Origin of the sequence: Gulosibacter sediminis, from assembly GCF_030011715.1 — a bacterium.
Lineage (GTDB): Bacteria > Actinomycetota > Actinomycetes > Actinomycetales > Microbacteriaceae > Gulosibacter > Gulosibacter sediminis.
On the sequence record NZ_JASCYH010000011.1, the window covers coordinates 1 to 54034 of the forward strand.

At 66.0% G+C, this 54034-nt stretch carries 58 protein-coding genes and 1 pseudogene (1 of these 59 cut by a window edge); 23 read left to right on the forward strand and 36 right to left on the reverse strand.

Translation table 11 applies throughout. The features are described from left to right. Positions 1 to 36: 36 nt before the first annotated feature. The 4 genes from QM019_RS05330 to QM019_RS05345 form a co-directional block, all read right to left on the reverse strand. A complete protein-coding gene (locus QM019_RS05330) occupies positions 37 to 348 on the reverse strand; it encodes a hypothetical protein (protein ID WP_282852168.1) in 312 nt (103 codons plus the stop codon). Further along, positions 327 to 755, reverse strand: a complete 429-nt coding sequence (locus QM019_RS05335) for a permease prefix domain 1-containing protein (protein ID WP_282852169.1) — start codon at positions 753 to 755, stop codon at positions 327 to 329. The genes QM019_RS05330 and QM019_RS05335 overlap by 22 nt, the downstream gene beginning before the upstream one ends. Before the next feature lie 2 nt (positions 756 to 757). Then, positions 758 to 1120, reverse strand: coding sequence for a PadR family transcriptional regulator (locus tag QM019_RS05340; RefSeq protein WP_282852170.1), 363 nt, complete (start codon positions 1118 to 1120; stop codon positions 758 to 760). Between the two features lie 130 nt (positions 1121 to 1250). After that, entirely contained in the window at positions 1251 to 1994 is a 744-nt protein-coding gene (locus QM019_RS05345; RefSeq protein ID WP_282828084.1) for a YflT domain-containing protein, read from the reverse strand. A gap of 58 nt (positions 1995 to 2052) precedes the next feature. On the opposite strand from QM019_RS05345, the gene QM019_RS05350 reads away from it, so the two are divergent. The 3 genes from QM019_RS05350 to QM019_RS05360 are packed head-to-tail and all read left to right on the forward strand — an operon-like array spanning position 2053 to position 5108. Further along, positions 2053 to 3432 carry a magnesium transporter MgtE N-terminal domain-containing protein gene (locus QM019_RS05350; RefSeq protein WP_282852171.1) on the forward strand — a complete coding sequence of 460 codons (1380 nt, stop codon included), beginning with the start codon at positions 2053 to 2055 and terminating at the stop codon, positions 3430 to 3432. Beyond that, the gene (locus QM019_RS05355) at positions 3425 to 4003 is read left to right on the forward strand and encodes a DUF1003 domain-containing protein (protein WP_282828088.1); all 579 of its coding nucleotides are present in this window, start codon (positions 3425 to 3427) and stop codon (positions 4001 to 4003) included. Before QM019_RS05350 ends, QM019_RS05355 begins: the two co-directional genes overlap by 8 nt. Next, positions 3996 to 5108 carry a P-loop NTPase gene (locus QM019_RS05360; protein ID WP_282852172.1) on the forward strand — a complete coding sequence of 371 codons (1113 nt, stop codon included), beginning with the start codon at positions 3996 to 3998 and terminating at the stop codon, positions 5106 to 5108. Before QM019_RS05355 ends, QM019_RS05360 begins: the two co-directional genes overlap by 8 nt. Before the next feature lie 7 nt (positions 5109 to 5115). Here the strand turns inward: QM019_RS05360 and QM019_RS05365 are convergent, their stop codons facing one another. Then, positions 5116 to 5550, reverse strand: a complete 435-nt coding sequence (locus QM019_RS05365) for a twin-arginine translocase TatA/TatE family subunit (protein ID WP_282852173.1) — start codon at positions 5548 to 5550, stop codon at positions 5116 to 5118. A gap of 23 nt (positions 5551 to 5573) precedes the next feature. Between QM019_RS05365 and QM019_RS05370 the strand changes: the two genes are divergently transcribed. After that, a complete protein-coding gene (locus QM019_RS05370) occupies positions 5574 to 6209 on the forward strand; it encodes an O-methyltransferase (RefSeq protein WP_282828094.1) in 636 nt (211 codons plus the stop codon). A gap of 62 nt (positions 6210 to 6271) precedes the next feature. Here the strand turns inward: QM019_RS05370 and QM019_RS05375 are convergent, their stop codons facing one another. Then, entirely contained in the window at positions 6272 to 6442 is a 171-nt protein-coding gene (locus tag QM019_RS05375) for a DUF3117 domain-containing protein (RefSeq protein WP_125106174.1), read from the reverse strand. A gap of 236 nt (positions 6443 to 6678) precedes the next feature. Between QM019_RS05375 and QM019_RS05380 the strand changes: the two genes are divergently transcribed. Next, complete coding sequence (locus tag QM019_RS05380) at positions 6679 to 7272, forward strand: superoxide dismutase (RefSeq protein WP_125106175.1); 594 nt, start codon at positions 6679 to 6681, stop codon at positions 7270 to 7272. A 61-nt stretch (positions 7273 to 7333) separates the two neighbouring features. Here QM019_RS05380 and QM019_RS05385 read toward each other — a convergent pair whose 3' ends face one another. From QM019_RS05385 to dapE, 3 genes are read right to left on the reverse strand one after another with little or no spacing between them, the layout of a single operon-like run. Further along, positions 7334 to 9121: an AMP-binding protein gene (locus QM019_RS05385; protein WP_282828097.1), complete on the reverse strand. Its 1788-nt coding sequence runs from the start codon at positions 9119 to 9121 to the stop codon at positions 7334 to 7336. Positions 9122 to 9130: 9 nt separating this feature from the next. Further along, positions 9131 to 10417, reverse strand: a complete 1287-nt coding sequence (locus tag QM019_RS05390; RefSeq protein WP_282852174.1) for a hypothetical protein — start codon at positions 10415 to 10417, stop codon at positions 9131 to 9133. Further along, positions 10414 to 11562 (reverse strand): succinyl-diaminopimelate desuccinylase, encoded by a 1149-nt coding sequence (dapE, locus tag QM019_RS05395; RefSeq protein WP_125106178.1) that lies wholly within the window; start codon positions 11560 to 11562, stop codon positions 10414 to 10416. The genes QM019_RS05390 and dapE overlap by 4 nt, the downstream gene beginning before the upstream one ends. 51 nt (positions 11563 to 11613) lie before the next feature. On the opposite strand from dapE, the gene dapD reads away from it, so the two are divergent. Beyond that, complete coding sequence (gene dapD, locus QM019_RS05400; RefSeq protein ID WP_282852175.1) at positions 11614 to 12558, forward strand: 2,3,4,5-tetrahydropyridine-2,6-dicarboxylate N-succinyltransferase; 945 nt, start codon at positions 11614 to 11616, stop codon at positions 12556 to 12558. Positions 12559 to 12630: 72 nt separating this feature from the next. On the opposite strand, the gene QM019_RS05405 is transcribed toward dapD, so the two are convergent. The 6 genes from QM019_RS05405 to QM019_RS05430 form a co-directional block, all read right to left on the reverse strand. After that, entirely contained in the window at positions 12631 to 13956 is a 1326-nt protein-coding gene (locus tag QM019_RS05405; RefSeq protein ID WP_282852176.1) for a citrate synthase, read from the reverse strand. 129 nt (positions 13957 to 14085) lie between these two features. Further along, the gene (gene dapC / locus QM019_RS05410; RefSeq protein ID WP_282852177.1) at positions 14086 to 15207 is read right to left on the reverse strand and encodes a succinyldiaminopimelate transaminase; all 1122 of its coding nucleotides are present in this window, start codon (positions 15205 to 15207) and stop codon (positions 14086 to 14088) included. A gap of 2 nt (positions 15208 to 15209) precedes the next feature. Then, a complete protein-coding gene (gene fdxA / locus QM019_RS05415) occupies positions 15210 to 15533 on the reverse strand; it encodes a ferredoxin (protein ID WP_125106182.1) in 324 nt (107 codons plus the stop codon). A 44-nt stretch (positions 15534 to 15577) separates the two neighbouring features. Further along, on the reverse strand, positions 15578 to 15991 hold the full coding sequence (locus QM019_RS05420) for a hypothetical protein (protein ID WP_282852178.1): 414 nt from the start codon (positions 15989 to 15991) through the stop codon (positions 15578 to 15580). Positions 15992 to 15995: 4 nt separating this feature from the next. Further along, on the reverse strand, positions 15996 to 17912 hold the full coding sequence (gene typA / locus QM019_RS05425) for a translational GTPase TypA (RefSeq protein WP_282828112.1): 1917 nt from the start codon (positions 17910 to 17912) through the stop codon (positions 15996 to 15998). Positions 17913 to 17986: 74 nt separating this feature from the next. Next, on the reverse strand, positions 17987 to 18778 hold the full coding sequence (locus QM019_RS05430) for a CPBP family intramembrane glutamic endopeptidase (RefSeq protein WP_282852179.1): 792 nt from the start codon (positions 18776 to 18778) through the stop codon (positions 17987 to 17989). A gap of 162 nt (positions 18779 to 18940) precedes the next feature. On the opposite strand from QM019_RS05430, the gene QM019_RS05435 reads away from it, so the two are divergent. Further along, the gene (locus QM019_RS05435) at positions 18941 to 19867 is read left to right on the forward strand and encodes a hypothetical protein (protein ID WP_282852180.1); all 927 of its coding nucleotides are present in this window, start codon (positions 18941 to 18943) and stop codon (positions 19865 to 19867) included. Positions 19868 to 19976: 109 nt separating this feature from the next. Here the strand turns inward: QM019_RS05435 and QM019_RS05440 are convergent, their stop codons facing one another. The 7 genes from QM019_RS05440 to QM019_RS05470 form a co-directional block, all read right to left on the reverse strand. Beyond that, entirely contained in the window at positions 19977 to 21701 is a 1725-nt protein-coding gene (locus tag QM019_RS05440) for an ABC transporter family substrate-binding protein (protein WP_282852181.1), read from the reverse strand. Between the two features lie 9 nt (positions 21702 to 21710). Then, the gene (locus QM019_RS05445; protein ID WP_282852182.1) at positions 21711 to 23807 is read right to left on the reverse strand and encodes an ABC transporter ATP-binding protein; all 2097 of its coding nucleotides are present in this window, start codon (positions 23805 to 23807) and stop codon (positions 21711 to 21713) included. Positions 23808 to 23809: 2 nt separating this feature from the next. Beyond that, positions 23810 to 24805, reverse strand: a complete 996-nt coding sequence (locus QM019_RS05450) for an ABC transporter permease (protein ID WP_282852183.1) — start codon at positions 24803 to 24805, stop codon at positions 23810 to 23812. A 5-nt stretch (positions 24806 to 24810) separates the two neighbouring features. Beyond that, positions 24811 to 25779, reverse strand: a complete 969-nt coding sequence (locus QM019_RS05455; protein ID WP_282852184.1) for an ABC transporter permease — start codon at positions 25777 to 25779, stop codon at positions 24811 to 24813. A 181-nt stretch (positions 25780 to 25960) separates the two neighbouring features. Beyond that, the gene (gene malQ, locus QM019_RS05460; RefSeq protein ID WP_282852185.1) at positions 25961 to 28153 is read right to left on the reverse strand and encodes a 4-alpha-glucanotransferase; all 2193 of its coding nucleotides are present in this window, start codon (positions 28151 to 28153) and stop codon (positions 25961 to 25963) included. Positions 28154 to 28187: 34 nt separating this feature from the next. After that, positions 28188 to 28616 (reverse strand): QcrA and Rieske domain-containing protein, encoded by a 429-nt coding sequence (locus QM019_RS05465; RefSeq protein ID WP_282852186.1) that lies wholly within the window; start codon positions 28614 to 28616, stop codon positions 28188 to 28190. A 13-nt stretch (positions 28617 to 28629) separates the two neighbouring features. Next, positions 28630 to 30018, reverse strand: coding sequence for an MFS transporter (locus tag QM019_RS05470; protein WP_282852187.1), 1389 nt, complete (start codon positions 30016 to 30018; stop codon positions 28630 to 28632). Positions 30019 to 30162: 144 nt separating this feature from the next. Between QM019_RS05470 and QM019_RS05475 the strand changes: the two genes are divergently transcribed. Then, positions 30163 to 31653 (forward strand): MFS transporter, encoded by a 1491-nt coding sequence (locus QM019_RS05475; RefSeq protein ID WP_282852188.1) that lies wholly within the window; start codon positions 30163 to 30165, stop codon positions 31651 to 31653. A 13-nt stretch (positions 31654 to 31666) separates the two neighbouring features. Here QM019_RS05475 and QM019_RS05480 read toward each other — a convergent pair whose 3' ends face one another. Together QM019_RS05480 and QM019_RS05485 are read right to left on the reverse strand one after the other, a co-directional pair. Next, on the reverse strand, positions 31667 to 32167 hold the full coding sequence (locus QM019_RS05480) for a hypothetical protein (protein WP_282852189.1): 501 nt from the start codon (positions 32165 to 32167) through the stop codon (positions 31667 to 31669). Positions 32168 to 32246: 79 nt separating this feature from the next. After that, positions 32247 to 32756: a glutaminase gene (locus QM019_RS05485; RefSeq protein ID WP_125106195.1), complete on the reverse strand. Its 510-nt coding sequence runs from the start codon at positions 32754 to 32756 to the stop codon at positions 32247 to 32249. A gap of 43 nt (positions 32757 to 32799) precedes the next feature. Here QM019_RS05485 and QM019_RS05490 point away from each other — a divergent pair, with 43 nt between their 5' ends. After that, positions 32800 to 33708, forward strand: coding sequence for a patatin-like phospholipase family protein (locus QM019_RS05490; protein WP_125106196.1), 909 nt, complete (start codon positions 32800 to 32802; stop codon positions 33706 to 33708). A gap of 31 nt (positions 33709 to 33739) precedes the next feature. Here QM019_RS05490 and tpx read toward each other — a convergent pair whose 3' ends face one another. Next, positions 33740 to 34237 (reverse strand): thiol peroxidase, encoded by a 498-nt coding sequence (gene tpx, locus QM019_RS05495; RefSeq protein WP_125106197.1) that lies wholly within the window; start codon positions 34235 to 34237, stop codon positions 33740 to 33742. Positions 34238 to 34303: 66 nt separating this feature from the next. On the opposite strand from tpx, the gene QM019_RS05500 reads away from it, so the two are divergent. Further along, positions 34304 to 35467 (forward strand): pyridoxal phosphate-dependent aminotransferase, encoded by a 1164-nt coding sequence (locus QM019_RS05500; protein WP_282852190.1) that lies wholly within the window; start codon positions 34304 to 34306, stop codon positions 35465 to 35467. Between the two features lie 39 nt (positions 35468 to 35506). Then, complete coding sequence (locus QM019_RS05505; protein WP_282852191.1) at positions 35507 to 36457, forward strand: DUF808 family protein; 951 nt, start codon at positions 35507 to 35509, stop codon at positions 36455 to 36457. Here QM019_RS05505 and QM019_RS05510 read toward each other — a convergent pair. After that, the gene (locus QM019_RS05510) at positions 36454 to 37281 is read right to left on the reverse strand and encodes an alpha/beta fold hydrolase (RefSeq protein WP_282852192.1); all 828 of its coding nucleotides are present in this window, start codon (positions 37279 to 37281) and stop codon (positions 36454 to 36456) included. The two genes, QM019_RS05505 and QM019_RS05510, sit on opposite strands and share 4 nt — an antisense overlap. Positions 37282 to 37401: 120 nt before the next feature. Between QM019_RS05510 and QM019_RS05515 the strand changes: the two genes are divergently transcribed. Together QM019_RS05515 and QM019_RS05520 are read left to right on the forward strand one after the other, a co-directional pair. Beyond that, positions 37402 to 39270: a potassium transporter Kup gene (locus QM019_RS05515; protein ID WP_282852193.1), complete on the forward strand. Its 1869-nt coding sequence runs from the start codon at positions 37402 to 37404 to the stop codon at positions 39268 to 39270. 97 nt (positions 39271 to 39367) lie between these two features. Next, positions 39368 to 39853: a GyrI-like domain-containing protein gene (locus QM019_RS05520; protein WP_282852194.1), complete on the forward strand. Its 486-nt coding sequence runs from the start codon at positions 39368 to 39370 to the stop codon at positions 39851 to 39853. Here QM019_RS05520 and QM019_RS05525 read toward each other — a convergent pair. After that, positions 39850 to 40500 (reverse strand): TetR/AcrR family transcriptional regulator, encoded by a 651-nt coding sequence (locus QM019_RS05525; RefSeq protein ID WP_282852195.1) that lies wholly within the window; start codon positions 40498 to 40500, stop codon positions 39850 to 39852. The two genes, QM019_RS05520 and QM019_RS05525, sit on opposite strands and share 4 nt — an antisense overlap. Positions 40501 to 40963: 463 nt before the next feature. Here QM019_RS05525 and QM019_RS05530 point away from each other — a divergent pair, with 463 nt between their 5' ends. Beyond that, positions 40964 to 42508 carry an MFS transporter gene (locus tag QM019_RS05530; RefSeq protein WP_282852196.1) on the forward strand — a complete coding sequence of 515 codons (1545 nt, stop codon included), beginning with the start codon at positions 40964 to 40966 and terminating at the stop codon, positions 42506 to 42508. Positions 42509 to 42552: 44 nt separating this feature from the next. After that, on the forward strand, positions 42553 to 43062 hold the full coding sequence (locus QM019_RS05535) for a TetR/AcrR family transcriptional regulator (protein ID WP_268898533.1): 510 nt from the start codon (positions 42553 to 42555) through the stop codon (positions 43060 to 43062). A gap of 12 nt (positions 43063 to 43074) precedes the next feature. Here the strand turns inward: QM019_RS05535 and QM019_RS05540 are convergent. Then, positions 43075 to 43200, reverse strand: a pseudogene (locus tag QM019_RS05540) (VOC family protein); the annotation flags it as partial. Positions 43201 to 43248: 48 nt separating this feature from the next. Between QM019_RS05540 and QM019_RS05545 the strand changes: the two are divergent. Both QM019_RS05545 and QM019_RS05550 read left to right on the forward strand, forming a co-directional pair. Further along, positions 43249 to 44001 carry a helix-turn-helix transcriptional regulator gene (locus QM019_RS05545; RefSeq protein WP_282852198.1) on the forward strand — a complete coding sequence of 251 codons (753 nt, stop codon included), beginning with the start codon at positions 43249 to 43251 and terminating at the stop codon, positions 43999 to 44001. 113 nt (positions 44002 to 44114) lie between these two features. Next, positions 44115 to 44912: a VOC family protein gene (locus QM019_RS05550; protein ID WP_282852199.1), complete on the forward strand. Its 798-nt coding sequence runs from the start codon at positions 44115 to 44117 to the stop codon at positions 44910 to 44912. Between the two features lie 92 nt (positions 44913 to 45004). On the opposite strand, the gene QM019_RS05555 is transcribed toward QM019_RS05550, so the two are convergent. Then, positions 45005 to 45349 carry a YrdB family protein gene (locus QM019_RS05555; RefSeq protein WP_282852200.1) on the reverse strand — a complete coding sequence of 115 codons (345 nt, stop codon included), beginning with the start codon at positions 45347 to 45349 and terminating at the stop codon, positions 45005 to 45007. A gap of 72 nt (positions 45350 to 45421) precedes the next feature. Further along, entirely contained in the window at positions 45422 to 46723 is a 1302-nt protein-coding gene (locus QM019_RS05560) for a condensation domain-containing protein (protein WP_282827738.1), read from the reverse strand. Between the two features lie 45 nt (positions 46724 to 46768). On the opposite strand from QM019_RS05560, the gene QM019_RS05565 reads away from it, so the two are divergent. Continuing rightward, positions 46769 to 47578: an alpha/beta fold hydrolase gene (locus tag QM019_RS05565; protein ID WP_282852201.1), complete on the forward strand. Its 810-nt coding sequence runs from the start codon at positions 46769 to 46771 to the stop codon at positions 47576 to 47578. Between the two features lie 428 nt (positions 47579 to 48006). Then, complete coding sequence (locus QM019_RS05575; RefSeq protein ID WP_282852202.1) at positions 48007 to 48348, forward strand: YciI family protein; 342 nt, start codon at positions 48007 to 48009, stop codon at positions 48346 to 48348. 5 nt (positions 48349 to 48353) lie between these two features. Here QM019_RS05575 and QM019_RS05580 read toward each other — a convergent pair whose 3' ends face one another. Further along, positions 48354 to 48626 (reverse strand): hypothetical protein, encoded by a 273-nt coding sequence (locus QM019_RS05580; RefSeq protein WP_282852203.1) that lies wholly within the window; start codon positions 48624 to 48626, stop codon positions 48354 to 48356. 352 nt (positions 48627 to 48978) lie between these two features. Between QM019_RS05580 and QM019_RS05585 the strand changes: the two genes are divergently transcribed. Together QM019_RS05585 and QM019_RS05590 are read left to right on the forward strand one after the other, a co-directional pair. After that, entirely contained in the window at positions 48979 to 49971 is a 993-nt protein-coding gene (locus QM019_RS05585; protein WP_282852204.1) for a bile acid:sodium symporter, read from the forward strand. Positions 49972 to 50021: 50 nt separating this feature from the next. Beyond that, entirely contained in the window at positions 50022 to 50366 is a 345-nt protein-coding gene (locus QM019_RS05590; RefSeq protein ID WP_282852205.1) for a DMT family transporter, read from the forward strand. Between the two features lie 242 nt (positions 50367 to 50608). Here the strand turns inward: QM019_RS05590 and QM019_RS05595 are convergent, their stop codons facing one another. Beyond that, entirely contained in the window at positions 50609 to 50983 is a 375-nt protein-coding gene (locus tag QM019_RS05595) for a hypothetical protein (protein WP_282852206.1), read from the reverse strand. A gap of 62 nt (positions 50984 to 51045) precedes the next feature. On the opposite strand from QM019_RS05595, the gene QM019_RS05600 reads away from it, so the two are divergent. Both QM019_RS05600 and QM019_RS05605 read left to right on the forward strand, forming a co-directional pair. Further along, positions 51046 to 51513: an SRPBCC family protein gene (locus tag QM019_RS05600; RefSeq protein WP_282852207.1), complete on the forward strand. Its 468-nt coding sequence runs from the start codon at positions 51046 to 51048 to the stop codon at positions 51511 to 51513. A 250-nt stretch (positions 51514 to 51763) separates the two neighbouring features. Further along, positions 51764 to 52096, forward strand: coding sequence for a phage tail protein (locus tag QM019_RS05605; RefSeq protein ID WP_282852208.1), 333 nt, complete (start codon positions 51764 to 51766; stop codon positions 52094 to 52096). Between the two features lie 6 nt (positions 52097 to 52102). Here QM019_RS05605 and QM019_RS05610 read toward each other — a convergent pair whose 3' ends face one another. The 4 genes from QM019_RS05610 to QM019_RS05625 form a co-directional block, all read right to left on the reverse strand. Beyond that, positions 52103 to 52396, reverse strand: coding sequence for a DUF6176 family protein (locus QM019_RS05610; RefSeq protein ID WP_282852209.1), 294 nt, complete (start codon positions 52394 to 52396; stop codon positions 52103 to 52105). Between the two features lie 286 nt (positions 52397 to 52682). After that, positions 52683 to 52967 (reverse strand): PIN domain-containing protein, encoded by a 285-nt coding sequence (locus QM019_RS05615; RefSeq protein WP_282852210.1) that lies wholly within the window; start codon positions 52965 to 52967, stop codon positions 52683 to 52685. Further along, positions 52964 to 53833 (reverse strand): M23 family metallopeptidase, encoded by an 870-nt coding sequence (locus QM019_RS05620; protein WP_282852211.1) that lies wholly within the window; start codon positions 53831 to 53833, stop codon positions 52964 to 52966. The genes QM019_RS05615 and QM019_RS05620 overlap by 4 nt, the downstream gene beginning before the upstream one ends. After that, a protein-coding gene (locus tag QM019_RS05625; protein ID WP_282852212.1) for an ArsR/SmtB family transcription factor crosses the window boundary here: on the reverse strand, positions 53830 to 54034 show its end. Its footprint extends 335 nt past the window's final position; 205 of the gene's 540 nt are visible here — the last part of the coding sequence; its start codon lies beyond the right edge, outside the window; it ends in the stop codon at positions 53830 to 53832. The genes QM019_RS05620 and QM019_RS05625 overlap by 4 nt, the downstream gene beginning before the upstream one ends.

Here is a 54034-nt window from a genome sequence, read left to right on the forward strand (position 1 = left end):
AGTTCTGGCACCGCCAGAACTACAAAAACTGACCACTCAACTGCCCTCTTGGGCGGCTTGAGAGTCGCTGGTGTTGCGGATCGAGTGGATGAGGGTCGCGATGAACGCGAACAGGATGCCCGCCACCGGCCAGAGAATCCACGAGATGTGCCAGGCGTTCCAGCCGAAGCTCCAGATGAGGAAAGCCGCGACCATGAGCAGCCAGTAGGGCCCGGCGACGCGCGAGATCATCGAGTTCGACTTCTCCTGCTCCTCAGACACGAGCGAGAAGTCACCCTGCCCAAGCAGTCGGTCGAGCGCGCTTCGGCGCATCGACGCCTGCAGAATCAGGCCAACGCCGAGCGCCACGCCCACGAAAACCCAAACCGCGCGATCCCCGACTCGTTGACGCTCAGCAAGACGTTCACGCTGAGGCCGGCCATAATGACGGCGAGCCCGCCCGCGATGAACCACGCCATGCGGCCCCGGTTGCGGATCAGCGCCTCGCCCTCCTCGCGGCTGACGTAGACGACACTGTCGGCCTCTGCCGAGCCTTCGAGGTGGGCGCGAATGCCGAGGTCATCGGCGAGCTCATCGAGGTTGCCAAACTGCGTGATGACGCGGCCGACGGCCTCGTTCTCGCTGACCCCCTCGGCGAGGAGTTCTTGGTAGCGGTCGAGGCTCATCTGCTCGAGTTCGCCGCGCGCACGCAGCACATCCGGAGTCCGCGGCAGTCCGCGAAACATGTGCTCGAGGTAGGTGATGATGGCGTCCATGGCTATGCCCCCTGTTGCTGGCTGGATGCGGTTGATTCGGGAATGTCACGAATAAAGCGGCGGATGAGGTCGACGGTGCGGTACCACTCCTCGACCTTGTCGCGGTAGCTCGCGCGCCCCGCGTCGGTGAGTCGGTAGTAGGTGCGGGCGCGCCCGTGGGTTTCGGAACCTTTGAACGAGGCGATTGCCCCGGACTTTTCCAGGCGACGCAGCGCGGAGTAGAGCGTGGTTTCTTTGAGCTCGTACTCGCCCTGCGCCAGTTGCCCGATGCGCTTCGAGATTGCGTAGCCGTACGACGGCTCGTCGAGCAGCGACTCGAGCACAAGCACGTCGACGTAACCGCGAATGACTTCTGCGCTGATCATCTCTTGCTCCTATGTCTGACGTGGTAGTTACTTTGTCACGCGTACTACGTCACGTCAAGTACTTCCATGGCAAAAGAAAAACGCGGCACGGAGTCCGCTCCGTGCCGCGTCTCTCAGGGTCCCGGTCGCCCTACGCCTCGCCGCGCTCCTGCTTGCGCCGCAGCTCATCCTGCATCTCGCCGTACGTCTTCGGTGGCCCGGCGGGCGCCGCTGGCTTCGGCGCATCCTCACCGGCCGACTCGGGCTCACTCGCCTCCGGCGACGGGCCAGGCTGGCCCGGGTGACCGACTTGAGCGGATGCGCCGGGCCGCGTCGCCTGACCAGGCCACTGCTGCTGGGCGCCAGGCCACGCCTGCCCCTGGCCCTGCTGCGCCGCCACCCGTTGCCCCTCCGCGTAGCCGCCGCGGAGGATGCTCGTGGCGTCGTTCGCGAGCTCGTTCGGCACGATGATGTCGAAGCGTCCCGCCGTGAGCTGCATCATCGAGGTGAATTCGCGCTTGTTCGGCGTCATCGCGTAGACGATGAGCGACCAGATCACGCCAAACGCGATGGACAGCAGGAAGATGCCGACGAGCACGATCAAGTTCGTGATCGGATTGACGATCATCCACATGAGCGACATAAACAGGCCGATCATCACGCCGGTCATGACGCCGTTGAGCGCCGTCCGCCCGATGCTCATGCGCCCGGTCACACGCTCGACCGATCTGAGGTCGCTACCGATAATCGAGATCGACTGCGCCGAGAAGCCCTCGTTCGCGATCAACACGTCGACTGCGTGCTTCGCCGCCTCATACGTTTGGTAGGACCCAACCGTGCGGCCTTGCGGCAGGGTCGGGAATTGCGAGTTCAGAGCAGGACCGGGAGATGTCATACCGAGATTATCCCGCCAGATCAGGAGAAGATTCTGAGACACCACTAGCATTGGTTGAGTGAGTGCTTCAAAGGTTTTTGTCGCGCGCCTCGCCAACACCCCGGTATTCGATCCCGACGGTGATCGGGTGGGGCGCCTGCGAGATGTGATCGTAAATTACCGCTCCGGACACGCGCCCCACGTCAACGGCCTACTTGTCGAGGCCAGCGGCACGCGCCGACTCGTCTTCGTGCCGATGCAACTCGTCACCGCGATCGGCTCGGCGCAGCTCATCGTCGAGTGGGAAGAGGTCGACACCCGCACCTTCGAGCAGCGCGGCGAAGAGGTTCGCGTGCTCTCTGACATTCTCGACCGCACCGGCGTGCTGCGCGACAAGAAGGTGCGCGCGACTATCGAGGATGTCGCGATTGAGGAGGACGACGCAGGCGAATGGTCGATCGGCCAGCTCTATCTGCGCCTGCCCCGCACGTCGAAATTCACCTTCGGCAAGGCGCCCACCCGCTACGCCGACTGGGACGAGATCGAGCTCGACATCGAACCCGGCGACGAGCCCCAGGCCACCCAGTTCCTCACCGCGCACTCCGAGATGGAGCCGAGCGACCTCGCGGATGCGCTGCTCGAACTACCCGAGGGACGTCGCCTCGCCGTCGTCGAGGAAATGCCGGATGAGCGGCTCGCGGATGTGCTCGAGGAGATGCACGAGGACGACCAGCTCGTCATCATCGAACACTTCGACCAGGAGCGCGCCGCAGACGTGCTCGACCAGATGCAGCCGGACGACGCGGCCGACCTGATCGGCCGCCTCGACGCAGCCAAGTCGGCGGCCCTCCTCGAGCTCATGGAGCCCGAGGAAGCCGAAGACGTGCGCATGCTGCTCGAGTTCGAGCCAAACACGGCCGGTGGCCTCATGACGACCGACCCGATCATCGTTTCGGCCGACACGACGATCGCCGAGGCGCTCGTGCTCATTCGCCGCAGCGAAATCGCGCCCGCGCTCGCCACCGCGGTGTTCGTGACCGCCTCGCCATACGAACCACCCACGGGGCGATACCTCGGCCTCGTGCACTTCCAGCGGCTCCTGCGCTACCCGCCCCACGAACGCGTCGGGTCGATTCTCGACAACCGAGTCGAGCCCGCGCATACCTCAACCCGGGACATCGACGTCGTGCGTTCCCTCGCGCGGTACGACCTTGTGGCACTGCCCGTGGTCGACGATGACGACCGCCTCGTCGGCGTCATCACGGTCGACGACGTGCTCGACCACATCCTCCCCGACGACTGGCGCGCCACGGCCGCGGCCGACGACAACACGAAGAACCTCGGCCCCGTCACGGCCGCGATCTCGCTGCCCAAGCAACCGAACCCGACTCCCGTCGCCACCGAGGTGCGTCAGCGCACCGCAGGCACCGGGCGTCCGCCAGGAGGTGACCGTGGCTGAAATCGATCGCAACGATGACCTCTTGAGCGTGCCCAAGACGGCCAAGGCACCGAAGACGAACGGCTCTCGCTCGAAGTCGCGCGACCGTGCCGACCAGCGCGAACAGCCGAAGGGCGACTTCGTCGGTCGCGTCATGGAATCGGTCGCGCGCGGCATGGGCACCCCGGCGTTCCTCATCATCCTCACGGTGTTCGTCGCGGTGTGGATCGCCTGGAACTCACTTGCGCCTGAGGCCTGGCGATTCGATTCGGCGGAGCTCGGCTTCATCGCCCTCACGCTGGCGCTCTCGCTCCAAGCGTCCTACGCCGCACCGATGCTGCTGCTCGCACAGAACCGGCAGGACGACCGCGACCGCGTGCAGATCGAGCAGGATCGCCAGCGCGCCGAACGCAACACGGCCGACCTCGAGTACCTCACGCGCGAGGTTGTGGCGCTGCGGATGCTCGTGAATGAGCTCGCCTCGAAGGACTTCATCCGTGCCGAGATTCGTGCGCTGCTCGAAGACATCGAGGAACTCGGCGACGACGAGCTGCCCGTGTCAGGGCCGGAAGGCACCACGAAGCATGACTGAGTCGCGCGAAGCGAGGATCCTCGCCGAGCTCGCGACCGTCATCGACCCTGAGCTGCGGCGACCCCTTACCGAGCTCGACATGATCGGCGCCGTCACCGCCGTGTCCGGCGCACCTGCCCACATAGACCTCCGCCTCACGATCGTCGGCTGCCCCGCCGCATCCCAAATCGAGCGCGACGTGCGGGCCGCCATCGAGCGCGCGATCGGCACCGACCCGTACGACCTCAGCGTCGGCGTCATGACCCGCGAGCAGCGGGATGCGCTGACGGCGCGACTGCGCGGCTCGCGGCCGAAGACGCATCCGTTCGGCAAGGACTCGCTCACGCGGGTGATCGCAGTCTCAAGCGGCAAGGGTGGCGTCGGCAAATCCACCGTCACTGCGAACCTCGGCGCCGCGATGGCAGCTGACGGACTCGCCGTCGGCATCGTCGACGCCGATGTCTACGGCTTCTCGATTCCGGGCCTGCTCGGCATGGCGTCCGGCACGCAGCCCACGCAGGTCGGCGAGCTGATGCTGCCGCCCGTCGCGCACGGCGTGAAGGCGGTGTCGATCGGGATGTTCCTCCCCGACCCCGACGAGATCGTCGCCTGGCGCGGGCCGATGCTCCACCGCACGCTCGAGCAATTTCTGCGCGACGTCTTCTTCGGCGAGCTTGATGTGCTCTTGCTCGACCTGCCACCGGGCACCGGCGATGTCGCAATCTCGCTCTCACAGCTGTTGCCAGGCAGCGAAGTCGTCGTGGTTACCACGCCGCAACCGGCCGCCGCCGACGTCGCGTGGCGCTCTGGGGCGCTCGCCGCGAAGACCGGCCAGCGTGTGATTGGCGTCATCGAGACGCTCTCCCCCGCCACCCTGCCGGATGGCGAGACACTCGACCTCTTCGGCGCCGGCGGCGGGCAGGAGGTCGCGTCGCGCCTCGACGCCCCGCTGCTCACGCAGGTGCCGATCTCGACGGTGCTCCGCACAGACGGCGACGCGGGCACGCCGATCGTGCTCGCGCATCCCGACGACCCAGCGGCTGTCGCGTTGCGGGCGGCGGCGCGGGCCCTCGCGATCCGACCGCGCGGACTCGCGGGGCGCTCGCTCGGCCTACGGCCCAGCTAAGCCGCGGCTACGTCGCCTCGTTGTCGAACGGTGCCATGCCGGGCACGAGGTGTTCAGCGGACGCGGATGCGCCGAGCGACGACGCCCAACTCGGAGCCGAGTCGGCGGTTGCGGCACTCGCGGTACTCGCGGTGCCGACGGCGACCGCCGTCGCGGCGCCCGCCGTCGCGCCAGAACTCGCCGTTGGCCCAGCGTCGTTCCAGGCATCGCGCACGATGCGACGAGGATCGTACTGGCGTGGGTCGAGCTTGCGCCAGTCTTCCTCGGTGAAGTCCGTGCCCATTTCGTCAGACACGCGCTGCTTCGTGTCGTCCACCCAGTGGCGCGCCCGCTTCACGAGCTTCGCGGCGCCCTCGGCGAGGCCGGGCAATCGATCTGGGCCGAAAATGAACATGGCGATGACCGCGATCACGAGAAGTTTCTCGAAAGTCAATCCGCCCATACCCTTCAGGGTAGCCTGGTGCAATGGCCGAATTCGAACTGGCAAGGCGCTATCTCGACGAACAATCAGTCGAGTCCAAGGCGCAGCTCGCGGCCCGTCGCTATGCGCAGGCGGAGGGGCTCCCCGCACTCAGCCCAACTCTCGGCAGCCATCTCGCCTTTCTCGCGGCGGCAACGAGTGCGACGCAGATCATGCAGATCGGCACGACTTCGGGGCAGGCGAGTTGCGCGTTTCACCGCGGCGCCCCCGAGGCCACCGTCACATCGATCGACGACGATGCCGAACGGCTCGATCAGGAGCGGCGCTCACTGCTCCAGGCGGGGCACGCTCCGGCCTGGATCCGCAATATCAGCGGCGACCCGCGCGTAGTACTTCCCCGCATGAGCGAGTCGAGCTATGACCTCGTGCTCATCGCGAACGATCTCGAGCACATCGCCGCACACCTGCAGCACGCGCTGCGCGTGATCCGCTCGGGCGGCAGCATCCTTGCCCTCAACGCCCTCAACTCGGGCCGCGTCGCCGACCCGGCGCGCCGTGACCCCGTCACGAACTCCCTGCGCGCCCTGATTCGCGAGTTCGGGCGCCACCCCGACCTCATTTGCTCGGTGCTACCCCTCGACGGTGGGGTGCTGCAGCTCACGACCCCCGCCCGGCGCTAGCCGAACCGCGAACGAGGGGCGCGCATCCGCTTGGATGCGCGCCCCTCGTTCTCGTCAGTAACCTAGCTCTCGACGGCGCCACTCAGTGCCGAGGCGAGCTCCTTCGCCTCGTCGTCGTTGACAGACACGACCAAACGGCCGCCACCCTCCAGCGGTACCCGTACGATGATGAGTCGGCCCTCGCGGACCGCTTCCATTGGTCCGTCGCCAGTGCGCGGCTTCATTGCAGCCATGAGTCTTCTGCCTTCCGTAGTTGTAGGGACGACTCCTATTATCCCACTTCCCTGCAATGGCGCCGATGAATGGCCTTCACTTGCGTCATAAACCATGCGTGGGAATGATTTTCGGACCGGTCGGGTTGCATCAAGAAGCAGGCGATAGTCTCGAGGAAGTTGATCCGGCACACCCGTTGATTAACTCTGTCTCGCGACATCGTGTTTCGCGTCCCTACGAAAGGAAATGCCTTCTAATGGCTGAGTTCACGCTTCCCGACCTTCCTTACGACTACAGCGCTCTCGAGCCCCACATTTCGGGCAAGATCATGGAGCTGCACCACGACAAGCACCACGCGACCTACGTGAAGGGCGCGAACACCGCTCTCGAGCAGCTCGCTGACGCCCGCGACAAGGGTGACTTCGCGAACATCAACAAGCTCGAGAAGGACCTCGCGTTCAACGCCGGCGGCGTGAACAACCACTCGATCTTCTGGACCAACCTCACCCCCGACTACGAGGAGCCGGCTGGCTCGGCCAAGGAGCTGCTCGACACCGAGTTCGGTGGCCTCGAGAAGTTCCAGGCGCAGTTCACCGCGGCTGCCCTCGGCATCCAGGGCTCGGGCTGGGCTGTGCTCGGCCGCGACAACGTAACCGGCAACGTCTCGACGTTCCAGCTCTTCGACCAGCAGGGCAACGTGCCGTTCGGCGTCACCCCGCTGCTCATGCTCGACATGTGGGAGCACGCCTTCTACCTTGACTACCTCAACGTCAAGCCCGACTACGTCAAGGCGTTCTGGAACATCGTCAACTGGAAGAACGTCGCCGAGCGCATCGACGCCGCGAAGTAATTCCGCTGATACATGAGGGCGGGTGGCAATTGTCACCCGCCCTCATCCGTTTTCCGCCTCGCTAGCCCTTCAGGCCAGGGAAGTCAGATTCCCGATACTCGTTCGGGATGCGCTCGTTGCGGCGCGCAAACTGCTGCTCGCGGTCGCGCAATTCGACGCGGCGGATCTTGCCACTTGCGGTCTTCGGCAGCTCATAGAACTCGATGCGGCGGGCGCGAAGGAACGGCGGCAGCGACTCGCGCGCGTGCTTGAGAATCGCGAAGGCGACGTCGGCGCTCGGCTCGCGGCCCGGGGCGAGCTGGATGTACGCCTTCGTGATGTTGAGGCGGGTGTCGTCGGGCGCGCCGACCACCGCAGCCTCGGCCACGAACTCGTGCTCGATCAGCGCCGACTCGACCTCGAACGGGGAGACCTTGTAGTCGCTCGACTTGAAGATGTCGTCGGTGCGGCCCACGAACGTGAGCCGGCCGGCATCGTCGCGCTGCGCGACGTCGCCAGTGTGGAACACACCGCCGCGGCGCCGATCCTCGGTCGCCTTGTCGTTACCGAAATAGCCCGACATGATCGAGATCGGCCCGCCGTCGGTCAAGTCGATGCACACCTCGCCCTCGACGCGCATCCGGTCGTCGGGGATGCGCTCGTCGGTGTGCTGGTCGACGAGCACGGCGCGGATGCCCGGCAGCGCCTTGCCCATCGAGCCCGGTGCCACCACCGAGCCGGGCGGGTTGCCGATCGCCGCGGTCATCTCGGTCTGGCCGTAGCCGTCGCGGATCTCGAGACCCCACCATTCGCGGATGCGCGCGATCACCTCGGGATTCAGCGGCTCGCCCGCCGAGATGACCTCGCGCAGCCCCGAGGGCCGCTGCGTCTGGCCGTGCTTGATGAGCATGCGCCAAACGGTCGGCGGCGCGCAGAAGGTGTTCACGCCCGCGCGCTCGAGATGCTGCAGCAGCTGGTCGGGGTCAAACTTCGCGTAATTGTCGACGTAGATCGCGGCCTCGGCGATCCACGGCCCGAAGAACGCGCTCCACGCATGCTTCGCCCAGCCCGGCGACGAGATGACCATGTGCGTGTCGCCCGGCTGCACGCCGATCCAATACATTGTGCTGAGGTGGCCGATCGGGTACGAGCGGTGCGAGTGAATCACGATCTTCGGCTTCGAAGTCGTGCCCGACGTAAAGTAGGCGAGCGCCGGAGCGTCGCCGCCCGCGCCCCGCTCGATCGGCGCATCCGAAACGCCCTCGGAGGCCGAATAGTCGTGCCGCTCTCGGTTCAGGTCAACGTCGTTGCTGATGCCGATCGCGACACGCTCGGGCCCCCGCGCCTTGGGCACCGCGATGACCTTGATGTCGCCCTCGAACCAGTCAAACTTCTCGGCGTCGGCTTCGTCGGTGATGACCCACTTCGCCTCGCCGCGCTGCACACGGTCCTCAAGGTCACCCGAGGCGAGCACGACCGCGGTCGGCATGACGACGGCACCGAGCTTCAGCACGGCGAGCATTGATTCCCACAGCTCGACCCGGTTCGCCAGCATGAGCATGACGGCTTCGCCCGGGCGCACCCCGAGCTCGAGCAGCCAGCGCGCGACCTGATTTGAGCGCCGCCGCAGCGTGTCGAACGAGTATTTCGCCTCAGATTCGTCATCTTCGACGATCCAAAGCGCGGTGTCGTGGTTATTGTCGGCGATGACATCGAACCAGTCGTGTGCCCAGTTGAAGGCGTCACTCACCTCGGGCCAGGCGAACTCCGCCTGCGCGGCGGCCGCGTCGGTGCGGTGGCGCAAGAGGAGGTCGCGGGCGGCCCGAAAGCGCTCGGTATCGGTGGATGCGGGAGTTGCGGTGGGGTCCATTTCGCCAGTTTACGGCGGGGTCCAGTCGCGTCCGATGACAAACCACATCCAGTGCAGCCAGAGTACCTGCGAGAGGAACGCGACCAGCGAAACGAGTACCCGATAGAGCGGAGATCGCGGTAGGGCAAGCGGCGCGGCGGCCGGGAACAGCAGGAATAGGAGCCGAAACGTCGACGACTGTGGAAAGAACACGGCGAAGATGTAGCTGAAGTAGGCGATGCCCCACAGCCGAATCTCAATGCCGAAGCGGCTCAGTGTGCGTGAGCCAAACCAGATGATCATGACCGCGACGATGGCGAGGACGAGCAGCGCGCCAACCACCGGCCCGAACCAGAAGTCGGCGCCAAAGAACCAGGCAGTGAACGGGGGCGTGTGTACCCCGCCGGTGTAGTGCCGGCGCCACGCAAATTCGGTCTCAAGATACGCGTCGAAGCGCCCCGTTGCGACAGCGGCGACGATGAGCCACGCAAGCCCCATAATGCCCGAGAAGATCGCCGCCAACCACGCGCGCTGTTGTTCCCGGCGGTCGAAGCGCTCCACCCGCGCTCGGTAGCGGTTCCAGTAGCGGTAGAGGATATAGAGGAATAACGTGAACGCCCACGCGAGTCCCGTGGGGCGGGTGAACGAGGCGATCGCGACGAGCGGCAGCATCAGCAGCCAGCGCCGCTCGACCAGCAGGTTGAGCAGCGTCACGAGCATCCAGAGGTGGAGGCTCTCAGCGTAGGCCACCTGGAACAGCGGCGAGACGGGCCCGATGCAGAGCAGCGTCACCGCGAAGATCGCGACGTTCTGGCTCACGAATCGGCGCAGCAACTTGAAGAAGCCGAGGGCGACGCCCAGGCCCGCAACGGCTGACACGAGCACTGCGCAGACCTCGAACGGCAGCGTCGTCATGATCGAGATACCGCGCACGAGGAACGGATAGACCGGCATGAACGCCCACGCGTTCTCGGTGACGAGCCCCTGCTCGTTCACTGGCAGCTCGGTCGGATACCCGGAGAAGGCGATGTAGGAGTACCACTCGCCGTCCCAGATATTCGCGAAGGTGAAGTAACTAGGGTTTGACGGTGTCTGCCAGGTCTCCTCCTGGTTGCTTGCGTAGATGAGCATCACGAGAGTCGTCACCACGCGCGAGGCGACGTAGATGAGCACGACCTTGAGCCATGCGGGCACGCCGCGCCACCAGTTGAGGATGGGGCCGGTAGCGGGGATTCTCGTGATCTCGAAGTCGCGGCGATCGACCGCCGGCGACACGTAGCGCGCGGGTAAGGTCGGCAGTGCAGCACGGATGCTCAAGCAACGACCTCCGCATTCGCGCCGGTGAGCCACGAGCGCAGGCCGGCCTCGACCGCGCGAATTTCGTCGACGAGCACGCGCTCGTCGTCGGCGTGGGCCTTCTGCGGGTCGCCCGGCCCATAATTCACGGCGGGTACCCCGAGCGCGCTGAAGCGGGCGACGTCGGTCCACCCCTGCTTGGCCACGGGCTCACCGCCGACGCTCGCGAGGAACGAGAGCGCGAGGGGCGCATCCAGGCCTGGGCGCGCGGCCGGCGAGCGGTCGAGGCACTCGAGTTCGAAACCGTCGAACACCTCAGCCAGGCGTGCCTCGGCCTCATCGAGCGACTTGTCGGGTGCGAAGCGGTAATTGACGTGCACACGGCACTCGTCGGGAATGACGTTGCCGGCAATGCCTCCGGTGATGCTGACGGCGTTGAGCCCCTCGCGGAACGTGAGGCCCTCGACGGGCACGTCGTCTGGCTCGTACTCGGCAAGGCGGCGAAGCACCTCGGACGCGTCGTGGATCGCGTTGTGCCCCACCCACCAGCGCGCTGAGTGGGCGCGACGGCCGCGAGTCACGACCTCGGCACGAATTGAGCCATTGCAGCCGCCCTCGACGCGCGCGCTCGTGGGCTCGCCGAGAATCGCGAAGTCGGCCTCGAACAGCTCGGGGTGGGTCGCCGCGAGCTTGCCGAGGCCGTTCGCGTCGGAGGCGACCTCTTCGTTGTCGTACCAGAGCCAGGTGATGTCAGCGATCGGCTCACGCAGCTCGGCCGCGAGTTTAAGCTGCACCGCGACGCCGGCCTTCATGTCGACTGTGCCACGCCCGACGAGGTACTCCCCTGGTTTAGCGGCGGGAACAGCCGAGGCCGCTTCACCTTCGCTCAACGTCGTGAACGACGTCGGCAGATTCTTGTTGATCGGCACGGTGTCGATGTGCCCCGCGATCGCGACGCGCTGCGCCCGTCCGAGCTCGGTGCGGGCAATGACCGTGTTGCCATGGCGCAGCACCCGGAGGTGCGACAGCCGGCGCAACGCCTCTTCGAGCGTGTCGGCGAGCGTCGCCTCGCGACCCGATTCCGAAGGGATATCGCAGATCGTCTGCGTGAGATCCACGACATCTGCGGTCAGGTCAAGGGATCCATCCGTCGTCAGTGCGGGCATGCGCACCAGTCTAAGGCGTTGCGAGTGTGCGACCTCGGTAGGCTTAATGGCATGACCGATTCTTCGAACGCCCCCGCACGTCTTGCCTGGGCCGACGGCCTGGCAACCCTGACAGAAGCCGGGCAGATGCTCGACTGTTGGTTCCCCGCCCCGCAACTCGGCAGCATCCCCTCAAGCCGCGACCGGTCGATCGCGCCCCGCGAGCTCGAGGACGCCGCACGCGTCGATGCGCGCCGCGGCGTGCGCCAGACGCCCGTCGTCGTCGAAATCGACCTCGACGCCCCCGTCGCCTCGACGCAGGACGCCTACCTGCGCCTGCACCTGCTCTCGCTGCTGCTTGTGCGGCCGAACGAACTCAACCTTGACGGCATCTTCGGCCACCTGCCGACAAATGCCTGGACGAACGTCGGCCCGACGAGTCCCGAGTTCGTGGCCTCGCGCCGCGCGCTGCTGCGCCGCGAGGGCATCCAGGTCTATGCCGTCGACAAGTTCCCCCGTCTGCTCGACTACGTGATTCCCGACGGCGTGCGCATCGGCGACGGCGGCCGCGTGCGCCTCGGCGCCCACCTCGCGCCCGGCACCGTCGTCATGCATGAGGGTTTCGTCAACTTCAACGCCGGCACGCTCGGCACCTCGATGGTTGAGGGCCGGATCTCGCAGGGCGTCGTCGTCGGTGAGGGCAGCGACATCGGCGGCGGCGCTTCGATCATGGGCACGCTTTCCGGCGGCGGCACACAGCGCGTTCGCGTTGGCGAGCGGTCGCTCCTCGGCGCGAACTCAGGCGTCGGCATTTCGATTGGTAACGACTGCATCGTCGAGGCCGGCCTCTATGTGACGGCCGGCACGAAGGTGCGCCTCGGCGACGGTTCGACAGTGAAGGCCGTCGAACTCTCGGGCACGCCCAATCTGCTGTTCCGCCGCAACTCGCTCTCGGGCGCCGTCGAGGTCGTCTCGCGCGACGGTACCGGCATCGAACTCAACGCGGCCCTGCACTAGGTCAGCGCGCCCCGACACGCAGAAACGGCGCCCACTCCTTCGGGAGTCGGGCGCCGTTGTTACGTGCGCTGCTTAGCGCGTGATGAAGTCGCGGCCCTGCGGGTACTCGCGCTCGGTCTCGCCGATGTAGAGCTGCTGCGGGCGGCCGATCTTCGACTTCGGGTCGAGGTTCTGCTCGCGCCACTGGGCAATCCACCCGGGCAGGCGACCGATCGCGAACAGCGGGGTGAACATCCGGGTAGGGAAGCCCATCGCCTTATAGATAATGCCGGTGTAGAAGTCGACGTTCGGGTATAGGCGACGGTCCTGGAAGTAGCTGTCGTTGAGGGCGACCTGCTCGAGTTCCATGGCAATCTCAAGTAGCGGATCGGCGACGCCGAGCGCCTCGAGCACCTCGTCGGCCGACTCCTTGACGAGTTTCGCGCGCGGGTCGTAGCTCTTGTACACCCGGTGGCCGAAGCCCATGAGGCGCACGCCGTCTTCCTTGTCTTTGACTCGCTGCACGAAGCGAGCGACGCCGTCGCCCGAGTCACGGATCTCGCCGAGCATCGTCAGCACGGCCTCGTTCGCACCACCGTGCAGGGGGCCGTAGAGCGCCGAAATGCCGGCCGAAATCGAGGCGTAGATGTTCGCTTCGGTCGAGCCGACGAGGCGCACAGTCGAGGTCGACGCGTTCTGCTCGTGGTCGGCGTGCAGGATGAGCAGCCGGTCGAGGGCGCGCGACAGCACCGGGTTGACCTCGTAGGGCTCGGCGTAGTTGCCGAAGTTGAGCTTGAGGAAGTTCTCGACAAAGCTGAGCGAGTTGTCGGGGTACATGAATGCCTGGCCGACCGACTTTTTGTGCGCGTAGGCCGCGATCACAGGAAGCTTCGCGAGGAGGCGGATCGTGTTGATCTCGATCGCCTCGGGGTCCTTCACTGACAGCGAGTCCTCGTAGTACGTCGCGAGGGCCGCGACGGCGCTCGACAGCACCGACATCGGGTGCGCGCTAAACGGCAGCGCGTCGAAGAGCATCTTGAGGTCTTCGTGAAGCAGCGTGTGGCGAGTGACGCGCTGCTCGAAGTCCTGATATTCGCTTTCGCTCGGCAGGTTGCCATAGATCAGCAGGTAGGCGACCTCGAGGAAGGTCGAACCCTTCGCCAGCTGTTCGATGGGATACCCGCGATAGCGCAAAATGCCCTTGTCACCGTCAATGTAGGTGATGTTCGACTGCGTCGACGCCGTGTTGACGAAGCCGTAGTCGAGGGCGGTGTACCCGGTCTGCTTCATGAAGGTCGACACATCAATCGCGTCGCGGCCTTCGGTTGCTTCAAGGATTGGGAACTCGGCGGTGCCACCGGGGTAGTTCAGGGTTGCAACGTTCTTCGGTGCATCCTGGTTCGCGTTCTGCTCGCTCACAAAACCTCCTGGATAGGTGGGGCAAGGTGGCACAAGCCGCTCGTAACGGGCAGCGCCTCGTCTAGCCTACTCGCCCGGACACCGTGTTCACGGGTTGCACAACAAGTGCCCGGAAGTGATTGACGTTCACTACAACGATGAGTGGGCAAGGCGCCGAACGGCCTCGGCGATGGCCTCGTCTGACGCCGTCAGCGTGAGGCGCACGTGCTGGCGTCCGGCGTCGCCGTAGAACTCGCCTGGGCCGATCACGATGCCGAGCTGCGCGAACCACTCGACAGTACGCCAGCAATCCTCGCCGCGGGTCGCCCAGAGGTAGAGACCGGCCTCGGAATCGTCGATGCGCAGGCCCGCCGCCTCCACCGCCGGCCGCAGTGCCTCGCGACGGTGCCGATAACGCAGGGACTGCTCGCGCGCATCCGCCTCGTCGCCGAGCGCGGCCACAAGTGCGTGCTGCACCGGTGTCGGCACCATGAGCCCGGCGTGCTTGCGACCGACGAGCAGCCGTGCAAGCATCGCCGCGTCGCCGGCGACGTAGGCGGCGCGGTAGCCGGCAAGGTTGGATCGCTTCGAGAGCGACGAGCAGGCGAGCACGCCTGTGCGATCGACGCCGACGACCGCGGGATCGAGAATCGACGGGATGCGGCGCTCGGCCCAGGCATCCCAGCCGAGCTCGGCGTAGCACTCGTCGTTGATGATGACGGCGCCGAGTTCCCGGGCGCGTGCCACGGCCTCGCGCAGCTGACCAGCATCGAGCACTCGGCCGTTCGGGTTGCCCGGCGAGTTGAGCCAGACGAGCTTCGTGTTGTCGGGCCAGTGGGCGGGATCGTCTGCGCGCACGAGTTGTGCACCGGCAAAGACCGCGCCCATCTCGTAGGTGGGATACGCGACCTCCGGCTGCACCACAGCATCCTGCTCGCCGAGGCCCAGGAAGAACGCGGCTGTCGCGACGAACTCCTTCGAGCCCACCGTGAGCAGCACCTCGTCACGGGTGAGCCCGGGCACGCCTCGATCGCGCGCGAACCACTCGGCGACGGCATCCCGTGCCGCAGCACTGCCCGCGCTCGTCGGGTAGCCGTGCGCATCCGTCGCCTCGGCGAGGGCGTCGCGGATGCGCTGAGGCGTCGGGTCGACGGGTGAGCCGACCGTGAGGTCAACGACGTCAACGCCTGCTGCTGCGGCGCGCTCAGCCGCGGTGGCGCGGTACGGCGCGAGTCGATCCCAGGGGTACTCGGGCAGCGCGCCGAGGCCCACGCTTAGGCCTCAGCCTGCGGCGGAAGGGCCTCGATCAGGGGCACGTCAAACGACTGCGGGCCGAGCTTCGCGGCGCCACCGGGCGAACCCAGTTCGTTGAAGAAGTCGACGTTCGCCTGGTAGTAGTCCGACCATTCTTCGGGAAGGTCGTCTTCGTAGTAGATAGCTTCGACGGGGCAGACCGGCTCGCACGCACCACAGTCGACGCATTCGTCGGGGTGGATGTACAGCGAGCGTTCTCCCTCGTAGATGCAGTCGACAGGACACTCATCCACGCAGGCGCGGTCCTTCACATCGACACAGGGCAGCGCGATCACGTACGTCACGACCGAATCTCCTTGAGTGTGGTTCGAATTGGGCTGTTCCCAGCCTATCCCTTGCGGGCGGCGGCCTCGCGCTTGGCGCCCCGCACATCCGGCCAAATCACCGGTGAGAACGCGGCGATCGCCGAGCCGAACGTCCAGATTTCGCCGACGCCGAATCCGGATGCACTGGCCGGCACGAGCACTGAGTGCTCGGCTCCGGACATGCTCAAGATGAAGACCGCGCCGACGACGCCAATTGCGTAGGCGAGCACCCACGCGCGTTCTTCGAGATACATGCGCAGGCCGACGGCGACGAGGAGCACTCCAAGCAACGCGACCCCGATGCCGAGCCAGAGGTCAACCCCCCACAGCTCGAGCCGTGCCCGGTGGCCGACGGTGCCAATGGCACCGGCGACCACACCGAACACGAGGTACGCGGCGAAGGAGAGCACGCGCTCGCCGACCTGCTTCAGGCGCATCCGCCTATGCCTCACCGCGCTTCGCGCGCGCGGTTGCCCGGGCACGCGTGTTCGCGTCGAGGTTGATTTTGCGGATGCGCACCTTCTCGGGAGTCACCTCGACACACTCGTCCTCGCGCGCGAACTCGAGCGACTCTTCGAGCGTGAGTTGACGCGACGGAGTGAGTCGCTCGAGCTCGTCCGACGTCGAGGAGCGCATGTTCGTGAGCTTCTTTTCCTTCGTGATATTGACGTCCATGTCGTCGGCGCGCGAGTTTTCGCCGACCACCATGCCCTCGTAGACCTCGTCGGTGGGCTCAACGAAGAACGACATGCGCTCCTGCAGGCCCATCATGGCGAACGGGGTCACGACGCCCGCGCGGTCGGCAACGATCGAGCCGTTCGTGCGGGTCGTGATCGTGCCGGCCCAGGGCTCGTACTCGCCGGCGATCGAGTTGACGATGCCGGTGCCGCGAGTGATGGTCATGAACTCGCTGCGGAAACCGATGAGGCCGCGGGCCGGCACGGTGAACTCCATACGGATCCAGCCCGAGCCGTGGTTCTCCATCGAGTCCATGCGACCCTTGCGGGCGGCCATGAGCTGCGTGATCGCGCCGAGGTGCTCCTCGGGCACGTCGATGGTCGCGTGCTCGAAGGGCTCGTAGGTCTTGCCGTCGATCTGGCGGGTAACCACCTGCGGCTTACCCGCGGTGAGCTCGAAGCCCTCGCGACGCATGTTCTCGATGAGGATCGCGAGCTGGAGCTCGCCTCGACCCTGCACCTCCCACGCATCCGGGCGGCCGATGTCCTCGACGCGAATCGACACGTTACCGATGAGCTCGCGGTCGAGGCGGTCCTTCAGCATGCGGGCCGTGAGCTTGTGGCCCTTCACCTTGCCGACGAGCGGCGAGTTGTTGGTGCCGATGGTCATCGAGATCGCCGGCTCGTCGATCGAGATCTGCGGCAGCGGGCGAACGTCGTTCGCGTCGGCGATCGTGTCACCGATGGTGATGTCTTCGATACCCGCGATGGCGACGATGTCGCCGGGCGCAGCCGATTCCGCGGGCACGCGGTCGAGGCCCTTTGTCTCGAGCAACTCGGTGACGCGCACCGTGCGGGTCTCGTCACCGTGCACCCAAGCGACGGTCTCGCCCTTCTTCAGCGTGCCGTTGTGGATGCGCAGGAGCGCGAGGCGGCCGAGGAACGGCGACGAGTCGAGGTTCGTCACGTGCGCCTGGAGCGGTGCCTCGGGGTCGAACGTCGGGGCCGGGATGTTCTTGAGGATTGCCTCGAACAGCGGCTCGAGGTCGTCGTTGTCTGGCAGTTCGCCATTGGCGGGCTGGTTGTACGACGCGGCGCCGGCACGGCCCGAGGCGTAGAGCACCGGCAACTCGAGCAGCGAGTCGATGTCGAGGTCGGGCACGTCGTCGGCGAGGTCGCTCGCGAGGCCGAGCAGGAGGTCCTGCGACTCCCCCACGACCGCGTCGATGCGCGCATCCGGGCGGTCGGTCTTGTTCACGAGGAGGATGACGGGCAGCAGGGCCTCGAGTGCCTTGCGGAGCACGAAGCGGGTCTGCGGTAGCGGGCCCTCGGACGCGTCGACGAGGAGGACGACACCATCCACCATCGACAGCGCGCGCTCGACCTCGCCACCGAAGTCGGCGTGGCCGGGGGTGTCAACAACGTTGATGGTCACGGGACCGTCGACGGCGTTCTTGCCGTCGTAGCGGATCGCCGTGTTCTTCGCGAGGATCGTGATGCCCTTCTCGCGCTCGAGGTCGTTCGAGTCCATCACCCGTTCTTCGCCCTCGTGGGCGGAGTGTGCACCGAAGGTTCCGGTCTGCTTCAGCATGGCGTCAACCAGCGTGGTCTTGCCGTGGTCAACGTGTGCCACGATGGCGACGTTTCGGAGATCCTGTCGGCGGGCGGGAGATGCGGTCATACGCGGAGAACTTTCGTTGTGCCTGAATCGGACACTTCAGTCTACGCGGTCGTAGTGGATTCGCCGGGTCGGGCTCAGAAAATCTGTGGAAATAGCGCGAGCGCGAACGGATAGCCAAGAAATGAGACGGCGTCGAGGATGAAGTGCGCCACGACGAGGGGCAGCACTCGGCTGCGCTTCGGCTCGCCCGCGTCGCGCTTGCGATTGAGCAGCCAGAGGAAGACGGTGGCGAACAGTAGCCCCATCGCAACATTGCCGAGTGCCATTGGGATGCCCTGGTAGAGGTGATAGCTGCCGCGCAGCAGTGCGCTTGCCAGGACGATCGCGGTGGGGCGCCAGCCGAGGGCGCGCAGCCGCAGCGCGAGATACGCCACCACGACGACCTCCTCGATGAGCGCCGCGCGCACCGCGGAGAGCACGAGGGCGATGGTGGAGTCCCATTGGAAAGTCGGGTCACCCGCGATGACCTGAAGCGTGTAGCCCGCAAGCCGGGACCCCGCGTAGAGCGCGAGACCCGGGATGCCGACGCTCGCGGCGAGGAGCGCGCCGCGACCGATGTCGCCCCAACCCCGCCAGTTCAGTCCGAGTCGGTGGAACCCCGTTTCGTGGCGCTGCCAGAGCAGCCAGACGACGAGCGCGACGGGCGCGACGCCGGCGAAGAAGCGCACCACCCGGTTGAGTGTGTCGAGGATCGCGGTGTCGGACACCTGCGGGTTCAACGTGGTTTGCGCATCCGCCACCGGTGTGGTCGATAACGCGAGTTCGACGAGGTCGAGCACGGCATAGAGCGCCGACGGCAACAACGACAGCGACAGCACGATCGCGATTTCCCACCGCAGGCGCCGCCGCGCCACCACAACATCCACCCCGCCACCCTAGCCCCGCCCCCCCCTGCTCCCCTCCCTGAATGGTTGAGTGGTCGATTTTTGTAGTTTCCAGCCTGTGGAAACTACAAAAACCGACCACTCAACGGATGGAGGTGTGGATAACGGGGGCCGGCGCCGGATGCGGTGGCTAACGTGCGCCGCATGAAACGAAGGATTGTGGTGCCGGCCGGCTTGTCGCCCGCCGGGTTTTCGGTGGTCGATGCACTCGCGCAGGGCATGTCGTGGGGGCAGCTCCGCGGCCAGTACTGGCAGCGGCCGTTTCGTGGCACGCGGTCGATTGGGGCGACGTCGACCCTGCTGCAAAAATGCCATGCGTATGCGCCACGAATGGGCCCGTTCGAGGCGTTCAGCGGCCTCACCGCCGCCGCGATTTGGGGGCTGCCGATGCCGTCCCGCTGGGTCGCCGCCAAGCACATCCCCGAAATTGTCGTCCCGAAGTCGCACGGCCGCGACCGCACCGCGGGGCTGAAGCCCCGGCGCATCTTGGATGCGCGGTTCGAGCGAGTCGAGCACCTCGGCTTGCCCGTGGTGCCGCCGCTGTTGGCGCTGCTGACCTCCTGCCGCGACCTCACGGCGCTCGAGGCCACGGCGATGGCCGATGCGATGCTCACTGGCTCGACCAACTACCCAGGCATTACCGCGCTCGAGCTGCCGATGGCAACCGAGGACGAGGTGCGGGACGCGCTGCGCCAGATGAAGCGCACCCCAGGCATCACCGTGTTGCGGGAGGTGCTCGAACGGATGCGCCCGCGCGTCGAATCGCCGAAGGAGACCGAGCTGCGGTGCCGGCTCGTCGATGCCGGCATCCCAGAGTTCGAGGTGCAGCCCGAGTTCGTGACACGGACCGGTCGCGTGCTGCGCCCGGACCTCGGTCACCCGCCGTCACGCACCTACCTTGACTACGACGGAGCCGAGCATTTCGGCGACGAGCAGAAGCAGCGCGACGATCTCACCCGCTCGCGCCTCATCACGGCCGCCGGCGCCCGCCACATCCGCCTCACGAAAGAGGATCTCGAGCCGGGCCCCTTCAGCACGCTCGTCGCCGAACTCCGCCGCCGCATCCCCTAACACGCAGTTGAGTGGTCGCTTTTTGTAGTTCTAACGGCGTCAGAACTACAAAAAACGACCACTCAACTGTTTGTGAAACGCGAACCGGGTGGGTTAGCGGTGGCGAGGATTAGCTCAGGTTGTCAGCGCCCTCGACGAAGCCGACCATCGTCCAGTCGGGGATCGACGCGAAGCCCGGAGCGCCGAGGTTCGCGAGGTCCGGGTCAGCGACGAAGAAGTCGTAGGCCTGGAACAGCGGCAGGTTGCCGGCGACCTCCCACAACTGCTGGTCCGCCTCGTTCAGCAGCGTGATCTGCTGGTCGGGGTCGGTCGTCGCGTTGAGTTCGTCGAGCGTCGAGTCGAGCTCGTCGTTGCCCACGCCCGAGAAGTTCTGCTCGCCGTCGGACTTCCAGATCGACACCGACGAGGTGACGAACGGGTTACCCGCCCAGCCAAACAGCGTGACGTCGTAGTCGCCAGGAATCACGTACTTCGAGAACAGGTCGGTCGGCGGCACCTGCTCGATCTTGAGCTCGATGCCAGCCTCCTTCAGGTTCTCGGTCGCGATCGGCGCAACGGTGCCGTTGGTCTGCGAACCGGCGTTGTAGACGTAGCGAACGGTGAGGGTCTCGCCGTCCTTCGCGTAGTAGCCGTCGTCGCCCATCTCCCAGCCAGAGGCCTCGATGAGCTCCTTCGCCTTCTCGACGTCGGCGGTGCCGTAGTCGCCCGCGTTGTTCTCGTAGCCGTTCTGGTTCTGCACGAGCATGTGGTTGCCGAGCAGGTCGTCAGCCATGCCGTCCGGGTACGGCATCGTGCCGTTGAGCGCCTGGAAGATGCTCTTGCGGTCGATGGCGTAGTTGAAGGCCTGACGCAGGTTCTGGTCGGCGAGGATGTTGCCCTCGCTGCCGTTGAGCGTGAAGTGGGTCCAGTCGGGGCCGGCGGCCGAGCGAAGCTCGTAGTCGCCCGACTCAACCTGCGGCGAAACAACGGTGTACACGGCCTGCGTGCCGGCGTCGACCATGTCGAGCTGACCATCCTGGAACGCCGTGGCGCTCGCCTGCGGGTCCTCATAGGTCGTGAACGAGATGCGGTCGAGGCGCGCCTTGCGGTCGCCGTTCCAGTTCTCGTCGGGCACCAGCGTGACGACCTTGTTCGCACCGTCGGCCTTGTCGATCTTGTAGGGACCGGCGGTCACGAGGGGCTTTTCAACCCAGCCGCTGTTGAACATGTCTGGCGACTCGACGAGCGCGTCGGGCATGGCCGAAACGAGGCCCTGCCAGTCAGCGTAGATCTCGCCCTCCTTGAGGGTGATGACCGCGGTGTACTCGTTGTCGCCCTGCTCGACCGAGTCGATGAGCTCCCAGCCCTCGCGCGACGCAACGTCGAAGTCGGGGTTCACCATCGCGTCAGCACTGTTCTTCACCGAAGTCCAGTCGAGCGGCGTGCCGTCCGACCAAGTGATGCCCTCCTTGAGCTTCACCGTGATGGTCATCGGGCTCTCGCTCGTGAGCTCGAGGCTCTCGGTGTAGAGGTCGTTCGCGACGATCTGACCATCGGCCGTGTAGGTGTACAGGTTGGGGTACACCGCATTCATGATCGCGACGGTGTTCTTCTCGTTACCGTCGTTCGAGGCCGTGTTGAAGTTCGCCGGGTAGGCGTTGTTCCCCAGACGCAGCGTGCCGCCTTCGCCAAGCTCGTCGTAGTCCTTGGGGTTGATCTCGTTCGCAGTGATGTCGAGGTGTTCCGTGCCACCGTCGCTCGTGCTGTTCGGGTCCTCGTCCGCTCGTGCACAACCGCTCAGCACAAGGCTGAACGCCGCAAGAGCAGCAAGGCCACCGATCATCCGCTTCTTCATGGTGCCTCCTTAAGAGAGCGCAGTCGGTATTTCCGTGGGGATTGGTTCGTACTCTGCGGTCAACTCGGGGTAGTAGCACGCGACGGCATGGTCGCGCTCCCCCCGAGCTTCGAGCGGAGGCATCTCGCTATCGCATTTCGCGCGCTGCTCGTCGCCGAGCAGGTGTTGATATACGTAGCAACGGCTGACGAACCGGCAGCCGGTTGGGGTGTCCGCCGGCGACGGGAGGTCGCCGGTGAGCACGATTCGTTCCCGTTCCCGCTCAACCTTGGGGTCGGGGATGGGGATGGCTGAGAGGAGGGCGCGGGTGTACGGATGCGACACCTGGCCCCCGAAGACTTCCTCGGTCGTGCCGAGCTCGACGATCGTGCCGAGGTACATCACGGCGATCCGGTCGGCGATGTGCTGCACCACCGAGAGGTCGTGCGACACGAAGAAGTAACTGAGCCCAAGACGATTCTTGAGGTCATCGAGCAGATTAATGACGCCGGCCTGAATCGACACGTCGAGGGCCGAAACCGGCTCGTCGAGCACGAGCAATCGCGGGTCGCACGCGAGGGCGCGCGCGATGCCGACGCGCTGGCGCTGGCCGCCCGAGAACTCGCTCGGGTAACGCGAGGCCTGCTCAGGGAGGAGGCCGACCGTCTTGAGCAGCCAGTCGACCCGCTCATCCATCTGCTCGCGCGTGAAGTTGTGCACTTCCATCGGCTCGCGCAGGATGTCGCCGATCGGCATGCGCGGGTCGAGCGACGCCATCGGGTCTTGGAACACCATGGCCATCTGTGCGCGCAGGTCGAGCTTCTCACGGCGCGACAACGTGCCGACGTCGCGGCCGTCGATGCGAATCGAGCCCGCCTGCGGCTTGTCGAGCTTCATGATTTCCATGATCGTGGTGGTCTTGCCCGAGCCCGACTCCCCCACGAGCGCGAGCGTCTCGCCCTCGCGCAGGTCGAGGGTCACACCGTCGACGGCGCGCACCTCGCCCACGCGGCGCTTCACGAGCGCGCCCTTCGTGAGCGGGTAGACGCGCTCCAGCTGGTCGAGTTCGAGCACCACGTCGCGCTCCTCGCGCGGCGTGTGGATGTGCGTCTCGGCAAGCTCGGGCAGCGGGAAGATCTCCTCGCCCGCGCGCAGCTCGCTGCTGTGATGGCACGCCGCGAAATTGCCCTCGACGTTCGTCGGTTCGAGGTCGGGTTCGACGGTGCGGCACAGCTCGGTCGCGATCGGGCAGCGCGCAGCGAACGGGCAGCCCTGCGGCAGCCGGATGAGCGAGGGCGGCGTGCCCTCGATCGGCGTCAGCGGCGACTTCTCGGTCGCGTCGATGCGCGGCACCGAGGCGAGCAAACCCTTCGTGTAGGGCATGCGCGGGTCGGCGTAGATTGAGTCGACGTCGCCGAACTCGACGGCCTTGCCCGCATACATGACCATGACGCGGTCGGCGAAACCGCTCACGACGCCAAGGTCGTGCGTGATGAGCACGGTCGCTGCGCCCGTCACTTCCTGCGCCGTCTCGAGCAGGTCCATCACCTGCGCCTGAATCGTCACGTCGAGCGCCGTCGTCGGCTCGTCGGCGATGATCAGATCGGGGTCGTTCGCGATCGCCATCGCGATCATCGCGCGCTGGCGCATTCCGCCCGAGAACTCGTGTGGGTACGACTTCGCGCGCAGCGCGGCGTTGGGGATGCCGACGGCGTCGAGCAGCTCAACCGCGCGCTTCTCGGCGTCGGCCTTCGACGAACCCTTGTGAATCATGATGGTCTCGGCGATCTGCTCGCCGATGCGGTACACGGGCGTCAGCGCCGAGAGCGGGTCCTGGAACACCATCGACACGGTCTTGCCGCGCAGCTTCGACAGCTGCGCATCCGTCTTCGTCAGGAGCTCCTCGCCCTGAAGCTTGATCGAACCGGAGATGCGTGCCGAGTCGGGCAGTAGCCCCATGACGGCGAGCGACGACACCGACTTACCAGAGCCTGACTCGCCCACGATCGCAAGCGATTCGCCGGGATACACCGAGTAGCTCAGCTTGCGCACCGCCTGCACGACGCCCGCCTCGCTCGGGAACGAGACCGAGAGGTCAGAAACTTCGAGAATGGGTTGCGTTGTCATGTCTAGTGGCCCCGTCCGCTCGTCGGGTCAAGGGCGTCGCGCAGCGCCTCGCCGACCATATTGATCGAGATGACGAGCAGCGCGAGGATGGTCGCGGCCGGCACCCACGTGTGGGGGAAGGCGATGTTGTAGCCCTGCAGCACCGAGCCGAGCGAGAAGTTCGGGTACAGGATGCCAAAGCCCAGGAACGACAGGCCGGTCTCGGCGAGGATCGCGCCACCGACGCCGAGCGTGGTGTCGATGATCATCCACGACGAGATGTTCGGGATGATGTGGCGCATGATGATCTTGCGGTGCGGCACACCCATGAACCGCGCCGCCTGCACGTACTCCATGTTCACGACACCCTGCGTCAGCGCACGAAGCACACGCGCCGTGAGCATCCACGAGAAGATCGCGAGCAGCGGCACCATGAGAATCCAGTGCGCGCCCTGCAGGATCGGGCTGAGCAGCAGCATCATGAGCAGGGCCGGCACGACGAGCAGGAAGTTGATGAGGTTGACGACAACCCAGTCAATCGCGCCGCCGAAGTAGCCGGCGAGCGTGCCGAAGAAGGTCGCGAGCACGGTCACGACGATGGCCGTGCCGAAGCCCACGACGAGCGAGATGCGCAGGCCGGCCATGATCTGGGCGAAGAGATCCTGCCCCTGGGCGTTCGTGCCGAACCAGTGGTACTGGCTCGGGCCCTTGAGCTGGTTCGCGTAGTCGTACTCGATCGGCGTGTACTGGTACACCATCGGCAGGAAGATCGCGCAGAGCACGAGCAGGCCGAGCACGCCAGCGCCGATCCAGAACGACGGCATGCGGCGCATGCGGCGCCAGACGAGGGTCGCGCGGCCGACCGCGGCGCGGCGGGTCAGCGGCTCGGAAACGCCGCCAACGGAAGTGTCGGACTGACCGAGGTTGATGACATCGGTCTCAGAGTCGGTGGCGGTGACGTCAGGAACGGCGACGCCGACTCCCGAGGGTCCGTTGCTGGAGCGATTACGACGGGCCATGGGTATCACCGGATCCTCGGGTCGAGCACGGCTTGGATGAAGTCAGCGAGCGTGGCGGCGATGAGCGTGAGGATCGCCGTATAGAGCACAACGGCGGCGGTGCCGTTGACGTCGGCGATCTGCATCTGCACGAGCGCCCAGTTGCCGATGCCTTGCCAGTTGAAGAGGCGCTCGACGAAGAATGAACCAGAGAAGGCCCCCGCAAACGCGTAGGCGAAGTACTGCCCCATCGGAATCAGCGCCATGCGGAAGCCGTGCTTGCGCATGGCCTGCCCCTTGGTGAGACCCTTCGCGCGGGCGGTGCGGAGGTAGTCGGCGCCGAGCACGTCGAGCGTCGTCACCTTCATGTAGCGCGAATAGCTCGCGACCCCCATGAGGGCGAGCGCGATGGTCGGCAGAACGAGCGCGAGGATCTGGAAGGAAATGTCGTCCCAGCTGCCCGGCACGGCGTTCGGGTCAATCGCGTTCACCGAGGGGAAGCCAAAGCCGGTCGCGCCCCGCATCGCCATGTTCGCGCCCTGCAGGACGAGGATGATCACGGGCGTCGGCAGCGCGAGTACGACGAAGCTGATGAACGACACGGTGCGGTCGCTCAGCTTGCCGCGTTTGACGGCCGTCCAGGCGCCGAGCACGATGCCGCCGATGACACCGATGAGCGTGCCGAGCACGACGAGTCGAAGCGAGATGCCAACGCGGCTGATGACCTGGGGGAAGACGGGGAGCGCCTTCTTGTCAGTGCCGGTCGTGACGCCGAACTTGTCCTCCCACGGCGCGGTGAAGAGGTTGCCGAGCCAGTTGAGGTAGCGCTGCCAGACCGAAACATCGGGGTTGATGTTTCGTGCGTCAAAGTACGCCTGCTGAACGTCGAGTGGAATCGGTCGGCCGCCGGCCGTGTTCGGTGGGTACATCACCTCTTGCGGATGCAGGAGGGAGGACGCGAGGAGATAGGCAAGCGACGTGGCCAGAAAGGCCAAAATCGCATAGTTAAGGAATCTCCTGAGCAAAAATTTGGAAAGCGCCATTGCGTAACTACACCGGTTGAGACTGAGGTGGGAGACGCCGTCGTGCAGCGACCCCCGAACAGCTATTGAGAAAACTCACACCGATTAGGCAGTGAACTCTCAACAAACGTTCGGCGCAGGTTACGTTAGTCCATCACTCGCCGCGCTGGGCAGATTGCGCGACACTTGTTGCGATATTGCTACCAAGAATCTCGTCAAGCAACAGTACGGTTCCGTGGGCATCTGCCAAAGGCAGCGTCCAATTCGGGTATTCGCGGAAGGTTCCGGGCTGATTAATCGGTCGGCGATCCCCCGCCATGTCCGCGAGCGACACGCCGAACAGCTTCGCGCTGGATGCGGCCATGCGCTTGTGCAGGCCGAGCACGAGATCCTCGGTGCTCGCGTTTTCCCCGACGAGGCCGTCGTCGACAAGCTGCTGCCGGTACGCGTCGACAAGCTCCTGCTCAGCAGCGCGCTCCTCCTCGACCGAGCGGGTCAGCAGACCGAGCTGGTTGCGAATGTCGACGTGACGAAGCTCGAGGAAGCCCGCGGTTGGCGGCAGGTCGTGCGTCGTCACCGAAGCGAGACACTCGCGTCGATAGTGCTCTGGCCGCTTCGGGGTGCCGTCGTCTTCGAACTCGAACCACATGATCTGTGTGCCGTAGACCTGACGTTCGGCCATGACCTCGCGCGTGAGTTCACTCACGACACCGAGGTCTTCACCTATCACGAGCGCGCCAGCGCGCTCGGCCTCAAGCAGCAGCGCCCCGATCATCGCTTCGTGGTTGTAGCTGACGTACGTGCCTTCACTCGCGTCGCGCCCCTCAGGCACCCACCAGAGTCGGAACAGGCCAAGGATGTGGTCGATGCGCAGCGCGCCCGCCCCGGCGAATGCCGCGCGCAGCACGTCACGCAGTGGCTCGTAGCCGAGCCGCTCGAGCGCATCCGGACGCAGCGGCGGCTGCGACCAGTTCTGGCCGAGCTGGTTGTACTGGTCAGGCGGCGCGCCGACCGACACACCCCGAGCGAGCGAGTCGACGAGCGACCATGCGTCGGCACCCGAGGGATGCACGCCAACCGCGAGGTCATGCATGACGCCGATGCGCATCCCAGCATCGCGCAGCCGCTGCTGCGTGGCCGCACCCTGGTCGCGCAGCACGAACTGTACCCAGCAGTAGAACTCGACTCGCTCGGCGTGCTCCTGCCGGAAAATATCGACGGCCTCACCGCGCGGCGAGCGGTACTCTTCGGGCCAGTCACGCCAATTGCCACCGAGTTGCTCGCAGAGCACCGTCCAGGTGGCGAAGTCGATGAGCCCCTGCCCCTCGAGTTCGCAGAACGCGCCGAAGTCGTGCCAGCGCCCCTCGTCACCGTGTCGCGCCGCGTCGTAGCACAGACCGAGCGCCTCGCGCTTGGCGAGCCAGGTGCCGTCGCGGTCGATGACGTCGCGATGGTGGTTCTGTCGGCAGAACATCGCGAGCTCGGCGAGTCGCTGGCCGGCCTCCTGGCTGACGGGCTCGGAGGCGACGAGGTCGTCAATGCTGATGAGGCTCGGGTCGAGGAACCGTCGCGTCGTCGGCAGGTAGGGCGAGGGCTCGAGGGGCGTGACCGGCGACGGCGCGTGGAACGGGTTGACGAGCACGAAATCACCGTCATGCTCGGCGCTCCACTCGCCGAGTGTGCGCAGGTCACCGAGGTCACCGAGCCCCCACGAGCGCGAGCTGCGCGCCTGGTAGAGCTGGGCCATGAGCCCCCACACTGGCTCGGGCACGTCGAAGTTGCTCGCGTCGGGTGCGCTGATGAGTGTGCCGCGCGCCTCGATGATCGGCTCGCTTGCGCCGCGCTGACGGCGTGCGCTCACATCGAGCACGGCGCGCGCCTCGGGCGAAATCTCGGCGCCGTCGAGGGTCGCGACGACCTCGTGCCAGCCGGCGGGGATGCGCGCGGGCAGGGCAAACTTTGCCTCGCCCACGGCGAGACCGTTGACCTCGTGCGGGGCAACGAAGTGATCGAGCTGCTCGAGCTCGACGCGGCCACCCTCTTCGAGTTCGACGGCGAGCTGCACGCTCGCGCCATCAGGCACGTGGACGAGTACCTCGGTCGACTCGCCGACGCGCGTCACGACGGTCGGTGGCACCACGTGCCGCCAGCGGCGATTCGCCAGCTCGGCCAGGGCGGTGCGCGCCAAGTCGTCGGACGAGGCGTCAACGTCGAGTGCCCCGAGCACCGAGATCAGCGTTTCGTCTGATACCTCTCGATGTTCACCGAGCCAGTCGGTGAACTCGGTCGCAATGCCGAAGTGGCCGGCAAGTTCTTGAAGTACATCGTGGGAAACCGCAGCAGTCACAAACCTGAGTGTATGTCGCTGCCGTGACGTTCGCTTAGCTGATGCTGAGTTCGTCGCCGTCCTGCGTCACGGTGAGCTCGGGCAGCGGCTCCAGCGCAGGCCCCGCTACCGGCTCGCCCGTCACAAGATCGAAGTAGCTGTTGTGGCAGCCGCAGTGGGCGCGATCGCCCTGCACATCCGAAAGCACGCATCCCTTGTGGGTGCACACGGCCGAAAACGCGTGGAACTCGCCCTCGACTGGCTGCGTCACGAGCGCCTTGTACTGCGCAAGCACGATGCCGCCGCCGACCGGCACCTCAGCCTTCGGCACCGTGAATGGCGCGACCGTCTCACCGGTCGCGCCGCCCGACTCACCACACGCACTGAGCAGCGCGGCGAGCGCGACACCCCCGCCCGCAACGGCCGTCGTGCGCACGAGCGCGCGACGGCTCATCAACCCAGCAGCAGCGGCGTCAGACGTCATGTCCTCAGCGTAGTCACTCGAGCGCGCGGCCGCGCTGCTCGGGCAGTACGAGCGCCGCACCCGCGGCAATCGCGAACGCAATCGCGAACACCGTGAACACGGGCACGATGCTGCCGCCGCCGACCGCGACGAGCGCCGGCACGAGCAGGGGCGCGATGATCGACGCAATGCGCCCGAACCCGGCTGCGGCACCCGCGCCGGTGCCCCGGATGTTCGTCGGGTAGAGCTCCGGGCCGATCGCGTAGAGCGCGCCCCAGGCGCCGAGGTTGAAGAACGAGAGCAGGCACCCCGCTGCGATGATCCAGCCCTCACCAAAGCCACCCGAGAGTCCATAGAAGGCTGCGGCCACGGCCGAGCCGGCGAGGAACACGGCGAGCGTGCCGCGTCGGCCCCACACCTCGATGAGCCAGGCGGCCACCGCATACCCCGGCAGCTGCGCGAGCGTGATGATCAGCGTGAACTGGAACGACTTCACGAGGGTGAACCCATCGGCGACGAGCAAGCTCGGGATCCAGATGAAGGCCCCGTAATAACTCAGGTTGATGCAGAACCAGATCGTCCAGAGGGCGATCGTGCGGCGGCGCAGGGCAGGCGACCAGATGTGCGGCCGCTCCACCGCATCGGACTCGTCGACCGCATCCGCCCGTGCCGGCGGCTGCTGCTCGGCTTCGCGGATGCGCTGCATCGTCTGCTGCGTCTCGGTCGAGGCCTCGAACTCGCGCACGATGCGCTCGGCCTCGTCGATCCGCCCTTTGCCTTCGAGGAACCGCACCGACTCCGGCAGGCCCAACCGCACCACAATCGCGTACACCGCGGGCACCATGCCGAGGGCGAGGGCCCAGCGCCAGCCTTGCTCGCCGCTCGCCACGACGAAGGTACCGACGAGCGCCGCGAGGATCCAGCCGACGGCCCAGAACGCCTCGAGCCAGACGACGAGTCGACCGCGGATGCGCTTCGGCGCGAACTCCGACACGAGCGTCGAGGCCACCGGCAGTTCGGCGCCGAGCCCGAGCCCGACGAAGAAGCGCAGCACCATGAGTAGGGCCGCCCCGCTCGCCAAAGCCGAGGCACCGGTCGCCAAGCCGTAGATGATCAGTGTGATGGCAAACACCTGGCGACGGCCGATGCGGTCGGCGATGAGCCCGCCAAGCGTCGCGCCGACAGCCATGCCGACAAAGCCGAGCGACGCGATCCAACTCGCCTCGCCCGTCGTCACAATCTGCTGCTCGATCAGTGCAGCGATGACGAACGAGATGAGGCCGACATCCATAGCGTCGAGCGCCCAACCGACGCCGCTGCCGAAGAGCAGGCGACCGTGCTTGGCGGTGAACGGGAGACGATCAAGTCGCTCCGAGCGGGAAGGGGCAATGCGTGCCGCGTCATTGACGGCAGGTTCTGTCATTCGATCAGCATATTCCCACGCCCGAGCTGTTGCGGTTGGTGTTACGTCAGGCAACTGCGGCCGCCCAGATCCGAACGCGCTCAGCGGCCGCGTGATGAAATGGCTCGGTGCGCGACCGGACGCGCACCGAAAGGACCGGCGCAGATGGCAGCAGCGAGTTCGGGATTCAGCGCCGAGCAGCGGCGGCTGCTGCCGACGATTCTCGTACCCGCGTTCATGTCGCTGCTCAGCGTTTCGATCGTCAACGTAACGCTGCCCGCCATCGGTGATTCGCTCGACGCGAGCACCTCGGGCCTGCAGTGGGTGATTTCGGGCTACGCGCTCGTGTTCGGCGTGCTCCTGGTCGCCTCGGGTCGCGCCGGGGATGTGTGGGGTCGCGGCCGATTGTTCGTGCTCGGCCTCGCCGTGTTCGGCCTCGGCGCTCTGTGTTCGGGTCTCGCGCCGAACATCCTGGTGCTCAACCTCGCGCGGGTCATCATGGGCATCGGCTCGGGCCTGCTCAACCCACAGGTCACGGGCATCATTCAACAGTTCTTCCAGGGCGAGCTGCGCGGTCGTGCTTTCGGCGCCTTCGGTGGAATCGTCGGCATCTCGGTCGCAATCGGACCAATTCTCGGTGGCGGGCTCATCGCCATTTTCGGCGAGGAAATCGGTTGGCGAGCCTCGTTCCTTGTCAACGTGCCCATTGCGATCGCCGGCATCTTCGCCGCCCGCGCCTACCTGCCCGCGTCAACGTGGCGGGCCCTCGCGATCGACGACCCGAGCGCGACGACACACGAGATCCCCGTCATCACCGACGCGAACGCATCCCTCGTGCGGCGCACCCGCTCGGACTTCGACCCGGTCGGCATGGTGCTGCTCGCCCTCGGCACGCTGTTCGTCATGCTGCCGTTCATGGAGGCGGCGCTCGGCTGGTGGGTGTGGAGCTCGCTCGTGCTCGGCGTAGGCCTCGTCGTGCTCTGGGTTCGGTGGGAGCTGCGCTATCGGGCCAAGGGGCGCACGCCGATGGTCGACATGGAGCTGTTCCGCACCCGTTCGTTTTCAAATGGCGCGCTGCTGATTGGGCTCTACTTCGTCGGCAACACGAGCATCTGGTTGCTCGTCGCGCAATACATGCAGCGCGGCCTCGGGCACGACGCCTTGACGGCCGGCATGGTCGGTCTCCCCGCTGCCCTGGCCGGCGCGATCACCGCACCGATCGCCGGGCGCTACGTCGTACGCATCGGTCGGATCATGGTGCTCTGGGGCTTGCTGCTCGTCGTGCTCGGTCTTGGCCTGAGCATCGCCGTCGCGCTCCTGCATGGCACGGCGGGCGTGAGCGAATGGTGGCTGCTCGGCACGCTCGCGCTCACCGGCATCGGCCAGGGTCTCATCGTCTCGCCGAATCAGACGCTCACGCTCGCCGACGTGCCGCTGCGTTATGCGGGCAGCGCCGGTGGCGTGCTGCAGACCGGGCAGCGCATCGGTACTGCGATCGGCATTGCCGTGATCACGAGCATCGCGTTCAGCATGGCCGCATCCAGTGGCTGGGACAACGCCCTCGCCATCGGCTTCGCCGCGATTATCGTGGTCGCGGCGCTGGCGATCCTCGTCGCGCTCATGGACCTGCGGGGCACCCGCAACTCCATGAGCTAAGCCAAACTCGGCGCTATTCTGCGCCGAGGGCGGCGACGCACTTCGATGCTGCCTTGCCGCCGAGCACGCCGACGTGCACCGCGAGCACCGAGCCGTCACCGAAGACGATGACGATGCGGCCGGGCTCGAGGAAGCGCGAACGCTTGAAGACCTTGCTGAGGCTGTCTCGCTCGCTCTGCCACTCGAGCTCGGGCTCGTCGAGGTTGTTCACATCGACGGCCATGAGGCGCTGGTCGGTGATCAGCAGCTGGCTGGTCGGCGGTTCGAGCGCCTTGCGCAGCTGCGAAGCTTGGCTGCCGCGCCAGCCGTAGTAGGAGCCGCCGTCGAGGAGCTCGAGAACGCGACGTTCCCAGGTCTCCTCGTCGTCGTTGTTCTGCAACGCGGCCGAGCGGTCGGTTGCGACGTCCTCGCCCGCGCGCTCGTCGGCGTCATCAAACCGGAAGTCAGTGAGTTCAGATTCACTGTCGACGCACCGGGCCATCTGCATGACCAGCGGGTGCTCTCCGTTACGCATGAGCTCAGCGACATGCGGTGCAAAAGTAGGGCTTGAAGTGGACACGATGGTCAATCGTGGCACTTTTTCTCGCGGCGCGCTACATCCTCGCCGTTGCAATCAGGTCAACACGTTCGCGCACGTAACTTTCCAACTCCGTTGCCTGCTGCAGCGAGCATGCCGCAGCCCAGCGAACCACGACGGCGCCGTGGCGCAGGCTCACCGGGTTGCTCGCCTCGTCGATTACGCCAAGCGGTGTCGAGGCGTAGTGCACCACGGTGCCCTCGGCGAAGCCACCGCGAATGGCCGCATGCCGCAGCTCGTCGCGCTCGCGCGCCGACTCTGAGGTGTAGCCGAGGATGGGCGGGGGCTCGTGCGCGCGCAGGCTAGGCCCAGCACCGAGGAACTCTGCTGGTTCGCTCGCGCGCAGGAGCAGCACGCCGAGGCGCCAGACTTCCCCGACTTGCTCGATACGGGCGGGCCGGGTTCCGAGGAGTCGGCGCCGTGGCGCGACGAACTCTCCCAGGGCCTCGGGTGCGACGCCACCCGCGCGCAATTGTGTCGCGGTGGCCGCCGCGACGGCGCGCAGGTGGTTTTGCGCTTCGCCCATGCGGTTCCCCTCTCGTGCGGCCCGACCGTGCCAAGATTTACACATGTCCGACGTCAGCCGCCACTCCGCTCCGCTCAAGTCGAATGTCCACGACACAGCGCTCGTGATCGAGGGAGGTGGGATGCGGGCAAGTTACACCTCAGCCGTGATCTCGATGTTCATCCGCGAGGGCATCTGGTTCGACTGGGTCGGTGGCATTTCGGCGGGCTCGAGCTGCGTCGCGAACTATCTCTCGCGCGACGAGTGGCGCACGCGCCAGTCGTTTGTTGACTTCGCGGCCGACCCGAACTTTGGCAACATGCGCACTTGGTTGCAGGGCAAGGGACTCTTCTCGTCGGAGTACATCTACGAGCAGACCGCCGCGCCCGGCAAGGCGCTCCCCTACGACTACGACACCTATCTCGCCAACCCCGCCGACTTCGCGGTCGGGGCGTTCGAGATGCGCTCCGGTCGAGCCCAGTACTGGTCTCGCAGCGACATCCACGAGCTGTACGACCTGCTCGTGCGGGTGCGCGCTTCATCGTCGCTCCCGCTGCTGATGCCACCGGTGGAGATTGACGGCGAAGTCTTTGTCGACGGCGCACTTGGCCCGACAGGCGGCTTCGCGATCGATGCTGCAAAGGCGGCCGGCTACGAGAAATTCCTCGTCGTCATGACCCGCCCTCGTGACTACGTCAAGCCGCCGGCGAAGGTGACGGGCTTCTACCGAAGCACCTTCCGCAAGTACCCCGCCATGGTGAACGGCATTCTGCAGCGTCCGCGCCGCTACAACCACACCCGCGCCGAGCTCTTCGACCTCGAGGCCGAGGGCCGCGCCTACCTCTTCACGCCCACCAACCTCGGCGTTTCGAACAGCGAGACGAACGTGCGCAAGCTTCGGCAGCAGTACGCACTCGGCGAGGCCCAGGCCGGTCGCGAGCTCGATGCGATGCGCGCGTTCCTTGGCCTATAGCCTCGCCGGTGGACGAGCGAATCGCGGCGCGCTACTGCAGCGCGGCAACCGCCTCGTCGTAGTTCGGCTCCTGCTTGATCTCGGGCACGAGCTGCGTGTAGGCGACCTTGCCCTGCTCGTTGATGATGAGGACCGAGCGGGCGAGCAGGCCGGCGAGCGGGCCATCCTGCTGCACGACCCCGTAGTCTTCGCCAAAGCTCGAGCGGAAGGCGCTCGTCGCGACAACGTTCTCAATGCCCTCGGCGCCGCAGAAGCGGGCGAGCGCGAACGGCAGGTCGCGCGAGACGGTGACGACGACCGTGTTGTCGAGGCCGGCGGCAATCTCGTTGAACTTACGCACGGAGGCGGCGCAGACGCCGGTGTCAACCGACGGGAACACGTTCAGCACGACGCGCTTGCCGGCGAAGTCTGACAGCTTGACGTCGCTGAGGTCGGTGCCGGTCAGCGTGAAGTCGGGCGCTGCAGCGCCGACCTCGGGCAGCTCGCCGGACGTCGTGACGGGGGAACCCTCAAATGCAGTGGTAGCCATGGCGCCAGTCTGACAGTCGCGAATGGCGAACGGCTGAGTACGCCGCTCGCTCGATACACTTTCGTAATGCCCGAACTCATTTCACGCATGCGCCGCTTCGGCACGACAATCTTCGCCGAAATGTCGAGGCTCGCCCACGAGCATGGTGCGATCAACCTCGGGCAGGGATTCCCCGACACCGACGGGCCACGCGAGGTACTCGACGCGGCCGTGGCGGGCATCCGAACGGGTGACAACCAATACCCGCCCGGGCGTGGCGTGCCCGAACTGCTCGACGCCATCGCAGCGCACCAGCAGCACTATTACCGGCTGCGGTACGACCCCGCCAGCGAAATCCTTGTGACGGTCGGCGCCACCGAGGCATTGAGCGCGAGCCTGCTCGCGCTCTGCGAGCCCGGCGACGAGGTGATCGCGTTCGAGCCCTTCTACGACGTCTACGACGCGGCGATCACGCTCGCTGGCGCCACCCTGGTGCCCGTGCGGCTCGAGGCGCCCGAGTTCACGATCGACCCCGCCCGGCTCGAGGCCGCGGTGACCGAGCGCACCAAGGTCATTCTGCTCAACACCCCGCACAATCCAACTGGGCATGTCTTTGGCCGCGAGGAACTGCAGCGGATCGCTGACGTCGCTCTGCGCCACGACCTCGTCGTCATCACCGACGAGGTCTATGAACACCTGACGTTTGACGGGCGTGAGCACACGCCGATCGCGATGCTGCCCGGCATGCGCGAGCGCAGCATCCTGATTTCGTCGGGAGGCAAGACCTTCGCCACCACCGGGTGGAAGGTCGGCTGGGTCTGTGCATCTCCCGACCTCGTCACCGCAGTCACGACCGTGAAACAGTTCCTCACTTTCGTCGGCCCGGCGCCGATGCAGCGCGGCATCGCCGCGGGCCTGCGGCTGCCGGATACGCGCATCGCCGAGATTCGCGACAGCTTGCAGCGCCAACGCGACGTCCTCGTCGAGGCGCTTGAGGTCACCGGGATGCGCGTGCACGTGCCCGAGGGTGGCTACTTCATCGTCGCCGACGTCGGGCCCCTCGGCGTGACCTCGGCCATCGACTTCTGCCGCAAACTCCCCGAGCGCGTCGGCGTGGCCGCGGTGCCAATGACGGTGTTCTACCGCGACGCGACTGGCGTTGAGACGCTGGTGCGGTTCGCCTTCAGCAAGCGCGTCGAGGTGCTCGAGGAAGCCGCCAGCAGGCTAGCGGCGCTCGGCACGTCGATCTAGCGCGCTACTGTAGGCGCACCTCTCTATCGAAGGATCCAGATGGCTATCGGTCTCGTTGCACTCCTTGATGACATCGCGGCGCTCGCCCGCGCAGCCGCGGCAAGCGTCGACGACGTCGCGGGCATGGCCGCCAAGGCCTCCGCCAAGGCAGCCGGCGTCGTGATCGACGACGCTGCGGTGACGCCGCAGTACGTTGCTGGGCTGAGCCCGGCCCGCGAGCTGCCGATCATCTGGAAGATCGCACGCAACTCGCTCCTCAACAAGCTACTGCTCATCCTGCCCATCGCCCTGTTGCTCGCCGAGTTTTTGCCGATGCTGCTGCCGCCTCTGCTCATGCTCGGCGGCGCATACCTCTGTTTCGAGGGCGCCGAGAAGCTCATTGAGAAGTTCTGGGGTGGCCACAGCGAGGCGGGCGAAACCACAACGGCCACCCGTGACGAGAAGTCGATCGTGGCGAGCGCGACGCGCACCGACATCATCCTCAGCGCCGAGATCATGGTGATCTCGATGAACGAAGTGCTCGACCAAGCGTTCTTGGCGCGGCTCGCGATCATGGTGATCGTCGCGATCATCATGACGGCGGTGGTCTACGGCGCCGTGGCGATCCTCGTGAAGCTGGACGACGTGGGGCTCGCGATGAGCAAGTCGAGTCGCGCACCTCGGGCAAAGTTCGGGCGCGGCCTGACGAACGTCATGCCGCATGTGTTCGACGTCATCGCCTGGGTCGGCACCATTGCCATGCTCTGGGTTGGCGGCCACCTCTGGCTTGTCAATCTCGCCGAGCTCGGTGTCACCGCGCCGTATGAGTTCGTGCACCACCTCGAGAGCTTTGGCGAGGCCGTACCTAGCGTCGGTGCCGCGCTCGCTTGGCTCATCAACACGGCCTGCTCGTTCGTGCTTGGCCTCGTGCTCGGCAGCGCGATTGTGGGTGTGCTGCACCTGCTGCCCTTCGGCAAGTCGGCGAAGCCCGAGGCCGCAGAGGGCCACTAACCCGCTCTCGGATGCTCCGGGTTCGGCTGGTCAAGGAAGTACCGCAGGGTCGCAAGGAATCGCTCCGGCTGCTCCGAGTGCACCCAGTGCCCCGAGTCGCGAATCGTCACCTTGCGCACGCGCGGGAACAGCGCCCGCATCAGCGCTTCGTCTTCCTCGCGGATGTAATTCGACTTCTCCCCCGCGATCCACAGGACCGGGCCGGTGTACGGCGGCGCCACGAACTCCGGCCAGCCGAGGATCTCATTGAGGGCACCCGTGAGCATCGCGAGGTTGGGCTGCCAGGCGTAGCTGCCTCCGTTCGCGGGACGCAGGTTTTGCAGCAGGAACTGGCGAATCGTGGTGTCGGGAATCCGGTCGAGCAGTTGCGCGTCGGCGTCGCTGCGGCGGGTCACGGTGGTCAAATCGACCGTCATCATGCTCGTGAGCAGGTGCTCGAAGCCGCCGGGTGAGCTGCCGGATGCGCCGGGTGCAATGTCGACAACCGCGAGCCGCTCGATCAGCTCCGGATGACGCAGCGCGAGCACCATCGCGGCCTTGCCACCCATCGAGTGGCCGACGAGCGCCACCGACTCGGGCTTCCCATCCGAACTCGCAAATTCATCGCGCACCACTTCCGCGAGCGCGTCGGCCATGTCGAGGTAGCTGAAGGATTCTGTCCAGGCCGACTCGCCGTGATTCGGCATGTCGACGAGCAGGCTCGTGAACTCGTCGCCGAGGCTGCGGGCAATCGCGCCGAAGTTACGGCCGCGCCCCATGAGTCCGTGGAAGAAGACGAGCTTTCGCGCGCCCGAACCGACCAGTTGATACGCGATGTCACCCATGATGCTCGAGCCTAGTGCCGCCCGACACATCGATCTCGATCGGGTACTTGCGCCGGCCCCGACAAAGGAGGAATATCGTCGCTCGTGAAAACCCCTGGCGGCGCCCTTCGCCCCACTAAATTGTCTGCGCTCGCACTCGCCGCACTCGGAGTCGTGTTCGGCGACATCGGCACGAGCCCCCTGTACTCGCTGCAGACCATCTTTGCGCTGCATAACGGGGCGGTGCAGCCGACCGAGCGCGACATCCTCGGCATCATTTCGCTCATCACGTGGTGTCTCATCATCATCGTGTCGGTGGCTTACGCGGGGTTCATCCTCCGCGCCGACAACGATGGCGAGGGCGGCATCCTGTCGCTTGCCGCGCTCATTCACCGCAAGCTCGGCACCGGCACGGGGCGCGCGAGGGCCGCCCTGGTGCTCTCGGTGGTCGGGGCGTCGCTCTTCTTCGGCGATTCATTCATCACGCCCGCGATCTCGGTGCTGAGTGCGGTCGAAGGCCTCGAGACGGTGAACCCGCAACTGACCACGTGGATCGTGCCGCTCGCGCTCGTCATCCTCACCGTGCTCTTCGCGGTGCAACGCTGGGGCACCGGGGTGATCGGTCGGGCGTTCGGCCCCGTCATGATCGTGTGGTTCGTCGTGCTGGCGCTGCTCGGCGCGGCCCACATCCGCGAAGATCTCAGCATCCTGCGCGCCGTCTCCCCCACCTACGCGATCGAGTTCGTGTTCGCGAACCCACTCATCGGCTTCTTTGCGCTCGGCGCGGTCGTGCTCGCCGTCACCGGCGTCGAGGCGCTCTACGCCGATCTCGGCCACTTTGGCCGGCGCCCCATCGTGCTCGCCTGGTTTGCGCTCGTCATGCCGTCGCTTCTGCTCAATTACTTCGGGCAGGGCGCCATGCTGCTCGCCGACCCCTCGACCGCATCAAACCCATTCTTTCACCTCGCGCCGGCGTGGGGCCGCATCCCCCTCGTCATCCTCGCGACGCTCGCCACGGTGATCGCTTCGCAGGCGGTGATCTCGGGGGCGTTCTCGGTGGCCCGGCAGGCGGTGCGACGTTCGTTGCTGCCACGTCTCCGCGTCAAGCACACGTCACGGAACAACATGGGGCAGATCTACCTACCGCTCGTGAACTGGGTGCTGTTCGTCGGCGTCGTGCTGCTCGTCGTGACATTCCAGAGTTCGACCGAACTCGCCGCGGCCTATGGGCTCTCGGTGACCGGCACGATGCTGCTCGAACTCTCGCTGTTCCTCTTGCTCGCACACGCCGTGTGGCAGTGGCCGACCTGGCAGGTGGTGCTGCTCGGCGCGATCATCGGCGGCCTCGAGTTGCTGCTCTTCGCCGCGAACGCGATCAAGATTGCCTCGGGCGGTTGGGTGCCGCTCGCCATCGCGGCGGTGTTCATTACGATCATGCTGACCTGGCGCCGGGGTGCCGAAGTGCTGTTCGGCAACCGTGCCAAGCTCGAGGGGTCCCTGCCGGAGTTCGTGAGTGGGCTGCGGCGGGATGCGGTGCAGCGGGTTCCTGGCGTCGCGGTCTACCCGCACGGCAACCCCGAGACTGTCCCGCTCGCACTGCGCGGCAATGTGAAGTTCAATCGCGTGGTGCACGAGCACGTCGTGATCATCACGATGGTCCACGTCGCGGTGCCCTATGTGGCTCGCGCCGACCGCATCGTCACCATCCCGCTCGGCGACCCCGACGACGGCATCGTCCAGGTGCTGTATCGGATCGGCTTCAACGACAACCAGGATGTGCCGCGGGCGCTGCGTCAGGCGATCGACCACTCGCCGGAGTTGCACTTCGCCCCGGAGGACGCCATGTACGTGCTCTCGGTGTTCCGCATCGAGCCCGGCCGCTCGCGAGTGATGGCCCGGTGGCGCAAACAACTTTTCCGGTGGCTCGAGCGCGGTTCGGCGAACCGCACCCATGTGCTGCACCTCCCGCCCGAACGCACGATCATCGCGGGCGCCGAGGTGGAGTTTTAGCCGCGCCGGTCGCGTTTCTCTCAAGGTGACTGCGTAGCCTCGCGAGCACCAAGCGTTCGGGCGCCCGACCCGACGTCGTGGCGAACGAAGGAAGCACATGTCACAGCTCGACTCGCAAGACATCATCGACTTTCCCGGCACGCCCACCGTGGTGGTGCGGGTCACCGACTACCCGGTGGCTGAGATGCCGCAGTTCATGGACCCGGCGTTCACCGCGCTCGGCGAGGCGATCGCGGCCGGCGTGTTTGTGCCGGTCGGACCGGCCTTCTCTCGACACGAGTACGTGCCGACCGAGACCGCCTCGTTCGAGGTTGGGTTCCCGGTCACCGCGCCGCTGCACGAACCCGTGACGTTCCGCGACTACGAGGTCGTTCCGTCAGAACTGCCGGCCGGTCGCATCGCCATCGCGAAGCACCGTGGCGGCTACCACTCGCTCGGCGACTCGTGGGGCGCCTTCATGCAGTGGGTCGAGCAGCAGGGGCTCACCGCCGGTCTGCCGTTCTGGGAGGCCTACGACACCGAGCCCACGCCCGACATGAACCCCGACGACCTCATCACGGGGCTCGCGGTTCCCGTCTCCTAGTTCGCGGCCGCAGGCAGCTTCCCGGCAGGGTCGTTGCCGCAGGTGCAATAGAGCTCGAGGCCGTTGAGCAGGATCGTAATTTCGGTCTCGAAGTCGTCATCGGCGGCAATCGAGTTCGCCTCGGCCTCGAGCGGGTAGCCTCCCCCGAGCTCGAGGCGCATCTGCTCGCGCCGCTCGTTCTCGAGGTGGCGCTGGCGCCCGAGCGACGCGCGCCCCGAGAGCCAGATCAGGATGATGTTGCGCGCGTACCGGGGCGCCACCCCGGCTGTCTGCGCGTACGACAGGAGCATTTCAGCGAACTCGAACGACTCCTGGCCGAGCCGAGACTGGTGTTGAAAGAGGTCGAGTAACTCGCCCGAGTGCGTCTTTGCAATGCCTTCAAGCAGGCCGCGCAGACCACAGCGCCCGCATGCAGTGTCGGGCGTCGCGTCGGGCAGCACGAGGCCGAGTTGGCGCTCTTTTGCCTCGTGCCACACCGCATTCATCGACTGAAAATAGGTATAGATGGCGTTCGGCGCCACCCCGAGCTCGCGTGCAACCATGCGCAACGACACCGCGCTGATGCTGCCTTCGCGTTTCAGAACGCGCATCGCTGCGTCGAGGATCACCCGCTGATCAATATCGCCCCGAGGGCCGCGTCTTGTCATAGTTCATCAACTGTACTCATGAGGGTGCATGTATACGTCGCGGCGAGCCGCAGTGCGTGAATGCCTCAGTCAAGGCCGCCTCAGGATCGGCAAGCAGCGTGGGCTGAGGCACCGCTGCAAACCTCAGATTGCGGTTCTGCACGACCATGCTGCCCGGAGTGAAGCTACCACTGGTCCAGTTGCAATATGGAATCGCCCATGCAGTCGGGATGTCGCTGAAGTCATCGCTCACGGTGAGTCAGCCCGAGTCACTAACTCGGACGTCGAACTGGTCGCCGAAGTCCGCGCCGAGCCCTACGGTATCGACCCGAGATGCGGCATCGAACCGTGCGAGCCCGGTGCCTTCGACACCCGGTAGCGCATCCTTCTCGGCACGGAATTGCACGGTCGAACCGCCCCGATTTCGACGTGGCCCGACCATACACTCTTCCGTACCGACCATTTGATCTGTAGAATTGACTGCATGTTCGAATTGTCAGCTCCCAAGCACCGTGCTGGCGCCCGCGAATGGGCCGCGCTCGCGGTGCTCGTGCTCGCCGTGACGCTGCTCGCAATCGACGGCACCGTGCTCTCGCTGGCCGTTCCGTCGCTCAGCGAATCACTGCATCCCACCGCGACCCAGCTGCTCTGGATCGGCGACATCTACTCGTTCGCCCTCGCGGGCTTGCTCATCACGATGGGGAACGTCGCCGACCGCATCGGACGCAAGAAACTCCTGCTGCTCGGCGCGCTTGGCTTCGGCGTCGCGTCGGCGGTTGCAGCGTTCGCGCCGACCGCCGAGGTGCTCATTGCCGCCCGCGCGGTGCTCGGCCTCAGCGGCGCGACCCTCATGCCGTCGACACTGTCGATCATTCGGCACATGTTCCGCGTGCCGAAGCAGCGCACCCGCGCGATCGCCATCTGGTCGGCCGGTGCGGCCGGCGGCGCTGCCCTTGGCCCCCTCGTCGGCGGCTTCCTGCTCGAGCACTTCTGGTGGGGCTCGGTGTTCCTCATCAACATCCCCGTCATGATCGTGCTCGTCATCGCCGGCGCCTGGCTGCTGCCCGAGTCGAAGAACCCGACCGCGAACTCGATCGACGTGCTCTCGTCGGTGCTCTCGATCACGACGCTCGTGCCCATCATCTACGCGGTCAAGGGGCTCTTCAGCGGCGACTTTGGCGTGATCGCCATTGCGATGCTCGTCGTCGGGCTCACGAGCGGCTGGTGGTTCATCCACCGGCAGCGGCACCTCGCAACGCCGCTATTCGACCTCGAGCTCTTCAAGGTGCCCGCGTTCCGCGGCGCGGTCGTCGCGAATGGCCTGTCGATCTTCGCGCTCAGCGGGCTGCTGTTCTTCTTCTCGCAATACCTCCAGCTCGTGCGCGGCCTGGAGCCGCTGCAGGCGGGGCTCGTCGAGCTCCCGGCGATGGTTGCCTCGATGATCGTCGTCGTGTTCGTCGGCATGTTCGTGGGTCGCCTCGGCATGGGTGGCAGCATCGGCATCGGCCTGCTCGGCGCCGGCCTCGGCCTCGCGGGTATCGTCGTCGCCGAGGGACTCGAGGGCTTCGTCGTGCTCATCGCAGCGCTCGTCATCGCCGGCTTCGGCATCGGGCTCGCCGCGACCGTCTCAACGGATGCGGTGGTCGGCTCAGTCCCCCGAGCTCGCGCCGGCGCCGCCTCGGCGATCTCCGAGACCGCCTACGAGCTCGGCGTTGCCCTCGGCATCGCGATCCTCGGCTCGATCATGACCATTGGCTACCGCCAGCGGCTGCCCGACCTCGGCGAATTGCCGGGCGACACGCAGCACGCGGTCACCGAGTCGCTCGCGGGCGGACTCGAGGCGCTCGGCGACACGAACGCCGGCCTCGTCGAGCAGCTGCAACATGCGTTCACCGGTGGCATGCAGTTCACGGCACTGGTCGCGGCGGGTATTCTCGTGGTCGCCGGCATCAGTGCCTGGCGCACGATCCCTCGCAAGTTCGAGGTCGACGAGCAGACCGGCACGATTGAAGTGGTGACGCAGCGGTGACGAGCGAAACAACACGCAACTCCGAGCGTACGCGGCGAGAGATCTTGACCGCAGCGCGAGACGAGCTCAAGGTGCGAGGCATGGCCATGTCGCTGCAGCATGTCGCGACCACCGCTGGCATCTCGAAGAGCGGCCTGTTGCACCACTTCGCGAGCAAGAATGAGCTCCTCCTCGCCGTACTCGAGGAGTACCTCGTCAACATCCGCCAGGGTGTGCGCGACTACGTCGATCTCGCCGAGAACCGCCCCGGTAAGACGCTCCGGGCGTACGTGCGAGCCCTGTGCGATCCGGAGTCGACGCTGCGGGTGGAGTTCGGGAACTTCGCCGACATCAGCATGCACCTCGGCGATGTCCAGGGCGTCGACGCTCTGGAGGAAGAAGACAACCTCTACTGGCGGGAATTTCTCGCGAACGATGGGCTTGACCCCGAGCGCATCTTGCTCGTGCGCTATGCCGCCGAGGGCCTCGCGAACGCGAGCTGCTATGATCCCGCCGTGTTGGCCGAAGATCTGCCGCGCGCGCTGCCCATGCTGCTGCGCATGACCGAGGAGTAGCTACCCGCCGCCCTACTGGGTGAGTTGTTCGGCGAGCATGACGATGATGCCGCTTGGCCCGCGCAGATACGTGAGCAAGAGAATCTCGCGGTAGTTGGCGACACTGCGCTGTGGCGTGCAGCCGTGCCGGGCGGCGATCGCGCGCGGTCACCGAGGGTTCCCACAGGCATGCCCTACACTCGCGGCGTGACCACCGAAGCAGCTGCCGCACACCTGGCCGCGGTGGATGCGGCAGTCGAGTTCGCGATTGAGCGGCGTGGCTTGCTCACTGCCCGCGACCTTGCCGACCATGCCGGTTACAGCCCGTTTCACTTCTCACGGCTCTTTCTCGCCCGCACCGGAATTGGCCCCGGGCAATACCTCTCTGCCCTGCGCATCGACGCGGCGAAGCGGCTGCTGCTCGCCGATCGCGACCCCGTGATCGACGTCGCGGCGGCGGTCGGCTTCGACTCGCTGTCGAGCTTCAGTCGCCGGTTCAAGGAGTCGGTCGGCGTGGCTCCCGCGCGACTGCGCCGGCTCGCCGACGAGGTTGCCGACCGCCCGCCACAGCCGTTCGCGCTCGTGCCGAATACTCCGGCTTCGGCCCGCGTGCGGCTCGAGCTTCCTCCGGACTTCAGCCAGCGTGGCGACGCCAGCATCTGGGTCGGCTGGTACCCGCAGCCTGCGCCGATCGGCCTGCCGAAAGCGGGGATGCTCGCCGCCGGAGTCCCGGAGGTCTCGCTACCGCTGGCGCCGGGCGCACCGTACCTGCTCGGGTTCGCCGTCGCGGCGCACAGCAACGCACCCGAGCAACTTGTCCCCGCACGGCCGATGGTCGCGGTGCATCCGGGCCCAATCGCCGGGCCGTGCGACGTGACGTTGCGATTCGCAGGCGCAACGCACGCACACGTGCCGCTGCTGTCAGCACTGCCGGCGCTGTGCCGGCACATTCGTGTGTGATGCGCTCGAAACTCCCAAGACCGCAAATTAGGACAAACCTCGCCCGGGTCACATTCATACAGTAGGCATCAGAGCGCGGCACTAGGGCCGCGCTACAACCACTAGGAGGAATCATGGCTCGCGAACTCGGCACCTCGACCTGGCTCGACCTCAACTCGACCGACTTGGCCGCCGCCAAGGAGTTCTACACCGGCCTATTCGGTTGGCGTTTCGACGACGCCGGCGAGGCATTTGGCCACTACAACATGGTCTATAGCGGCGACGCACTTGTTGGTGGGGCGATGGACGTCGCCGGCATGACCTGCCCGGCGGGCGACCCACTCCCCTCGTCGTGGGGCGTCTACCTCGCGGTTGACGATGTGGATGCCCGGGTCGCGACGGCGCTCGAGCACGGCGCCACCGTCGTGGTCGAGCCCGGTGATGCCGGTGACTCCGGCCGCTTCGCCGTGGTCCTCGATCCGACCGGGGCCGCGATCGGGCTTTGGAGCGCCGGGACGATCGACGGCTACGAGTTCACCGGCAACCCGGGATCCCCCGTGTGGTTCGAAGACATGAGCCTCGAGTTCGATCGCTCGAGCGAGTTCTACACGAAGGTGTTCGGCGCCAACCTCGTGCCGATGGGCGAGCCGATGGAGGGTGACAGCTTCCGCTACGCGACGAACGGCACGCCCGACAGCGCAACCTGGGGTCTCTGCGACGCTGCCGGCTTCATGCCCGCCGAGGCCGCGGGCTGGCGCATCTACTTTGGTGTCGAGGCGAGCGACGCGGCCATCGCCCGCGTGCAGGAACTCGGCGGCAAGGTGCTTGACGGGCCGACCGATTCTCCCTTCGGGCGCATCGCCACGATCGCCGACCCTACCGGCGCGACCTTCCAGATCTCGGCCATGAGCGAGGCGGTCCCCGAGGCCTAGCCCGACTTGCGGTCCGGGCCGCTCCGGCGCATTCGTTGTCGGGGCGACCCAGCGATGCCAAGCCGGTCGGGTGCTTCCGACCGGTCATGTCGTCACCGCGCGAACGGTCCGAAGTCGACGAGTGCTGTGTTCACTGCGGCGACGACGCCGAAGGCGATGCCCCAGCCGAGGTTGGTGATGATGCCGAGGGCCACCGCCCCGGCGCCGAGAATCACTATCCTCAGCACAATCTCGAGCACGGGCACGTCGAACACCGACTGCGGTGAGACGAAGAGTGCCCACAGGGCGACGGCAACTACCAGGACGGCGACGAGGCCGACCCATTGGTGCAGGAGCGGTCCACCGGAACCGAGCTGCCATCCCCAAATCCCGAGGCTGACGAACGCGACCACCTCGACGAGAAACGCCACGACGTCGTTTGCGTTGACGTCGCCCATGTCGCTCCCTCGCTCAGGTGTGGTGCTGCGTCGGGTGATCCCACGTTGGCGCGGTAACGCGCTCCCAGCTTGCTAGGCCGAGACGGCCACTGTAGCCGCGCTGCGCATCCGCGCGACGAGGTCGTCAAGCCAGGCACCGACGTTCTTTCGGGCCTCGGGTGTGTCAGGGAATCGGCATCGCAGGTGAATGCCGGCGTGGTCGGTGATGAACCAGATCATCACGCCGTCGGTGCGAATGCCGGCGCCGATGTATTGCGCGTCGAGTGCTTGCGGATCGAGTGACACCGGCAGGCGGCGCATGTCGAGCCACGACACCGCGAACATGCCGGGCACCTCGGGCATCCCACCCCAGGGCGCCATGATCTCGTCAAGCGGATGCGAGCCGAGGCGCAGCGACTCCTTGATCGCGGCCGAGCAGACAGCTGGGTCGGCATCGTCTGACTCGAGGATCGAGTTAGTGATGAACCAGCCGACCGAGTCATGCCAGCGATCCTCGTATCTGCTGTGCACCGGGAACAGCGTGCGCAGCGGCACACCGGCGAGCGCCCGCGTCGTGCTCGTCATCGCCGAGATGGTCAGTGCGAGCGCCGAGCCACCGCGTTGCCGAGCCGCGTCGGAAAACGCGGCGAGTCCGTCATGGTCGAGCACGTCGCGCACCACCACGCGTTCGGGCTGCGGCGTCGGTTCGCCGAGCGGCAACGGGAAGGCAGGCATGCCGCCGTTGCCGGCGGCGATGAGTTCGCGCCAGCGCTCATGAATCTCGGCGGGTGCGGCCGGGCGGTCGCGAAGTGCTTGCGTGTGCTCGGCGAAGGCCGGGGCGACTTTGCGCGTCGGTCGCTGGCCGGCACGCACGTCGGCGAGCGCGTCGAATAGGTCGCGGACGATGACGAGCATCGACCACATGTCGACGTGCGTGTGGTCAGACGCGATGACGAACGTTGGTCCGTCGGCCGTCTCAATCACGCAGAGGCGGTGCGACGGCCCCGACAGCGGGCGGCAGTGCGCATCCAGCACATCTTGGAGGGCCGCGTTCATGGTCTGTCCTGGCGCGACCTCGTGTTCGACCCAGTTGCCGGGACCAAAGGACACCTCGTGCAGCGTTGGAGTGCCGGCACCGTCATTGACGAACGCGGTGTGCAGCGTGCCGTGTGTCGCGACCACCGCTTGCCACGCTTCGGCGAGGTCATCGCGATCGACCTGCGCGGTCAGCCGAAACGTAATACCCATCCAAGAGCCGGAGCGGTCGCCGAGCCCGGCATGCCGCGCCTGGTCGAAGGATGCGGGGAGGGCGCGCCCCAGCGCCGCCACCGGGAGTTCGTAGCTGTGCAACGGTCCGAATGGCAGGTTGAGGTAGGACACGTGCGTGAGACGCATGGCGCTACTATATGCGCAACACAGCGCGGGTAGGACGGCGGCGAAATGCACAAGTTTGAGGTTGACGGGGCACGACTAGCCTGGGCATTTAGCGATGAAGACGGCCAGCCGGTGGTGCAGTTGCACGGCCTCACGTCTAGCCGTTCGCGCGACCGGGTGCTCGACCTCGACCTGGGCCGTGGGCTTTCTGGCACCCAGCTGCTCCGCTACGACGCGCGTGGCCACGGGCATTCGACCGGCCGCCCGGTGCCCGACGACTACCGCTGGACCACGCTCGCGGACGACCTGCTGCGCCTGCTCGACTACTGGTTCCCCGGCGAACAAGTGCACGGGGTCGGCCCGTCGATGGGCACCGGTACGCTGCTGCACGCCGCGGTACGCGAGCCCGATCGCTTCAGCGGCTTCACGCTGCTGCTGCCACCGACCGCCTGGGAGACCCGGGCCGAGCGTGCCGACGAGTACGAACGCGCGGCAAAGTTCATCGAACAGCACGGCGCCGCGCGGCTCATCGCCGCGCACCGCTCGATGGAGCAGCCACCCGCCTCGGTCGGGCACCCCGACAGCGTGCCGCACGTGAGCGAGCAGTTGCTGCCGTCGGTGTATCGCGGGGCCGCGCTGAGCGATCTTCCTTCGCCCGAACAGCTCGCGTCGCTGACCCAGCCGACGACGGTGCTCGCGTGGATCGACGACCCGGCGCATCCGGTCTCAACCGCCGAGGCGCTCGTATCGCTCATGCCCAACGCGACGCTGCAGATCGCCTCGACCCCCGCGGATGTGCAGGAGTGGCCGGCCGTACTCGCCGCGGACGTCGCCCGGGAACACGGCTCGGACGTCAACGACGAAGGCGTCGACTGAGCCTTCGTCACCACCGACGACTTCAGCTGCATCCGGCCGAAACTGACCCACGGCGTCGGGGTCCACTCGTGCCCGCACACCGGGCACACCAACGGCGCTCCCTGCTCATAGGTGTAGGCCTCCGAGTACTCGGGGTAAGGGGGAAGCGTTACCTGGTCAGACGCGGAATTGCACCTTCACGGTGGTGCTTGACGCCCGTAAGATTACGCTATCGCTGGCCTCGGCTCGCGCGCTGCCGGCGTCGAGGTCACTCCCCACGCTCAGCAGCGGCCCCGCGCGGACGGCTCCCAAACCCGTTGACCGCGCAGCAGATCTGCGGGTGCGCAAGGCACCTCCGGGTCTGTGGCGTAGTGTCGCCGAACAACCACGCCGCGTCCTGGCGCCGTGGACTGGCGTCCCTGAACGCCGACGTTGGAAGGGCACACGCGATGCCGCAGTACATCATTTACTTCAACCAGCAGTGGGTCGGCGAGCATAGCCTCGAGTGGTTTGCCGAACGCGGCCCGCTCGCCACCGCTGCCGTCGAGGAGATGCGGAAGGCCGGGGTGCTCATATTTGCCGCAGGCGTCGATGACCGCGTGGATACGGCGGTCACCGCCGAACCGACCGGCGCCGGGGCAAAGATTACAAACGGACTCTTCGCCGAGTCGGAGCAGCACCTCGGTGGCTTGACGCTCATCGAAGTCGCGGACGACGCTGCGGCCGCCGATTGGGGCGGCAGGCTGGCCGAGGCCTGCGGCTGGCCGCAGCAGATTCGCCGCGTCGACTGACCGAGCTACAGGATGGGCGTCGTGGGCTCGAGGAGCTTGCCTTCGTGCGACCAGATGTAGATCACGTCGTCGCCCGGCAGCAGGACGAGAGCGTCGCCACTGCCGTCGCCGTTGTCGTCCTCATCCTCGGCCTCGGCCTCGGCCTCGGCACCGTTGTCCGCGAGCAGTCGTTCGCGAAGCGTTGCCGGGAGAGTCCGGCCGAGCGACCAGAGCGGTGCACTTTCAGACCTGCGCGACCGCCGCGAGCGGATTGGTGACGAAGCCCCATCCCTCGACAAGCACGAGCTCATCGTGCCTGGCCCGCGCCTGTTCGTCGCCGCTGCGATCTGCGAGCCGGTCACTTCGTCACCTGGGATCTCGACGCTTCGCCCCCATACCGATGAGGTTCTCCATGAAACACACCGGGCGAATAACTATGGCGTGCAGGCCGAGCGAAGCAAGGTGCTTCTCAGTTTCACGCTTCGACTCAAAGTGTCCGATTCCCGAGTTTCGCTCCGCTCCGCCGACGCGGCCTGGGCGCCGCCGGTGCGACGAAGCTGCGGGCATGCTTTCACGACGAGATCACCAACATCATGACCGTCACGACGAGCGCAGTGCATGGGTGAACCAGATGTGCCAGATTGGACTCACATGAGCGCGGGCGTGAGGTGGATGGAGCGGCATCAGATCGTGCTCTACGTCGCAGGGATCGGCGCAGGGGTAGCCTGTGGCTTACTCTGGCCGACTGTGGCGGGCCGCGCCGAGGTAGTGGTTCAGCCCATCCTCGCGCTGTTACTGTTCGTCACCTTCCTTGGAATCCCGATGCGCAAGGTTGGCAGGGGGCTTCGCGACTGGCGGTTCCTCTCGACGGTGCTGGTGCTGAATTTTGTGCTGGTGCCGCTCGTGGTCTGGCCGCTTTCGCGGTTCGTCGCGCACGAACCGGCGTTGCTCGTCGGCGTGCTCGTGGTGTTGCTGACGCCTTGCGTCGATTACGTGATCGTGTTTGCACGGCTCGCGGGCGGTGACGCGCAACGGCTTCTGTCGGCCGCACCGATCCTCATGCTCGGGCAGTTGCTCCTGCTTCCGGCCTTTCTCTGGATCTTCGTCGGGCCCGGTGTCGTGGGACCCATCGAGCTGACGCCGTTCATCGAGGCATTCGTATTCATCATCGCGCTACCGCTGTTGGCTGCAGCTCTGACGCAGGCCGCCGCCGCTCGATGGCGGGCGGGACGGATGCTCGAAGCCGCAGGCAAGTGGGCCATGGTGCCGCTCATGGTCGCCACTCTGGCCGTGGTCGTGGCGTCTCAAATCGGTGGTGTCGGTGCGCGCCTTGGTTCGCTCGTCGTTGTGGTGCCCGTGTTCGTGGCCTTCGTCGTCGTCATGGTGCCGATCGGGATGCTCGTAGGTCGCATCGCCAGACTCGAGACCTCGGGACGGCGCGCCGTGGTGTTCAGCGCCGCAACGCGAAATTCACTCGTGGTGTTGCCGCTCGCGCTCGCGCTTCCGGCGACGTTGAGTCTGGCGCCGCTCGTTGTTGTCACACAGACGCTCGTCGAGCTCGTGGCGATGGTCGTGCTCGTTCGGCTCGTACCGCGACTCCTGCCCGCGGCCGAGCGGGGTTCTCGCATGCGCGATCATGGGTAGCGCCGGGCACGCCGCGGCAATGCTCGACGAGAGGAACACTGCTTGAACCGGTGGCTGCTGTTGAGTGGTGCGATCGTCGCCGAGGTCACCGCAACGCTCTCGCTCCGGGCGACGACCGAGCATCAGGATTCCGCAAAAAACGGTGGCTCGCACCGATCGCACTCTGCTACTTAGCCGCATTCACGTTTCTCGGGCTCACGCTGAGTTCGGGGATGCACGTTGGCGTGGCCTACGGCCTCTGGACGGCGATCGGCATCGTGCTCGTCGTCGTCGCGGCGCGCGTCATTTGGAATGACCACTTGAGCCGACGGATGCTCGTCGGAATCGGTCTCATCGTGATTGGTGTTGTCTTGATCGGGGTCGCGTCCGCGGCCGAGGTACCTATTTCCCGTTGACCTCGGCCTCTTCTGACGAACCCCGATCTACGCGGAGTTTTGACTGCCGACGGTACAAGTCGGCGCGATCGCGTCGATCTCGCGCGCAAAGATCAAATATTCCGAGCGCAACACCTTCCTGCCGCATTTCTCCGGTCCGGAGGTACCAGGCGCTCGCGCTCTCGTTGGGCGGGACCGGCATACCGTGGATCGGCCACTTCCAGTCGCCTTGCACGATCGATGCTGACACGCCAGCGTCAAGTTCATTTGCTTCTGACGCATCGGACAAGCGCAAGGTTGGTGTCGTTCGAATCCGACCCACACCGTGCCGTCATCGCCAACAGCATCTCGGCATGCTGCCCGAAAAACAGGGCGGATGGATTAACCCATTTCCACGGTTGCATTTTTCTCGAAGTAATTGGCACGGCACGCGACATTTGGTGGGCATTCGGATCGACCGGAATGAGAATTTCGGAAGTCTTGTCGCTCGGCGAAGCCCCAGCGGACCTATAGATGATGCCGTCCAGCAACAAATACTGACCCCAATCAAGTGGGATCAGCTGCCTTGCCTTTTGCTGGCCCCCGCTCATGGCATCACCCTCTGACGCATCAATCTCGAAGCTCTCCGGCACGCGCATGCCGCGCGACGATGACGTTGCGAGACCTAGTTCGCGGTCACGCCCCTTTGTACCCTAGGCCCATGCCGCTCTTGCGCTCCGAAGCCACCAATACGGCGCTGCGCCTGTCCTGGTCGCTCGGCGCATCGGCCGACGCGGTCTGGACTTGTCTCACGAACCCGCCGCACCTGCGCCTGTGGCTCGGAGATATTGCCGACGGTTCGGTTGCAGAAGGCGAGACCTTCGCCATCGACCACGGCGACGGCTACCAGTGCCGCTCAGCCGTCGAGTTGTATGACGCGCCCCGTGCGTTGACCTACTCGTGGACCTTCCCGGATGAGCACCGGACGCTGGTCGCATGGACACTCACGCCCCGCAGCTCGGACACGGTTCTCGACCTGAACCACACCGGTCTCGACGAGCTCGTGCGCTCGTATTTCAGCGGGTGGATGACTCACCTCACATTCCTCGAAGGAGCCGCGGTGGACGCGCCGATACCGAGCCAGATGTTTTGGCCGCTGCACGACACCTTCGCTCGCCTGAACGGCTGATGCGCGCCCGGCAAGACGCGTGCGCCTGAGTTAGAGGTCGTCGGTGCGCTTCAATCGCTTCCGCAGCGTTTCTAGAGCGACGAGGACTTCTTCGCATCCCTGTTCAGAGAGCGGCACCACGGTTGATTCGTGGGGATCCCGTAGTCGAGCTCGGCATCGCGCAGGTAGCCGACAACGAGTTTCTCGAGGCGTCGGCTCTCGTGACGGATCTTGTGCTGCGTGCACGCGCGAGCAGGTATAGCTTGAACTCATGCCACGCGTCGTCGACTTTGTGAACGTAACCACCGCCGGGCTGGAGTCTTCGCCCATCCCCGACGCCCTTGCGGGCCTCCGGGCCAATGAGGCGCGCTACATGCACAACAAGTACGACATCACCTTCACCACCGAGCCTGCGGAGGGAACGGAAACCCTCGCTTGGGTGACAAAGATTCTCGCCGACGGCCGCAAGCGCGCGGTTGGCTTCAAGCTCTCCGACGGCATGGACGTGCCCAACGAGCTCGGCTCGTTCAAGTTCGCCCGGCAGAAGTCGAAGCTTGCCGGCACGATCCGTGGCTCCTACTTCGTGATCAAGGGCGAGCACTGACGCACCTCAATCCCCGCGCGGCCTCATGGCCGCCTCGACGCGACGCGGCGACATGTGTACCCGCGTAGTCAGGTCTTCGCCGGGGAAGATCTCGTCGATGCATTCTTGCCAGAAGACGACGTGATGTTTGTCGAGCCAGTGTTCGGAATGGTCAGCTGACTGCCCGTTCTCGCCCTGCACGCTGTACCAGTAGAGATAGTCAACGCCGTCCACGACTTCGTGGAAGATCGTCTCGACATACATCTCTTCCGGTTCGAGAGTCTCCCGCACAGCATCCTGATTCGCGTTCAGAAATGCCATCCACTCATCAACTTTGGCGCGCCCCTTCTCGCACCCGAAACCGGGTTAGCTCGATTCGCATACGACCACCCAACCATGCGAGGTGCGTCGCCGACGAGTTGAATCACGAACATGGCGGGCGGGCGGGCGACGTTTACGGGGCGCTCCACGGATTGAGGATCGGTACGTCGAGTGCGGCAAAGTCCTTGACGTTGCGCGTCACAATGGACAGGCCATGAACCGCAGCCGTCGCCGCGATAAGTGCGTCGCGTTCAGGGCGCGGGTCCGGCACGCGAAGGCGGGCTGCTCAACGAGCAACCGGGACATCGACGGGCAAGATCCGCCCGGCGAATGCATCCAGCAACTCATCGTCAAGCCAGGCATGCAGGCGCTCTCCCTGCAGCGCGTCGCGGCGCGCGATTCGACCAATGCCGACCTCGACCTCCAGCACCGTGATTGCCGACAGATACAGATCCGACGGCGCGCGGCGAGCTACCCACGCTCGCACGCGAGAGTCGGCCAGCCTCGCAGACTTTCGCAGTTCGTCGCCGGAGGTTCCAACCTCATATTGGGATTCCTGGCCCAGCATCATCCCTCAGCGGAAGTTCTCGCGCGTCGCGCGACGAGGTGCCCTCCGTTCTCCGGAAGAGCAGTGGCAGTGGCTTCATCGTTCTCGGAGATGTTTGAAAAACTCATCGGAATTCCTAAACCTGTCCAAAACGACGAGCGGTCCATCAGCTGAGCATGCACATGGGGCTCGCTGCTATTGCCCGAGTTGCCGCAATACCCCACGAGACCACCAGCGCTGACCCGTTGCCCGTTCGACACCGCCAAAGACCCCTGCTTCAAGTGCGCCACGACCGCATAGACTCCGTCGTCACCGCGAATAACTAGATGGTTTCCGATCACGAACCCTGGGCCACCCAACTCCCGAAGTGCGCCTTCGATCATCATGTACACGATGCCCCACCCATTCGATCGAGCGCGGTGATCCCGCCGCCAACCAGAAGCGCGGACCACAGTGCCTCCGATCATGGCGTACACCGGTTGCCCAAACGTGGGGTACCTATTCGGGTCGCTCATCATGGCCCGGCCAAACTCGGGACGGGGCGCTTGAATATCGTCGTACACGAGGTCGATTGCATAGGCTTGTCCGTACGCCCGAACACCATGGCTCGGAACGGCAGACGCCGGACTATTCAACGCCTGCCAGCGTCCGACAACGGGAGCAAGCACAGATCGTGTAGATTCCTGCGGCAGAAGACGTGGAACCGAGAACGTCAGCACGACACAGAGTGCGGCAATCGCCATGGCGACCCAGACCACCGCGTTCCGATACGGCAATATCGCTTCGACAGTGACAAACCGGCCGAGTACGGCATTGCCGATGAGAATCCCGGCTGCCGAAAAGTAAAGCGACCCGCGCACACGATAGATCGCACGCACGACACGCATCATCGTCCCGCACCTGTCAGGCATGCAAGCAACGGAACAATGCGGGCTGCAGGAACCTCGTAACTCCCTCGCGCACTCTGCCGCACCCAGCCAGCCGCGACGAGCTGCCGTAAGTGATGGTGCAGTTTCCCCGTGGTTCCAAGCGACGCGATCTCAGAAAGTTCCGCGGTTGTATGCACGCCCGAGAGGATGTGCCGAATGAGT

Excerpts from the sequence above, each read along its gene's own strand:
- QM019_RS05335 (WP_282852169.1), bottom strand. The coding sequence starts at position 755 with ATGGACGCCATCATCACCTACCTCGAGCACATGTTTCGCGGACTGCCG.
- QM019_RS05340 (WP_282852170.1), bottom strand. The coding sequence starts at position 1,120 with ATGATCAGCGCAGAAGTCATTCGCGGTTACGTCGACGTGCTTGTGCTC.
- QM019_RS05345 (WP_282828084.1), bottom strand. The coding sequence starts at position 1,994 with ATGACATCTCCCGGTCCTGCTCTGAACTCGCAATTCCCGACCCTGCCG.
- QM019_RS05360 (WP_282852172.1), top strand. The coding sequence starts at position 3,996 with ATGACTGAGTCGCGCGAAGCGAGGATCCTCGCCGAGCTCGCGACCGTC.
- QM019_RS05365 (WP_282852173.1), bottom strand. The coding sequence starts at position 5,550 with ATGGGCGGATTGACTTTCGAGAAACTTCTCGTGATCGCGGTCATCGCC.
- QM019_RS05370 (WP_282828094.1), top strand. The coding sequence starts at position 5,574 with ATGGCCGAATTCGAACTGGCAAGGCGCTATCTCGACGAACAATCAGTC.
- QM019_RS05375 (WP_125106174.1), bottom strand. The coding sequence starts at position 6,442 with ATGGCTGCAATGAAGCCGCGCACTGGCGACGGACCAATGGAAGCGGTC.
- QM019_RS05380 (WP_125106175.1), top strand. The coding sequence starts at position 6,679 with ATGGCTGAGTTCACGCTTCCCGACCTTCCTTACGACTACAGCGCTCTC.
- QM019_RS05385 (WP_282828097.1), bottom strand. The coding sequence starts at position 9,121 with ATGGACCCCACCGCAACTCCCGCATCCACCGATACCGAGCGCTTTCGG.
- dapE (WP_125106178.1), bottom strand. The coding sequence starts at position 11,562 with ATGCCCGCACTGACGACGGATGGATCCCTTGACCTGACCGCAGATGTC.
- dapD (WP_282852175.1), top strand. The coding sequence starts at position 11,614 with ATGACCGATTCTTCGAACGCCCCCGCACGTCTTGCCTGGGCCGACGGC.
- QM019_RS05420 (WP_282852178.1), bottom strand. The coding sequence starts at position 15,991 with ATGCGCCTGAAGCAGGTCGGCGAGCGCGTGCTCTCCTTCGCCGCGTAC.
- typA (WP_282828112.1), bottom strand. The coding sequence starts at position 17,912 with ATGACCGCATCTCCCGCCCGCCGACAGGATCTCCGAAACGTCGCCATC.
- QM019_RS05435 (WP_282852180.1), top strand. The coding sequence starts at position 18,941 with ATGAAACGAAGGATTGTGGTGCCGGCCGGCTTGTCGCCCGCCGGGTTT.
- QM019_RS05440 (WP_282852181.1), bottom strand. The coding sequence starts at position 21,701 with ATGAAGAAGCGGATGATCGGTGGCCTTGCTGCTCTTGCGGCGTTCAGC.
- QM019_RS05445 (WP_282852182.1), bottom strand. The coding sequence starts at position 23,807 with ATGACAACGCAACCCATTCTCGAAGTTTCTGACCTCTCGGTCTCGTTC.
- QM019_RS05450 (WP_282852183.1), bottom strand. The coding sequence starts at position 24,805 with ATGGCCCGTCGTAATCGCTCCAGCAACGGACCCTCGGGAGTCGGCGTC.
- QM019_RS05465 (WP_282852186.1), bottom strand. The coding sequence starts at position 28,616 with ATGACGTCTGACGCCGCTGCTGCTGGGTTGATGAGCCGTCGCGCGCTC.
- QM019_RS05470 (WP_282852187.1), bottom strand. The coding sequence starts at position 30,018 with ATGACAGAACCTGCCGTCAATGACGCGGCACGCATTGCCCCTTCCCGC.
- QM019_RS05475 (WP_282852188.1), top strand. The coding sequence starts at position 30,163 with ATGGCAGCAGCGAGTTCGGGATTCAGCGCCGAGCAGCGGCGGCTGCTG.
- QM019_RS05480 (WP_282852189.1), bottom strand. The coding sequence starts at position 32,167 with ATGCGTAACGGAGAGCACCCGCTGGTCATGCAGATGGCCCGGTGCGTC.
- QM019_RS05485 (WP_125106195.1), bottom strand. The coding sequence starts at position 32,756 with ATGGGCGAAGCGCAAAACCACCTGCGCGCCGTCGCGGCGGCCACCGCG.
- QM019_RS05490 (WP_125106196.1), top strand. The coding sequence starts at position 32,800 with ATGTCCGACGTCAGCCGCCACTCCGCTCCGCTCAAGTCGAATGTCCAC.
- tpx (WP_125106197.1), bottom strand. The coding sequence starts at position 34,237 with ATGGCTACCACTGCATTTGAGGGTTCCCCCGTCACGACGTCCGGCGAG.
- QM019_RS05500 (WP_282852190.1), top strand. The coding sequence starts at position 34,304 with ATGCCCGAACTCATTTCACGCATGCGCCGCTTCGGCACGACAATCTTC.
- QM019_RS05505 (WP_282852191.1), top strand. The coding sequence starts at position 35,507 with ATGGCTATCGGTCTCGTTGCACTCCTTGATGACATCGCGGCGCTCGCC.
- QM019_RS05510 (WP_282852192.1), bottom strand. The coding sequence starts at position 37,281 with ATGGGTGACATCGCGTATCAACTGGTCGGTTCGGGCGCGCGAAAGCTC.
- QM019_RS05520 (WP_282852194.1), top strand. The coding sequence starts at position 39,368 with ATGTCACAGCTCGACTCGCAAGACATCATCGACTTTCCCGGCACGCCC.
- QM019_RS05525 (WP_282852195.1), bottom strand. The coding sequence starts at position 40,500 with ATGACAAGACGCGGCCCTCGGGGCGATATTGATCAGCGGGTGATCCTC.
- QM019_RS05530 (WP_282852196.1), top strand. The coding sequence starts at position 40,964 with ATGTTCGAATTGTCAGCTCCCAAGCACCGTGCTGGCGCCCGCGAATGG.
- QM019_RS05550 (WP_282852199.1), top strand. The coding sequence starts at position 44,115 with ATGGCTCGCGAACTCGGCACCTCGACCTGGCTCGACCTCAACTCGACC.
- QM019_RS05555 (WP_282852200.1), bottom strand. The coding sequence starts at position 45,349 with ATGGGCGACGTCAACGCAAACGACGTCGTGGCGTTTCTCGTCGAGGTG.
- QM019_RS05560 (WP_282827738.1), bottom strand. The coding sequence starts at position 46,723 with ATGCGTCTCACGCACGTGTCCTACCTCAACCTGCCATTCGGACCGTTG.
- QM019_RS05565 (WP_282852201.1), top strand. The coding sequence starts at position 46,769 with ATGCACAAGTTTGAGGTTGACGGGGCACGACTAGCCTGGGCATTTAGC.
- QM019_RS05575 (WP_282852202.1), top strand. The coding sequence starts at position 48,007 with ATGCCGCAGTACATCATTTACTTCAACCAGCAGTGGGTCGGCGAGCAT.
- QM019_RS05585 (WP_282852204.1), top strand. The coding sequence starts at position 48,979 with ATGAGCGCGGGCGTGAGGTGGATGGAGCGGCATCAGATCGTGCTCTAC.
- QM019_RS05595 (WP_282852206.1), bottom strand. The coding sequence starts at position 50,983 with ATGCGCGTGCCGGAGAGCTTCGAGATTGATGCGTCAGAGGGTGATGCC.
- QM019_RS05600 (WP_282852207.1), top strand. The coding sequence starts at position 51,046 with ATGCCGCTCTTGCGCTCCGAAGCCACCAATACGGCGCTGCGCCTGTCC.
- QM019_RS05605 (WP_282852208.1), top strand. The coding sequence starts at position 51,764 with ATGCCACGCGTCGTCGACTTTGTGAACGTAACCACCGCCGGGCTGGAG.
- QM019_RS05610 (WP_282852209.1), bottom strand. The coding sequence starts at position 52,396 with ATGGCATTTCTGAACGCGAATCAGGATGCTGTGCGGGAGACTCTCGAA.
- QM019_RS05615 (WP_282852210.1), bottom strand. The coding sequence starts at position 52,967 with ATGATGCTGGGCCAGGAATCCCAATATGAGGTTGGAACCTCCGGCGAC.
- QM019_RS05620 (WP_282852211.1), bottom strand. The coding sequence starts at position 53,833 with ATGATGCGTGTCGTGCGTGCGATCTATCGTGTGCGCGGGTCGCTTTAC.